Source organism: Mesorhizobium sp. M7A.F.Ca.CA.001.04.2.1 (assembly GCF_003998485.1).
GTDB classification, from domain to species: Bacteria; Pseudomonadota; Alphaproteobacteria; order Rhizobiales; family Rhizobiaceae; genus Mesorhizobium; species Mesorhizobium ciceri.
This window is the reverse complement of the sequence record NZ_RZQT01000052.1, coordinates 1-42083: the sequence shown is the minus strand read 5'-3', so window position 1 is coordinate 42083 and position 42083 is coordinate 1. Positions and strand designations below refer to the sequence as shown.

Below are 42083 nucleotides of genomic sequence, written 5' to 3'. Positions count from 1 at the left end.
CGCTAGGGCTGCTCGGTATTTCGATGCCGGTGTACTGGCTGGGCGAGGTGATGAACCTGATCACCCAGAGCCGCTACCACGACAGCTGGGCGTTCTCCTGGGTGCCGCCGCTCGGCTACAAGAACTTCTCCGACGATCCAAAAGGCTGGTTCCTGACCCTGGTCATTCCGTGGATCACGCTGTCCATTCTCTACATCGGCATTTATGGGCGCGTGCTGCGCGCGGCGATCATCGAATCCCTGCAGGAGGACTATATCCGTACGGCCCGGGCCAAGGGCCTGTCGGAGACCCGCATCCTGCTGCGCCATGCCTTGCGCACGTCACTCATCGCCTTCGTCACCCTGTTCGGCCTGGATTTCGGTGCGCTGGTCGGAGGCTCGGCCCTGCTCACGGAGGTGGTGTTCGGGCTGCACGGCATCGGCAAGCTTACTTATGACGCGCTGCAGAATCTCGATCTGCCGATGATCATGGCAACGGTGATGTACGCTTCGATGTTCGTGGTTGTTGCCAATGCGGTCGTCGATTTCGTCTACATCCTTCTCGATCCGCGCCTGAGGACATCATGATACTGTCGGTGCGCGACCTCAAAGTATCCTTCCGCACAAATGATGGCCTGGTGCGGGCCATCGATGGCGTTTCCTTCGACCTCGAGGAGAGCGAGATCCTCGGCGTCGTCGGTGAGTCCGGTTCCGGCAAGACCGTGTCGCTGCTGGCCGTCATGGGTCTGATCACCGACCCCAACGCCACCATCGAAGGCTCGATCCGTTACAAAGGCCGCGAACTGGTGGGACTGCCCGCGCGCGAACTGAGGCGGCTGCGCGGCAACGAGATCGCGATGATCTTCCAGGATCCGATGACCGCGTTGACGCCTGTCTACACGATCGGCTGGCAGATCGCCGAACAGATCCGCGCGCATCGCAACATCAGCAAGTCCAAGGCGATGGAGCGCGTGGAGGAATTGCTGGCCGAGGTGAATTTTCCGAACCCGCACGAGGCGATGTCGCGCTACCCGCACCAACTGTCCGGAGGCATGCGTCAACGGGCGGTGATCGCAATGGCTTTGTCCTGCAATCCGGCGTTGCTGGTGGCTGACGAACCGACCACGGCGCTCGACGTCACCGTACAGGCCGGCATTCTCGATCTGGTGCGCAAGCTGCGCGCGACGCACAAGTCGGCGGTGGTCTTCATCACGCATGACATGGGCGTGGTCTCCGAACTCGCCGACCGGGTCATGGTCATGTATGCCGGCCGCGTGGTGGAGCGCGGCAGTCGCGCGGAGCTGTTTTCCGATCCGCGACACCCCTATACGCGCGCGCTGCTCGGTTCGATCCCGCCGCTGACCGGCGAAAAACCACGCCGCCTGCCGGCCATTCCCGGTTCGCCGCCGTCATTGCTGCGATTGCCGCAGGGCTGTGCGTTCGGTCCGCGGTGCCCGGTTCACTATGAGCCCTGCGAGGCCGGCAAACCCGACCTCGGGAGCGGCACTCATGCCGCGGCGTGCTTCAGGGTGGCACAGGCATGAGGGGATCGATGACCGACAAGAACCGCCCCATTATCGAGACGCGTTCGCTGGGCAAGCGCTTTTCCATCGGCAGCCGTTTTTCCGCCGAAGGCAAGCGAACCGTTCATGCGGTCGACAATGTTTCCCTGACCGTGTGGCGCGGCGAGACGGTCGGCCTGGTCGGCGAATCCGGATGCGGCAAGTCCACGCTGGCGCGCTGCCTGGTGAGGCTCTACGACATATCGGACGGCGAGCTTCTGTTCGAAGGCAACGATATCACCTCGAAGTCGCTGTCCGAACTCAGGCCGCTCCGGCGCCGCCTGCAAATGGTTTTCCAGGATCCGTCGGCATCGCTCAATCCGCGCCGGCGCGTCGGCGACCTGGTGGCCGAGCCGCTGCGCATCCATGGCAGGCTCTCGTCGAGCGAGATCACCAGACGCGTGGCGGAACTGTTCGACCTTGTCGGCCTGCTGCCGGATCACGTCATGCGGTTTCCGCACGAATTTTCCGGCGGGCAACGCCAGCGCGTCGGCATCGCGCGGGCTATTGCATTGAACCCGGACCTCGTGGTCCTGGACGAACCCGTCTCCGCGCTCGACGTGTCGGTGCAGGCGCAAATCGTCAACCTGCTTGCCGATCTGCAGGAGAAGCTCAATCTCACTTACATCTTCATCGCCCACGACCTGTCGGTGGTACGTCAGGTTTCAACCCGCATAGCGGTCATGTATCTCGGCTCGATCGTCGAAGAAGGGCCGGCGGAAGAAGTGTTTGCAGCACCGGCCCATCCCTATAGCCAGGCGCTGATCTCGGCGGTTCCTATCGTGGAGACGACGCCCAGCGGGACGCGCAAGCGCATCATCCTCACCGGCGACGTACCGAGCCCTCTGAACCCTCCAACCGGCTGCCGTTTCCATCCCCGATGCCCGATCGCGGCGGAGCGCTGCCGTTCGGAGCGGCCGCAGTTGCGGGAATACCGACCCGGTCGCAAAGTCGCCTGCCACTTTCCGACGATGTAGGCGACACTCACCACCGCACAGGTGATCGCCTTCGCCTGACAGATTTCTCAAAAAATTCCATTTTTTGGCTGGAACCAACCGGCTGTTGGTGCGTTTGGTGGGGTTCGATCGAGCGCATTGCGGTCGACCGGGAGGAAACGATGGATCAATTGCATTTCTTTTCGCCCGTGCGGATTTCGCGCGGGCAAGGACACCCTGCGGAAGAAATCGATAGTGTTGCCGAAGCCATGATGTTCTTGCGGAAATGGCCAACGGGACGGCGCGGTCCGGTTTATCAGTGCGCGCTGAACTGTTGCTCGGCCGCTTTGTCGGGCCAGATGTCGGCCGAGGAAGCAAGGAAAGCGTTCACCGGCTTTGCCCGCATCACGCGCCTTCTCGACGATGACATGGCTTTGCCGGTAGGCGGCGAAGGCAAGGCAAGCGTGCACGCATTGCGGCGATAGGCTGTTGTCCTGACGGTCCTACAAGGTCTCGCGCTGCAGGGCGCGGGTTCTCGTTGAGCAATGCGCTTCGGGATGGGGCCTCGAAAGTTCGTCCTACATGGCACACTTTCACAGCGGACGGTCGTCGTTCATGCTTACTTCAGTCACGAGCTTGCGGCGAAGCGCCATGGTGTAGTCGTCTGGCCCCTTCGGCGTCATGACGAAGGCCTGGGAACCGCCAATGACCGATTTGGCAAAATAGGATGCCAGAGGTTGGTCGGGATTCTCATCCTCCGCCGGGATGGCGATGGCATTGATCGTATATCCCTTGGCTATGGCGTTCGACCTGCTCGGCTGGACGGGAAGCCCGTCGTTGTTCTCGCCATTGGAGGAGATATCGATGACTTTCTTTGCGGCCTTTCCCGGGAACTGGTCGAGCAGGAGACTGCCTATGTCGATAGCCGAGGAGACGGATGTTCCGCCACGCCCTCTGCGGATGAAGCCGGTATCGCCTTTCCTGCTGATCACCGCAGCCGCCGCTTTGGCATCTTCCAGTCCGCAGATGCTTGTCCACGGCAGCACGACGCGCGCGTGTCCGGGGCTCGACCATTCAAAATAGGCAACGCCGATGCAACCAACATAATTCCGGCTGATGGCGGCGATGATCTCTGGCGAGGTGAGTGCCGTGGCATGTCCCTCGCGTTGCATATCGGCGATCTTCGGATCGATGGATGACGAAAAGTCGACCGCGAACACGATGGCGACGTCAACGTTCGCGGCATGGGCCGAGGCCCCCCAAAACAGCGAAGCTGCAAGTATTCCTGTCACTCTCGAGATTGAACCGGCCGGCGTCAGGAGACTGCCCCAGCCTGTCGCCCGCACCCGTTCGCGAAAGGATGGGGGGCCGGCGTCCTGATGATACACACTGCCAAACATGTCATTCTCCATCTCGACATCCGGTCGTTTCAAAAGCGAGCTCAACATGTGGAAATCTGGCGGATCGCCTTGGTGCCCACGCCGAAGAGCAGCAGATCGGCCTTGGTCCACAAGAGATAACAGCCGAGCAAGGTCAGTGGCATGGCGAGGGCCGCGAAAGAGCCGCTCCACCAGACCTCAGGCAAAGCGCGGGCGAGGGCCACTATCGTCGCCAGCATCGCCGGCAACCGGCTGGCGAGCACCGCACTGCGGAACGGATCGGGCCAAGCGGCCGGCCAGATCGGAATTGGCGTGCCGGGCCTGTGAAAGGTGCTGCCGAATTTGCCCAGCGCATGCAGCAGGCCGGAGGTCGCCGCAAGCAATGGATCGCCGAGCAGCAACAGGGCAATGCCGAGCCCGATCGCACCCAGGCCCGACAGGAAGTCGCCCAGACGGTTGAGGGCGGGATCGGGAGCATCCGGCCTTGCCCAGGCCCGGTGATAGGCCTCGCCGCCCCAGAAGAAGACCAGGGTGGTCAAGGTCAGCGCAACAGTGCCATGGCTGCCAGCGAAATATTCGATCACCGCCATGGTGACGCTGCTTCCTTCATGCAGGCCGACCGGCGCGGTGGCAATCTGGATCGCCAGACCGACAATGAGGCCGAGCGCATTGCCGCTGTTGTAGTAGCCGCCCGGTCCCTTCATGCGGGCGCGAAGCGCCGATACCAAATGTGCGACCGGAAGAAGGATTGTCCGCGCATCCATCACTGCGCCCCCGCGACAAGTCCGGCCGGGTCTGGAATACGTTTCGCATCACCGGCAAGGGCCATCACATTCCTCCACTGGACCTGAATTGTTGGGATGACGATCGCCCGCCCGATTTGCGGACGCAGTTGCAAAGGCAGGGGCCGCGTCGAAGGGTTGAACCGAAGCGGTTCGCAAGGACGTGCGTGCCTGCAGCGCTCGGTTCGACATTGCCACGGACAGGATCGCACCCAGGATGATGCCGGCACCCAAGACGCTCGCGGACGAGCTCCGCTCGCCGAGAAAGATTGCCGCGCCCAGCGCCCCGAAAACGCTTTCTGCGCTGACGATCACGGCGGCGTGGCTGGCCGGCGTAAAGCGGAGGGCAACCGTCTGTATGCCGAAGGCAATCGCAGTGGAGAACACGCCGAGGATCGCCAGTTCCGGGCCGGCTGCGAATGCGGCGGCCAGCGACAGATTGCCTTGCATTGCACCGAGCGGCAGGGCGAAGGCTGCGGCGCCGAAGAACTGTGTCGCGGCTGCGGTGAACGGCCGCGCATGCACCTGCATGTGCCGGCCCAGTTCGACTGCCCAGAGCGCATAGCAGGCAGCCGAGAGGACAGCGGTAAGATCGCCACTGCTGAACCCGGCTATCCCATCCGACAACAGCAGGGCTCCAACAAGGGTCAATCCGGCGGCGATTGTGAGACTCGCTGTCGGACGTTCGCCTACGAGAAACCAGGCGGCCAGCGGTGTCATTACCGTTGCCGTGCTTACCAGGAAGCTCGCATTGGTGACGGAGGCCCCGAGATAGCAAAGCTGCTGGAGCGTGATGGAGATGGCAAACAGCGCGCCCACCTTGGCCAAGCTGGAAAAATAGTCCGGCCCGAGCGGAAGCCGCTTCTCCATGAAGACAAAGGGCAGCACAAGCAGCCCGCCGATCAGGCATCGCAGACCCACAGCACTCAGCGCGTCGAGATGCACAAGCACCATCTTTTGCGAGACATTGCCGAAGCCCCACAAAGCGGCTGCAAACAGCAGCAGCAAATTGGCTCTTGTCCTGGACACGCGCCCCCCTCGAACCAAGCCTTTCGTTGACTTGGTCGCCTTAATTTAGCAAAGCCTAAACAGCCTGCCGTTACGGCAGCGCTTGAGCGCGAAGGCCGACTGTTGCGAAGCGTTAGTTTTGAGTTAGGATTTCGTCAGGCTGGGATAGCAAATGCAAAGTGAGGACAGCGGCGCTGCAAATAGAATCTCACTCTTCGGCGGTTTCCGGATTGAAAATGAAACGGCCGGCCCGCTTCGGCTGACCGGGAAACGAGGGCCGGCAATCATCGCCTATCTGGCCCGGTGTCCGGGCATGGCGGCGACGCGGGAGAGGCTGGCTGACCTCCTATGGGGCGACAGCGACGCTGAACATTCGCGCAACAGCCTTCGGCAGGCCCTCAGTGTCCTGCGCCAGGATCTGGCGCGAGAAGGGGTGGATCTCATCCATTCCAGCGGTGAGTTGATCGCCCTGAGGCCAGAGCTGGTTCAAGTCGACGTGGAGAAGTTCGAAACGGGTCTCTCGGCCCGTTCCACCCAGGACCTCGCGAAGGCCTTGGCGAACTACATCGGGCCCTTCCTCGACGGGCTTTATCTGGGGAGCAATACGTTCGATGACTGGATCACATCGGAACGCGACAGGCTGCTCGGCCGCGCGCTTGAGTCCTTCGAAAAACTGGCCCGTCTCGTCGACCCCGATGCCGGGCTGATCCTGGCCGATCGTATTCTGACCATGGAACCGACACGGGAAGAATCCTATCGGCTCAAGATGGAATTGCTGCTCGCATGTGGCCAACGCGACAGGGCAATCAGGACATACGAAGCCTGCAGAAGCATGCTGAAGAAGGAGTTCGGCGTCGAAGCCGGCCCTGAAACGCGGGCGCTTTGGCAATCTCTGTTGCTTGCCGCCGACGACGCTTCAAATGTGCAGTCGACAAATGGTGTTCCGTCCAGCCAGCGCCTTGGGCGTCCGTCCATCAGCGTTGCCGACTTCGTTAATCTGACCGGAAAGCAAGGCGACGACTTTTTCGCCAAGGGACTTGTCCAGGACATCACGACAGCTCTTTCCGAAGTGGCCGACTATGTCGTGCTCGCCGCGCTTCCGCCCGAGAAGAGCGGCCCAGGCGAAGAAGCCAAGACGCCAGGAATATTCCGCGCGCGATATATACTCAGCGGCAGCGTCCAGAGATCCGGCAATGGGTTGAGGGTGAATGTCCAGCTCGTCGATGCCGCCGGCGGCCACCATGTCTGGGCCCAGAAGTTCGACGGCCACTCCGAGAACGCGCTCGAATTCCAGGACAGGATCGCACAATCTGTTGTTCTTGCCGTGATCCTCGAACTTCAACTGACCAACTGGAAGGTTCGAGACAAAAGCCCGCCAGGGATCCCTGAAGTGCGCAGGCTGGTGAACGAAGCCCTCATGAAATATTTTGAGATGACTCGGGACTCACTTTTGGTCGGGATAGAGCTTGCCGAGAGGGCCTTCTCGATAGGTCCCGACAATGCCCGTGCAAAGCGGACGCTCTCGATCGTGATATCCATGGGCGTGGCGTTTGGTGCGCTGCCTCGGGAGCGTGGGGTGATCGAGCGTGCGGTCGAGCTTGCGGAAGCCGCAGTACGGGCGGTACCGGACGATGAAATTGCCCGATGTATTCTGTCGTTCGCTCTCGAAAGTTGCGGTCGCATCGACGAGGCGATCGCCGAATGCCGCCACGCGATCAGCCTCAACCCAAGCTACCCAACTGGCCACGGCGATATTTCGATGCTCTTTGCGTTGCGCGGACAGGTCGACGAAGCGGTGCGTGAGGCCAACGAAGCAATCCGGCTCGGAACGCACGATGTCATCGACTTCTGGCGCCACCACGGCCTGGTTGTGGCGCTCTTCGCTGGCGGAGACAACCAGCGGGCGCTCGAAGCCGCCCGCAAAGTGGTCAGGACAAAGCCTGGCTTCGTTCGCGGCGCCCTTTATTGGGCCGCGACCGCATCGGCCACCGGAAATAACGAAGAAGCGTCCCGGGCCATCCACCATTGCCTGTCACAACTTCCGCATCTCAATCTGAGCAACGTCTGCCCTGGCTTTGTGCCGCGCTATGTAAAGGATCATCATCATTCCCGGTTCCTTGAGATGCTGTCGAGGGCTGGCCTTCCCAGTTCCTAGCCACATCGTTGGCGCAGACACCGTCATACGAAGCTGGAGGGTTCCGTCCTCCGCCCAGGCATCGAAAGCAGACGACGCGTTGGCAATTCCGGCCAGGTCGACCTATACGCTACCCTGCGATTGAGGTATTCGACGCCCCACGCCGTGGCGCCGGCCAGTCATCCGCCGATTTGCGGCTTGGGCCTATCATGGCGCGTGATAGAGCCCGTACGACGCGATCCAACCTGTCGAAGTTATGAAGCATGAAAGATTATCAAAGGTTTAGGGTAGCCATAGCGCCTATGATGGACTGGACGGACCGGCGTTGCCGGTTCTTCCACCGTCAGCTGACGAGCCATGCGCTGCTTTACACCGAGATGGTGGTGGCCGACGCCGTCATCCATGGCGCACGCGAGCGGCTGCTCGGCTTCGATGCGTCAGAACATCCGGTCGCGCTGCAGCTCGGCGGCTCGGATCGCGAAAAACTTGCCGAGGCGGCGCGCATCGGCGAGGCCTTTGGCTATGACGAGATCAACCTCAATGTCGGCTGTCCGTCAGACCGCGTCCAGTCGGGCACGTTCGGCGCCTGCCTGATGAAGGTGCCGGACCTCGTTGCCGGGTGTGTCGCGGCGATGAAGGCGGCGGTGACAATTCCCGTGACCGTCAAATGCCGCATCGGCGTCGACGAACAGGATCCGGAGCCGGCCCTCGATGCGTTGGCGGATGGGGTTTTCGACGCCGGCGCCGACGCATTGTGGGTGCATGCGCGCAAGGCGTGGCTGGAAGGGCTGAGCCCCAAGGAAAACCGTGACATCCCGCCGCTCGACTACAACAGAGTTTATCGGCTGAAGGCTAGAAAACCTAACGAATTCATTGGCATCAATGGCGGCATTCAGACGATCGAAGAGGCGTTGGCGCATCTCGACCATGTCGATGGCGCCATGCTTGGCCGCGCCGCTTACCACACGCCCGGCATTCTGGCTGGCGTCGATGCCGCTTTCTACGGCGTCCAGTCCGAGCCGTTCGATTTCGCCGCGCTGATCGATACGATGGCGGACTATGCGGCACGTCATATCGAGCAGGGTGGGCGGCTTGGACATGTCACCCGCCACATGGTCGGACTGTTCCATGGCTTGTCCGGCGCGCGCCGCTACCGGCAGATCCTGTCCACCGACGCGACAAAACCCGGCGCCGGCCCGGACGTGCTGAAGGCGGCTTTCGCGGCCGTCGAGCTCGGCGGAGCGGCAGCCGAAGCGGCTTGAGATTCCGGGATCAGTCCCTGAGGATCATGCGGTCGCCGCGCACGTCAAAACCCGACAATGAACCGATGAAGTTCATGCCGAGCAGGCTCTGGCTGAGCATGCCGGGTGCGGCGATCATCACCGACATATCCCTGCGCGTGATGCCGCCGATCGCAATCTGATCGGTTTTCACGGCCGCGGCGCGTGCCATGCCGTTGGCGGTCGAAACCGGTATGGTGTAATTGAGCGCCGCTGGATTGAATCCGGCGGCTTGTGCGTCTTCGGACGTCAGCACGGTGCTGGTCGCGCCGGTATCCACCACGGCCCGGACCGGGTTGCCGTTGACCAGGATGCGCGCTTCGAAATGGCCGTTGTCCGCCTTGTCGAGCGTCACCGTGGCGTGGCCGTCTTCGACGCCAAGCGCAAGCGGGCTGCCGGGAACAAGGCCCGCGGTCACCCGGCTGGCGACATCCTGCAGCTCATAGCGATACTGGTAACCGGCGATCAGCGCGAGCGCGATGGCCGCCCAGGCGCCAAGGTTGCGGGCCATGGCGCCCAGGGGCCTACCCGAGCGAAGCAGGCCGGCGCCGATAAGGGCGCCAAAGGCGCCGAGCCAGATCAGCCGGCTGAAATCGTTGTTCTCCACGCCGAGGGTGCTGCCGGCGGAATCGTTGAGCATGAGCAGGACTGCTCCCACCCCGATCGCGGCCATCAATATCCAGAACAACCGGCTCATCCGCACCTCACGACAGCGCGTCGCGTTCGCGCGCCATGCGGGTGCGGCGCGTTTCCCGGCGCGGCCGGCGCTCGACCGTTTCCAGCCGGGCCGGCAATTCAGCCATGACGCTGCGGCGCGTTTCCGGCGTCATCCCGATCCAAGCGCCGATTTCCTCGCGCGTGCGGCCGCACCCGAAACAGAAGCCGGTTTTCATGTCGATCGAGCAGACCAGGATGCACGGGGATTCGATGGCCGTCATGACTTTCTCTTGGGCTTCCATCCGCAATCCCTTGTTCCACCTCCACATGGTGCAACGGCAAAGCCAATGCAAGCCCTCGCGATTGCGGCCTGCGGGGCCGGCTTTGCGGCAAATGCAGGCCCATCATCCCAGAGGTTGTGCCAACCCCGCAAGGCGGCTATGCCGCTTACCAACTCCAGGGAATGATCGATAACAAGATGACCAGCGCACTGCCTTTCGACGATTTTCGCAACTTGTTGGCCAATCTGCCGGCGGCCGACACGGCAGCCGAGACCCGCGTGCGCACGCTGTTTGCCAAGGCCGACAAACCGGGCAATTCGCTTGGCCGCATCGAGGACATCGCCGCCTGGCTGGCCGCCTGGAGCGGGCGGGCTCCGCCCGCGGTGACAAGACCGCTGATGGCGGTCTTTGCCGGCAATCACGGCGTCACGCGCCACGGCATTTCGCCACGGCCGGTGGCGGCGACCGCCAACGCGGTCGAACTTTGCGCCGCCGGAGGTGCCGCGATCAACCAGATCTGCATTGCCTACGATCTCGGGCTTAAGGTTTTCGATCTTGCCCTGCACATCCCGACCGCCGACATCACCGAAGAGGCCGCGCTTGACGAGCGTGGCTGTGCCGCCACCATGGCCTTTGGCATGGAAGCGATCGCCGGCGGCACCGATCTTTTGTGTCTCGGCGATCTCGGCGTCGGCAACTCCACCGTCGCCGCCACCCTGTTTGCGGCGCTGTTCGGGGGCGGGGGCGCCGACTGGGCCGGCCCGGGGTCAGGCGCCGATACGGCGATGCAGGCACGCAAGGCGGACGTGGTCGATGCGGCGCTGGCTTTTCATGGCGGCCATCTAGGCGACCCGCTCGAGGCGCTGCGCCGGGTCGGCGGCCGGGAATTCGCAGCGATCGCCGGCGCCATCCTTGCCGCGCGAATGCAGAAGATTCCGGTGCTGCTCGACGGATTGGCGGCGACGGCAGCCGCAGCGGTACTGCATGGCGTCAATCCCGCCGCGCTCGACCATTGCCTGCTGGCCAGCCTGTCGCCAGAACCCGCGCATGCACACGCCGCCCAACGGCTCGGGCTGCGCCCGTTGCTTGATCTGGGCATCAGCCATGGCGAAGGGGCCGGAGCCGCCCTTGCCGCGGGTCTGGTCAAGGCCGCCGCGCTGACCAGTTCGGGCATGGCTGCGGCGGTACGCGGTTAGGGTCTTGACCTGCTAGCGCCGGAGATTGGGAATGCGATAGACGACGGCGTTGTATTTTGGGTTGGAGCGGCTGCCGACGATTACGCCTCCAAGGCGTTCCGCTATTCTTCTGCTGGCCACGTTCCTTTCGGCAACCGGATATTCGAAGCAGTTCGGTTCGAGCGCCTCCGAGGCCCACTCCGCGACAGCAGCAATTGCCTCTTGGCCAATGCCGTTTCCTTGAGCGTCTTCCCTGATCCAGATCCCGAGTTCGGGACACACGGTCTTCGCTGCATGAAGGCCGACAAGCCCCAGACAGCGAGCGTCCGCCAAGGCACGCACAACAAAGTGCAAATCCGATCCGTCCTGGATTGGCGCCAGCCAGGATTGCCATACTTCGGCAAAGGCCGCCAGTGATCGAGGTGGCTCCCACTGCATGAAACGGGTGATGGCGGGAGTGATGGCGACAAAGAGGTCTTCAGCGTCATCGGCCGTAAACAGCCTCAAGCGAAGGCGGTCCGAGTTGATCTCTATGCCAGCGACATGCCAGTCACCTTCTGCCATCGTGGGGTGCCGTCCTTCTTGCTGGCCATCGACAGAGTCCGCCGCGACGCCTACCGCCGTCGAGCCGCCACCGCCGCGGTCGGCAGTGCTGGCAATTCCTCCATCACCCGGCTCAGCGGGAAGATGGCGATCGCCTCGGTGCCTTCGCGCAGCTTGGAATGAAGTTCGAACTCGCCGCCATGCATTGCGAGCAGCCCTTGCACGATCGGCAGGCCAAGCCCGGTGCCTTGCTCGGCGCTCTTGATGGCAATGGAGCCCTGGCCGAAGGCGGAAAGCACGATCGGGATCTCGTCTTCCGGTATGCCCGGGCCATTGTCCTTGATCGAAATGTATTGTCCGCCGCCCGCCGTCCAACCGACACGGACACGGATTTCGCCGCCGGTGGCGGTGAATTTTATCGCGTTCGACAGAAGGTTGAGCGTGATCTGCCGCACGGCCCGTTCATCGGCGAACAGCCGAGGCAGCTCGTGCTCGAAATCCTGGACGACACGGATATCCTTGTTGCGCGCCCTCAACTCCATCATGTGACAGCAGTCCTCGACGATACCAAGCAGCATCACCGGTTCTTCATTGAGCTGGTAGCGGCCGGCCTCGATGCGTGACAGGTCGAGAATCTCGTTGATCAGGTCGAGCAGATGCTGGCCGGATTCGTGCACGTCATGGGCGTAGTCACGATAGGTGGGATTGCTCATCGGTCCCAGCACCTCGTTCGACATCACCTCGGAAAAACCGAGGATGGCGTTGAGCGGCGTGCGCAATTCGTGGCTCATCGAGGCGAGGAACCGCGATTTCGCCAGATTGGCGTCCTCGGCCCGCCGCCGCGCTTCGTCCGACATCGATTTCGCCGTCTCCAGTTCGGCGATCAGCGCATCCTTTTCGGAGCGGAACGACAGCATCATCAAGGACGAGTGGTTCAGATGACGGGCCACATAGGCGAAAAACGGCAGCGACACGACCAGCAGCGCGGCCATGATCGCCTCGACCGGCATCCATAGCTTGGCGCCGGCATAGGCGTAGAGCGCCACGGGAACGGCAAAGGTCGCCAGCAGCGCGCCCCGCAGAGACGAGGTCATCACCGCGGTCGCCGCCATGGCGAACAACAGCACCACGGCCTTGACGATGTGGAACGGATCGACCTCGCAGACGCTGCAGCCAAGCCACACGAACCAAGCCCAGCCGAGACCGCACAGGAAATGGCCGATCAGGAATTCCCGCCGTGCTTGCAAAGGGTTGAGCTCGGAAGCTTCAGTGCGCTCGATGCGCCGCGCCATGAAGGCAACGATAGTGTAGCAGGTTAGCGTGAACAGCGCCCAAAGCCCGATCTCATTGCCGATTCCGGCCAGCCGGCCACCCGCGGCAATCGCCAGCACGAGAAGCGGGATGGCGATGGCGCCGCTTGTCATCGCTCGGGCATGCAGCTTCAGCAGTTCGCGATCGAAATCGGGATTGCCGGCCTGCTGCGAAAGACGGTCACGCGTCTTGCGCACCGCGCGCGCGACATCGCTGTTGCGATGGCGTTTCCTGCGGTCCACAATGAACTTGTCCGCTGTGTTCGAGCGTTGCAAGGGCATCAAAACTTCAATTTATGCGAGCAGCGGTTTCCAAGTGTTAAGCTACGTTCGAATGATTAACCAACCGTTTGCCATATGAGCCGTTCATGGTCGCCGAAGCCGCGCCGGCGATACGTTGCGCGCCCCAGAAGCCTGTGGCGCCGGCTGGTGGATTACGGGCTTGCCGTCATCATCCTCGGACTGCTGATCCTGCTGGCGGCCCGCCTCGACCGGGTGGAGACACGCAAGACGCAAGGCGTGGCAATCATCAACGACGGCGATTCGATCACGCTTGGCACCGAGCGTATCCGCATGCGCGGCATCGATGCTCCGGAATACACGCAGACCTGCCGCAAGAACGGCGCGGACTATTCCTGCGGCACGCTTGCGCGTCAGTCGCTCGTTCGCCTGATCGCCGGCAAGCCCGTCTCTTGTACCGGCTGGCAGCGTGATCGTTATGGCCGGCTGCTCGGCGACTGCACCGCCGGCGGCAAGGATCTCAACCGCGCGCAGGTCGAGGCGGGCTGGGCGGTTGCCTATGGCGACTTCGAGAGCGAGGAAGCCATTGCCCGCGCGGCAAAGGCCGGCATCTGGGCGGGAACGTTCGATCAGCCGCAGAATTGGCGAGACAGCCATCACGGCGAAGTCGTCGAGAAGAAGCACGGCACACTGGCGTCGATCGGCGATGCCGTGCGCGAGATTTTTCGCTTCTGGTGATGCGCATCCTGGAACTGGAACCGAGGACGAACAGGAGGATGGAATGAAGCTCTTCGACGGCGGCCGGGCGCCCAATCCAAGGCGGGTCCGCGTTTTCCTGGCCGAGAAAGGCATCGAGGTTGCGCAGGTGCCCATCGATATGGGCGCGTTGGAACACAGGCAACAGGCGGTCAGCTCGCGCAACCCCTTGCAGCGTCTGCCGGTGCTGGAGCTCGACGACGGCACCGTCATCACCGAATCCGTCGCCATCTGCCGCTATTTCGAGGAGCTGCATCCCGAACCGGCCCTGTTCGGGCGTGGCGCACTCGGCAAGGCGCAGGTCGAGATGTGGCAGAGGCGGATGGAATTCAATTTGCTCAGCTGCGTCACGCAGGCCTTCCGGCACATCCATCCTGCCATGAAGGAATGGGAAATCCCGCAGGTCCCTGAATGGGGTGAGGCCAACAAGCCGAAGGCCGTGGCGTTCCTCAGGCTGCTGGACGGCGAACTGGGCAGCCGGGAGTTCATCGCCGGTGACAGCTATTCGATCGCCGACATCACCGGCCTGATCGCTGTCGACTTCATGAAGCCGGCACGCATCAAGGTACCGGATGAGTGCGCGAATGTGTTGCGCTGGCATCAAGCCGTTTCCAGCCGGCCGAGCGCATCAGCCTGAGAATGACTGCCGAACTCGAAAACCTCGTCGCCAGGGTCCGCGCCTGCCGCATCTGCGTGGAAAATCCGGCCGGCAAGCCGTTGCCGCATGAGCCGCGACCAGTGCTGCGCCCATCATCCACCGCCCGGATCCTGATCGCCAGCCAGGCGCCCGGCACCAAGGTGCATCTGTCGGGCATGCCGTTCACCGACGCTTCCGGCGACCGCCTGCGCAGCTGGCTTGGCGTGACGAGCGACGAATTCTACGACATCGAAAAATTCGCAATCGTCCCGATGGGCTTCTGCTTTCCCGGCCAGGATGCCAAGGGGGGAGATCTGCCGCCGAGGCGCGAATGCGCGGCGGCCTGGCGCGCACCTTTGATGGCCTCTATGCCACGGATCGATCTGGTGCTGACGATCGGTATCTACGCGCAGTCCTGGCACATGGGTGCGGCGCGCCGGCCCTCACTGACGGAAACGGTCATGGACTGGCGCTCCATCTGGGAGAATTCCATCGGTCCGAAAGTGCTGCCGCTGCCGCATCCCTCGTGGCGCAACACGGGCTGGCTGAAGAAGAATCCGTGGTTTGAAATGGATTTGCTGCCTTTTCTGCGTTCGGAAATCCGCTATCGCCTCGGCTGACCTTTCAGCAAGAAATCACTCGCTTTTTGCCCGATCAGCAGAATTTCTTTCTTGTGAAAGGCCTGGATAAGGCAGAGTATAGGCATTCTATTCCCTTGGGAGCACGATATGGATCGCCTCGATAGAAAAATTCTCCGCCTCTTGCAGGAGGACGCGACACTCGCGGTCGCCGATGTCGCCAAGAAAGTCGGGCTGTCGACGACGCCTTGCTGGAGACGCATCCAGAAGCTCGAGGAAGAGGGCGTCATCAAGCGGCGCGTTGCCATTCTCGACCATGAAAAGGTCAATGTGCGCGTCACCGTCTTCGTGTCGATCCGCACCAATTCGCATAGCCATGAATGGCTGCGGCGTTTCTCGGAAGTCATCCAGGAGTTTCCCGAGGTGGTCGAGTTCTACCGCATGAGCGGCGACGTCGATTATCTCCTGCGCGTCGTGGTGCCCGACATCGCCGCCTATGACGCCTTCTACAAGCGGCTGATTGCCAAGATCGAAATTCGTGACGTGTCGTCGTCCTTCGCCATGGAGCAGATCAAGTACACGACCGAAATCCCGCTCGACTACATGGTTCTGGACAAGGAATCGGGTGCCAACGCTGCCTGAGCTGAACGTCACATAAAGTCATCCCGCTTAGTTCTTCTTTTTGTTGAGGAAACTCCAGGGTGAGTTCACCGGCAGCGTGATCGTATCCGGCACGGTCTCGACGCTCACCACATCTGCCTTGCGCACGCTGTAGCCAGACTGGATGATGCTGACGCCGTCGAGGATGAACAGCTGGCTCTTCTCCATGTCCGGCTTCAGCGCGCCGGTGACCGCTACAGGCTGATAGGCCTCGGACATCTTGTAGGGATGGGCCGGCGTAACCAAGACAATCTGGTTGGGCGGCGGCGTCGGCATGTGACTGCAGGCACCCGTCCAGGGTACCAGCAGGAACTGGTAGACAAGATCACCGTCGCGATCGACCGGCAATGCGTAGCCGGCTAGCTGAATGCTTTTGTCCTGAAGATTGACGGACAGCGTTTCGCCATGGTCGGGCAATTTTGCCGCGATCATCGGCAGCCCGACGTTTTCGGCGGCGGATTGCGTAGCCGGACGCAGATCCTTCCAGAATATGTGCGCAGTCTCGGCCGAGGCATCGGCGGCAGCGGACACAAACAAAGCGGCAGCGAGCGCCAGGGTTGATTTTAGAGGATTGCTCATCGGCCGCTTCCTTTGAGCCTCAAGTAAAGACGCCGCTGCCAAAGACGTCAACGCTCGAGCCGCATCACATGTCGGCAGCCACTTCACATGTCGGAGATCCTGACATGGCGGAACGCGCCGTCAGCCTTTCCTGGCGGCGATCCGCGCGAGCGTCTTGGCATTGGTCAGCTCCCGTACGGCGTCCTTGCCGATCCAGCGCGCCGTGTTGTCTGTCGACTGCGCCAGCCGTTCGGCGACAGCCAGGGCGGCACCGTGCATGTCCATCGATCGTTTGCCGATCGACCGAAGCGCCCAGTTAACGGCTTTCTTCACGAAATTGCGGCTGTCGGCGGCATACGCTTCGATGATCGGCAGGAAGGCGAGGAAGGTCGTCCCTGGCTCCTGCTTCCGGTGGACGACAGACCAGGCCATCATGGCAAAGGCCGTGCGCCGAACGAATTCCCGCTCGTCGGCCGCGAACTCGGCGATCAGTTCCTTCCAGGCGTCCGTATCGACAAAGAGATCCGAGACACCGTCGACGATGTCCCAGGAGTCGAAACTCGCCGCCCATCTCCTTGCATCTCCAGCAGAAAACCGTTTCGGGTCAGCCGTGACGGAAGCGATGAACTGCGCCTCCACGATGCCGCTGTCCCACAGCTCGAAGGCGCGCTCGTGGTTGCGTTTGATCTTCCTGGCGATCTGCCGCTGCATACCGTGCGAGATGCCAAGCGCACGGTCGATCTTGATGCCGTAGCGCAACATGCCGAGGCGGTTCTCCTCGGATCCGATGGCGCGAAGATGGGCGACGATTTCCGCGGCACTGGATTGAGGCGAGAGCTCTGCCACGGCAGAGACCTATTTTTCGAGACGGGCGAGCAGCGAGGACGTGTCCCAGCGCTTGCCGCCCATCGCCTGCACATCCTTGTAGAACTGGTCGACGAGTGCGGTGACCGGCAGTCTGGCGCCATTGCGGTCGGCCTCGGCCAGGCAGATGCCGAGATCCTTGCGCATCCAGTCGACGGCGAAGCCGAAATCATATTTGCCGGCGTTCATCGTCTTGTGGCGGTTCTCCATCTGCCAGGAGCCCGCGGCGCCCTTGGAAATCACCTCGATCACCTTCTCGATGTCGAGCCCGGCCTTCTTGCCGAAATGGATGCCTTCGGCCAAGCCCTGGACGAGACCGGCTATGGTGATCTGGTTGATCATTTTGGTGAGCTGGCCGGCACCGGCCGACCCCATCAAGCCGACCATGCGCGCAAAAGCGTCGATGACAGGCTTCGCTTTGTCGAAAGCGTCCTGCTCGCCGCCGACCATCACGGTCAGCACGCCGTTCTCGGCGCCGGCCTGGCCGCCCGAGACCGGCGCATCGAGAAACGAAAACCCGCCGGCTAGCGCCGCCGCCGCCAGCTCGCGAGCGACCTCGGCCGAGGCGGTGGTGTTGTCGATGAAGACCGAACCCTTCTTCATCGATTTGAAGGCGCCTTCCGGACCGGTCGTCACCGAACGCAGATCGTCGTCATTGCCGACACAGGAGAACACAAAATCCTTGCCCTCGGCGGCCTGCGCAGGGGTCGCCGCCAGGCTACCGCCATGCTGGCCAACCCATTGCTCGGCCTTGGCCTTGGTGCGGTTGTAGACGGTGACGTCATGGCCGCCCTTGTTCTTCAAGTGTCCGGCCATCGGATAGCCCATCACGCCAAGACCGAGAAATGCCACAGATGCCATGAGCTTGCCCTTCAGAATGGAAACGGAATTTGCTGCGAAAGCTCTAGGCTCTGCGCTCAATTCGTCAAGACGCGTATAGCCTGATCGACTGGTGCAGCCGAATTGAAAATCGTCAGCGTTTCAGGTGAACGGTGATCCGGCGCTCGATCCATTCGACGCCATGCCGCAAGATCTCGACCATCACCAGATAGACGAGGGCGACCCAGATATAGGCCTGGATGTCGAACGAGTTGGCGAAGGCGAGCTTGGCATTGCCCATCAGATCGTAGACCGTGATGATGGCGACGATGGCGGACGCCTTGACCATCAGGATCAGTTCATTGCCATAGGGCCGCAAGGCAACGATCAGGGCTTGCGGCAGGATGATCTTGCGCAACGTCTGCAGTTTATGCAGGCCAAGCGAGGCCGCCCCTTCCCATTGCCCTCTTGGCACGCTCTCTATGGCGCCGCGCAGAATCTCCGCCTGGTAGGCGGCCGTGTTGAGCGCAAAGGCAAAGACGCCGCAATTGAACGCGTCCTTGAAAAAATCCCAGAGGCCGACCGACTGGAGTTCGACGCGGAACGAACCCAATCCGTAGTAGACCAGATAGGTCTGGACCAGCAGCGGCGTGCCGCGGAAGAAATAGACGTAGCAATAGGCGAGGCCGGACAGGATCCGGTTGCTGGACATGCGCCCGTAAGCGACGGGCACCGACAGGATCGCGCCGAGTACCATCGATATGGAAACCAGCGCCAGCGTGACCCCAAGCCCGCTCAGATAAGCCGGCGCATATTTGGCAAAGAAATCAGGATTCCAGGCAAGGAAGAGATAGCTGACGATGCCGATACCGAACAAAATCCATAGGCCCACCAGCGCGTAACCGGCGATACGCCTGCGCGGCCAGCCGCGCGCCCGTGGCGGCGGACGTTCGACCATGGTGGCTGTGGCGCTCATCGCTGCGCCTCCCGCCGGCCAAGCGAGCGCAGGATCGCATTGGTGGCGAAGGACGACAGGACGGCCAGGCCAAGAAAGACCAGCGAGGCGACGCCGAAGAACAGGAAAGCGTGCTTGGTGACGCGGGCCGCAATGCTGGCATTGCGCAGCGTCTCGGCCAGGCCGACGACCGACACCAGCGACGTGTCCTTGAGCAGGCTGAGCCAGCAGTTCTCCAGTCCAGGAAACGCGATGCGCAGCAGTTGCGGCACGATCACTTTGCGCATGGTCAGCCAGTTCGAAAGACCGATGGCGTAGCCGCCCTCATACTGGCCTTTGGGAATGGCGCGGAAGGCGGAAAGGAAAACCTCACTGGCATAGGAGGAGAAGATCAGTGCAAGCACGATCATGCCGGCGACAAAGCTGTTGACGTCGATGGTGACGTCAGGCCGGAAATACCTGACGAGATGCTGCAGCAGGATCGGCATGCCGAAAAAGAACAGGAAGAGCGTGACCAATTCCGGCAGGCCGCGAAAGACGGTGGTGTAGATGTTGGCGGCAAGGCGCAGCGACGGTTCTTCGGACTGCTTGGCGAGTGCAATGAAAAAGCCGATCGTCAATCCGATGGGCAGCGTGGCAAGCGCCAACGCAATGGTGATCAGTGCGCCATAGGCAATATCGTCAAGCCAGCCTTCAGGTCCCCAACTGAGAAGTGTCCATATGCTCTGGGCTGGCATCGACCGGTCTTATCCCCACGGCATTCCCAAGACGAATAGAAAGACGGCGGGGAAATTCCCCGCCGTCTTGACCTGGCTTATCAGGACTCGGCGCCGTAGACGTCGAACTTGAAATACTTGTCGTTGATTTCCTTGTATTTTCCATTGGCGCGAATGGCGGCGATGGCCGAGTTGAGCTTGTTGACCAGGTCGGTTTCGCCCTTGCGCACGGCAATCCCGGCGCCAGGCCCGAAAATCTCGACCGGCTGCGGCGAAGGTTGGCCGAGGATCTTGCAGCAGGCGCCGTCAGGCGAGTCCAGAAACTGCTGCAGCACGACGATATCGTCCTCGATGGCGTCGAGACGACCATTGGCAAGATCGGCCTGCTCCTCGGGGCTGCTCGGATAGCCCTTCACGGTGCTGTCGGTGTAGGTCTTCGAGGCATAGTTGAAATGCGTGGTGGTGGTGGCGACGCCGATGGTCTTGCCGGCGAGATCTTCCTTGGTCACGCCTTTCAGCGTGCTGTCCTTCGGCACGGCGATCGCCGAGGGCGTGTTGTAGTATTTGTTCGAGAAGTCGACCTTCTCCTTGCGCTCCGGCGTGATCGACATCGAGGCGACGATGGCGTCGAATTTACCGGCCTGGAGGGCTGGAATGATGCCGTCCCAATCCTGGGCGACGAAGGTGCACTTGACCTTCATCTCATCACAAAGCGCCTTGGCGATGTCGATATCGAAGCCCACGAGCTGGCCATCGGCGGTAAGGTTGTTGAAGGGCGGGTAGGCGCCTTCGGTGCCGATCCTCAGGGTCTTTTCCTGGGCCTGGGCGACGCCGAGCGTCAGCAGCGCGGCCGATGCGGCAAGCGCGATACGCAGTGAAATACGCATGATGGTCCTCTCTTTATGGTCCCGGCCGTCGTTCCGAACGGCTCTGTGGGGCGGTGCTTTTGACCGCCCGCTGGCGCGATACTCCCACTCTTTCCAAGAAAAAAGCAACTGCAAAACCATAAAAATGGGCAAGGCTATTCTGCCGTTGCGTCAGCGCTCAAGCAACGAGCCCGGTGGTGCGCTCGATGAAGTCGGCTATCGATTTTGCATCGTCGAGATCGAATACCGGCAGCAACTCGCCTTCAATGGCAAAATCGGCGGCGACAGCGACGATGTTGGGATCCTCCGCTGAAAGCGGCGTACGGTCCTTCGCATCCAGCCGGCGGGTTTCGATCTTGCTGTGGGCTTCGCGCTTGTAGCCCTCGACCAGCACGAGGTCGCAAGGGGCAAGCCGCGACAGGACAGTCTCCAATGTCGGCTCATCCTCGCCGCGCAGCTCGTGCATCAGTGCCCAGCGAACGCCGGAGACGATCGCGACTTCGGTGGCGCCGGCCTGCCGGTGGCGAAAGCTGTCCGCGCCAGGTTTGTCGATGTCGAAGTCATGGTGGGCATGTTTCACCGTCGACACCTTCCAGCCGCGCCGGACCAATTCGCTGACCAACCTCTCGGTCAAAGTCGTCTTGCCGGAATTCTTCCAGCCTGTGATGCCGAAGACACGTCTGTTCATGGCTTGATGCTCTGCAACAGACGCTCGGCAGACACAAGATCGTCCGGTTCATTGATGTTGAAGAAAGGGTCGATCCCCGCAGATGGCGGAACCGGGAACTCCACCTCGACAAAACCCTGCCGGTCGATGAAAGCCGAAACCCGCCTGGTATCTTCATCGACCAGAAAGTGCCGCAAGGCATCGCGGCAGCCGATCGGCCAAAGCGCGAAGGTCGGATGCCGCTTGCCGGCCGAGCGGGCAACGGCAATAGAACCGGGGCTTTGATCGGCGGCCCCTGCCAGACGCTCGACAAGGTCCAACGGCAGGAAAGGCGTGTCGCCGGCAGCGCTGACGATCGCCTTGCAAGACCTGTTGGCCGCGGCCCATTCGAGGCCGGTCAGGATTCCGGCGAGCGGACCGGCAAAGCCGGGCACGCTGTCGGCAAGCACCGGCAGTCCAAAGCGCAGGAATCGTGCAGGGTCGCCATTGGCGCTGAGCGCCATCGATTCTATTTGCGGGGCGAAGCGCGACACGACCTGGTCAAGCAGGCAGCCATCGCCAAGCGGCAACAGGCTCTTGTCGCCGCCGCCCATCCGCCTCGACTGGCCACCGGCCAGAACAATCCCCGCAATGTCTCGCTTCATGCCACGAAGCCTGTACGCCAGCCGCCGGAAATCACAAGAATGATCTGGCTAGATTCCGTCCGGAACCATGCTTGGCCCCGTGCTTTCGGCGACGATCTTGCGCCGGCCGACGACCCGCTCGCGGTAGAGCGCATAGAGGCCGGAGCCGATGATGATGGTGGCGCCGACGATCATCGGCAGATCGGGAATGTCCGCGAAGATGAACAGGCCAAGCAGGATCGACCAGATCAGGGCCGTGTAGCGGAACGGCGCGATGAAGGAGATGTCGCCCGCCCGCATCGCCATGATGATGAACTGGTAGCCGATAATCACCAGCACAGCAGCCAGGGCCAGCAGGGCCGTGCTGTTGCCCGTCATCGGCGTCCAGCCGCCCATTGCCGGCAACAGCGCCGCGCCGACGATTGTCATGGCAAGCGCGGTCGCGGTCGACACCAGCAATGTCGGAATGGCCTTGGGGATCCGCTTGGTGGCGAGATCGCGCACCGCGCAGCAGGCGACGCTGGCCAGCGCCGACAGCGAGTAGACGCTGAACCCTTCGAAGCCCGGCCGCACGATGATCAGCACGCCGGCAAATCCGATGGCGATGGCCAGCCAACGCCGCCAGCCGACAGTCTCGCCAAAGACAAGTGCCGCTCCCATCGTCACCGCCAGCGGCAGCGCCTGCAGCACCGCCGAAACATTGGCGATCGGCAGATGGGCGAGGGCGACGAGGAAACTCACCGTTGCGCCGGCCTCGCTGATCACGCGCAAGGCGACCAGAGGCTGCAGCATCGAGCCCGGGCGGGCGAGAGCGCCGCGCTGCCAGGCGAGCAGACCGACGAAAAGCGATGCGAAAGCCCCACGGATCAACATGACCTGCGCCATGTTCATCGATTGCGACGAGTATTTGGTGATGGCGTCATTGAGGGTGAAGCCGGCCATCGCCACCATCATGAACAACGCGCCGCGAAAATTTGGAGACAGGGGCAAGACGGCTACCGGTTGTGCTAATACATATCGCCCAAAAGTGACCACGGTTTTGGGGAAACGACATGCATAAGAAACAAAGACCTGAAGCGCGTGGCCTGAATCCGTTCAAACGCGACGCGCTTTAGGCAGCAAGCCTGTAACAGTCGGGCATGAAACAGCAACAGCAAAGGACTGGGCCACAGCCTTGTTTGTGGCCCGGAATATCGCCTGCGATGGCGAACTTACTTCTTCGGCGTAAGCACCTCGGTGCCATTGCCTTCCTTGCCGGCGATCGTCCAAAGACCGTGCAGCGAACCGTCCGCCGCCACCTTGTAGACGACGAGGCCAATGTCCTTGTCCATGACATAGCCGGCGGAGAAGGCATCATCGTTGCGCATGCAGATGCCGTCGGAAGATGAGCCACCAGTTTCCCAATGGATCGCGCAGGTCGTCCCGCTGGTCAGCGTGATGGTGGCTTCGCCGCCATAGGCCGAGCCGTCGAAATTGGTGCCGGCGACCGTATAGGTGCCGCCGATCGACTGCGCCGCCGCGGGCACGGCCGCGAGGCCAAGCAGTGCCAGAGAAAGAACGAGTTTGCGCATGGTGTATCCCCCTGTGAGCGAAGAGCAGCTTCCAGGGGAAGGCTAGGCTGGAACAGACTGGCCGTAAATCCGGCTGCGGTTCGCGAACAAGACTTTTTCTGGGGTGTGGTTCGAAACCGTCATGGCCCCTTGAGACTGCCGGCGATGGCGCCGACCAGCGGATCGTATTTCGACTTCAGCGCCGGCGGGTAGTCGACCCAGACCGTACGGATGATACCGTCTTTCCCAAACAGACGTCGCTCGTAGAATATCTTTCCATCCCTCAGGCCCGACAGCACGGCCCAGTCCTTTCCGGCCTTGCTGTAGGTGATCTTGTAGCCCGGCTCCTTGCTCGCCTTCTCCGCCGCGACAAAGCCTTTCGGCGTGTCGTCGTCGACGTTGAGGATGCCCGAGCAGATCAGGCTGGCGCCATCGGCGCTCAGCCATTGCTGTCCGTCGCCATTGTCGGGCTCCGGCTGGCGATCGGTGAAGACGTCGTCGGGAAAGGTGCAGACAGTGCCGAAGCGATCGTTCACATAGGTGAATGGCGCGGCGACCGCACTGGTTGCTGCCATTGTCGCAATGACCAGGAATGAAGAGTGCAGCCGCATGCTCGCCTCGAAGTCATGATCCCGAAGCGATATTGCATAAATTTCACGGAAAGATCAGCCGCCAGTGACGCTCATGTGGCGCGACACCGATGGGCGGCTGGTGCGGCGGTCGATGATGAAGTCATGGCCCTTGGGCTTGCGGCCGATGGCTTCGTCTATTGCTTCGGCGACCAGCTCGTTGCCTTCCGAGGCGCGCAAGGGCGCGCGCAGATCGGCGGCATCTTCCTGGCCGAGACACATATAGAGGGTGCCGGTGCAGGTCAGCCGGACGCGGTTGCAGCTCTCACAGAAATTATGCGTCATCGGCGTGATGAAGCCGAGCCGTCCGCCGGTCTCGGCGACCTGGACGTAGCGCGCCGGGCCGCCGGTCTTGAAGGGAATGTCGGTCAGCGTGAACTGGCCTTCGAGCGACGCGCGCAGCAGCGACAGCGGCAAATACTGGTCGGTGCGGTCGGCATCGATCTCGCCCATTGGCATGGTTTCGATGACCGTCAGGTCCATGCCGCGGCCATGCGCCCAGCGCATCATCTCGGGCAGCTCGGCGTCGTTGAAATCCTTCAACGCCACTGCGTTGAGCTTGACCTTGAGCCCGGCCGCCTGCGCGGCATCGATGCCTTGCATGACCTTGTCGAGATGGCCCCAGCGGGTGATCTTGTGGAATTTGTCGGCATCGAGCGTATCGAGCGACACGTTGATGCGCCTGACGCCGCAATCGGCGAGTTCGGCGGCAAAGCGCGACAGCTGCGAGCCGTTGGTGGTCAGCGTCAGTTCTTCCAGCGCGCCGCTTTCGAGATGCCGCGACAGCTGGCGCACCAGATGCATGATGTTCTTGCGCACCAGCGGCTCACCGCCGGTCAGCCGCAATCGCCTGACGCCCTTTTCGATGAAAACCGTGCACAGCCGGTCGAGCTCTTCCAGCGACAGCAGGTCCTTCTTCGGCAGGAAGGCCATGTCCTCGGCCATGCAATAGGTGCAGCGGAAATCGCAGCGGTCGGTAACCGACACGCGGAGATAGCTGATCGTGCGGCCGAAAGGATCAATCATGTCCATGCTTCAAGCGCTTCCTGTGGCCGTGAACGGCTTCGTTATATACCGCTATGTGATACGATCCGGCCTGCTGTTCAAGATAGCGCCTCTCGATCTTTGGTAACATCTCTCAGCCGACATCGCATGTCGGTCGGTCTCATCAGACCTTTTCCCGTTTGGCGAAGCGGCGTAGGGAAGGGCGGATGACACGGGATCGAACAGCATGACCGCACCGAAAGAACTCAGGGTTTCCAAGGACCGCAAACTTCTGTCCGTCACCTTTCCCGACCACCATCCGTTCGAACTGCCGGCGGAACTGCTGCGCGTCGCCTCGCCATCGGCCGAAGTGCAGGGCCATTCGCCGGATCAGCGGGTGACGGTCCCCGGCAAGCGCAATGTGGCGATCCTGAAGATCGAGCCGGTCGGCAACTACGCCGTGCGCATCACCTTCGACGATTTCCACGACACCGGCATCTTCACCTGGAACTACCTGCATACGCTCGGCCACGAGAAGGATGCGCGCTGGGAAGCCTATCTCGCGGAGCTTGCGGAAAAGGGATTGAGCCGGGACCGCTAGGGCATCGCTGTCGTGAAGATGTCATCGATCTGGGGTAGCGCCGGCAAAGGTTTGGAGGCGAAAACATGTCCGTCATCACCACGGTCGAGCAGCTCGAGGCACTCTATGGCATTCCAGGCGAGGCCTCGCTGGTCAAGGAACTCGACCACATCATTCCCGAATATGCTGCCTTCATCGAAGCCTCGCCCTTTGTCGCACTGGCGACCAGCGGACCGGAGGGGCTTGATTGCTCGCCGCGCGGCGATCTCGCCGGCTTCGTGCGCATCCATGATCCGAAAACGCTGATGATGCCGGACCGACGCGGCAACAACCGCGCCGATTCGCTGAAAAACATCATCCGCGACCCACGCGTCGGCCTGCTGTTCCTGGTGCCGGGCTCCGGTACGACGCTGCGCGTCAACGGTCGCGCCCACATCACAACGGATACAGCGCTGTGCGCGTCATTTGCGGTGGACGGCAAGGCGGCGCGATCGGTAACCGTCGTCGACATCGATGCGGTCTATTTCCAATGCGCCCGGGCCATCGTCCGCTCCGAGCTCTGGAACCCGGCAAGGCATGTCGAGCCGAAGTCGCTGCCGACGCCCGGACAGATCCTGGAAATCACCAGCCGCAAGAACATCGACGGCGAAACCTACGACAAGGAATGGCCGGAACGGGCGAAGAAGACGATGTGGTAGGGTTGGGCTGAAGGGCGCTCAAGCCTCATTCAGCACATCATAGATCTTGCGCATCTGCTCGCCGATCATGTCGCATTGCTCCGGCGTCGACTGGCTCATCGCCTTCTCGATCAGCGCCATATGCACTTTCAGCGCCTGCATCAGCAGCGCCTCGCCGGCCTCGGTGAGCGCGAGCCGCAGGATGCGCTTGTCCTTCTCGTCGCCTTCGCGGCGCAGCAGGCCACGCGCTTCCAGCTGCGGCAACAGCATGGTGATGTTGGAGCGGCCGACGAGCAGCTTGCGGGCAAGATCGTGCTGCGACATTCCGGGGTGGCGATAGAGGTTCATCAGCACGTCGAGCTGCGCCGGCTTCAAATCGAGCGGCGCAAGTTTCACCGCCAGCGTGCGCTCAAGCACATGGCAGGCGCGCGCCACCGCGACCCAGTTGCGGAAACGCGGGTTGTCCCAAGGCAGCTCTTGTTTATTGTTCATCTTTGAACTATTATGTTCATGCTTGAACGTATGGATGGATTCTCACCATGGCATCATTCGGGCTGAAGGTCATCCGGGGCGTGTTCGGTGCGGCAGAGCGTGTCGCGCCGCGGCTCAGCGGACGCGCGGCGTTCGAATTGTTCTGCCGCACCCCGAATGTCAAGGCGCTCAGCGATGGCGAGCGCCGCGCTGTCGAGCGTGCGACGGGGTTCATGACCGAGGCGCGTCATCACCGGCTGAAGACCGCGACCGGCTGCGTCATGGTGCACGAGTTCCGGCCCGAGCCGGGCAGGGCGGCCGTCGGCACGGTGCTCGTCGTCCATGGCTGGCGCTCGCGCACCGAATATATGCGCGCCTTGATCGAAGGCTATCGCGCCGCCGGCTACAGGGTCGTTTCGCTCGACCTGCCTGGCCACGGCCAGTCGCGGGGCCGGCGCCTGAACATGGTCAATGCGGTGGATGCGGTGCGGGTTGCCGGCGAATGGTTCGGCCCGTTCGTGGCGGCGGTTGGCCATTCCTTCGGCGGCGCCGTCGCCGCCAATGCCATCGCCGGTTCGGTCAAGAACATCCCGCCGCTGGCGGCGGGACGCCTGGTGCTGATCGCGGCGCCAAGTTCCCTGCCGGCGATCTTTGCCGACTTCAGTCATATGTTGAATGTCGGCCCGCGCTCGCAAGCCGCCATGGCGGACCGGGTCGAGCATCTTTCCGGCCGGCCGCTGCACGAATTCACCGGCGACCGCCAGCTCGCCCAGGCACCGGTGCCGACCCTGGTCATCCACGCGCCGGACGACCGCGAAGTCTCGGCCGATCACGCAAGGCGCTATGCCGGTGCCGGCGGCCATGTGCGGCTCTACTGGGCCGACGGGCTTGGCCATCGCCGCATTCTTGCCGACAAGGGCGTGGTCGAACGCGCGGTCGGCTTCGTGACGCATCGCGAGCCATTGCTGCTGCATTGAGCGGCGGTCGAGATTATTTCTTCTTCTCGCCGGGTTCGACCGGCAGTCCGGCGGCCTTCCAGGCAGTGTAGCCGCCAAGGATGTGCTTGACCGGCGAAAGCCCCATGTCCTGCGCCGTCTTTGTGGCCAGGGCAGAGCGCCAACCGCCGCCGCAGAAGAACACGAAGCTCTTTCCCGAGGCAAAGAACGGCTTGTGGTAAGGGCTTTCGGGGTCGATCCAGAATTCCAGCATGCCGCGCGTGACATGCTTGGCGCCCGGAATCCGGCCGTCGCGTTCCACTTCGCGTGGATCGCGCAGATCGACGAAGATGGTGTCTTCATCGTCGAGCAGCCCGGCCGCTTCCTCCGGCGAAACCACCTCGATCACGGCGTTCGCCTCGTCCAGCAGCTCGCGATAACCCTTTTTCACGCTCTCGTCCCTCTCGGCCTTGCTGGCGGATTTCGAGCACACCAGCCGGCGTTTGTCACGCCGCGTTGCCGCCGGCCAACGTCTGCCAGGCAGCCATGGCCCCGCCAACCGTCGCCAGCAGGGCAGCGTGCGAGGCGCCGTCTCGCGCCTGGATCGACATGCCGTGCTGGACCGTGGCGAAGAAGGTCGCAGCGGCATTCGAATCGAAATCCGCCGGCAATTCGCCTTCAGCAATACCGCGCTCCAGACGTTTTTGCAGGGCGGTGTGGTTTTCGGCACGACGGCGGCGCAGATCGTCGCAGATGGCGCCGCGGCTCGAATCCTGATGCAGTGCGCCCAGCGTGATCAGGCAGCCCTGCGGGCGATCGCTCTGCGCATAGGCTTTCGCCGTCAGGCACAGGAATTGTTCGATCGCCTGCCGCGCGGTCGGAGCCTCGTCCAATGCCAGCCAGATGTCGGCACCCTCGGTGTGCGAGTAAAAATCCGTCGCCTCCAGGAACAGCGCCTCCTTGCTGCCGAAGGCAGCGTAGAGGCTGGGCGAGTTGATGCCCATGGCGGCGGTCAGCTCGCTCATCGATGCACCTTCGTAACCACGCGCCCAAAACACCTGCATCGCGCGGCGCAGGGCTGCGGTTCGATCGAAGGTGCGGGGACGGCCTCGTTCCGACATGACGCTCTTTCTGTGTTGATCGATACATAATTCAGTTGACGCCAGCGGGCAAGGCTGACAGATATTTATGTATCGATCATTACATAAAAGGAGAATTCGATGTCTTCCAGCAGATTGAACGGCAAGGCCGCGCTCGTCACCGGCGGCAGTCGCGGCATCGGCGCGGCGATTGCGCGGAGGCTGGCGGCCGATGGCGCCAGCGTCGCGCTGACCTATGTGCATGGCGAGGAACAGGCCCGCGCTGTCGTCGCCGAGATCGAGGCCAAGGGCGGCCGCGCCATCGCGATCAAAGCCGACAACCGCGATGCGGTCGCCCTAGACAAGGCAGTCGATGACGCCGTAACCGCCTTTGGCCGGCTCGACATCCTGGTCAACAGCGCCGGCATCTGGCGCGCCGCCCCAATCGACACGCTGTCGCTCGCCGATTTCGACGAGACCATGGAGGTCAATCTCCGGGCCCCATTCATCGCTTCCAAGGCCGCGGCCGCCCATATGGGTGAGGGCGGCAGCATCATCTCGATCGGCAGCAACCTTGCCGAGCGGGCGACCGACGGCAGCCTCACGGCCTATTCAGCCAGCAAGGCGGCGCTGGTCGGCCTGACCAAGGCGCTGGCGCGTGACCTCGGCCCGCGCGGCATCACCGCCAATGTCGTCCACCCCGGTTCGACCGACACCGACATGAACCCGGCCGACGGCCCGCATGCCGAGCATCAGCGCCGGAAGATGGCAACGCCGCGCTTCGGCAAGGCCGACGACATTGCCGGCATGGTCGCCTGGCTCGCAGGCCCGGAAGGCCGCTTCGTCACCGGCGCTGCCCTGACCATCGATGGCGGCGCCAACGCCTGATCCCGCGGGGATTTCCGGCTGGGGCGGAACCACCCTCCGCTCCAGCCGTCACGATCTTGTGAAACCGTTCTGCAACAGGCTTTCCAAAATTTATGAAAGCTTAACGAAATCGGTATGAATCAGTATAGTCGCGCCTTACATCCGCCATGCGGTGAGCGGGACGATCGAGCGTGCGGAACGGGAACCGGTTGCGGCCGGAGCGGGTGATTCATGAAATTCCTCGGAAACAAAGCAACCGTGATGCCGCTGATGGCAATCACGGCGACGCTGGCTTTCGGTGTACCCCAGGCAGGCGCGCAGGGGCTCTTCGACATGCTTTTCGGCGGCGGCGTCAGGCATGCGCCGAAAGGCGAGTTTCCGCCCCCGCCACCGAAGAACAAGCCAAAGCCGAAAGTGTCCGGTGGCGGCGGCGGCAAAGTGAAGATCAGCAGCCCGTCCTACTACACCTACAAGGCCGACCGGCTGGTTCGCGTCGACTTCTCGGCATTGGCCGCGACGCCGGCGCCGGCGACACCGCAGGACGCCGCCTTCGTCCCGTCGGCTACGGGTGCCGCCTTTCGTGATGCGGTTGCCAGCTTGGGCGACTACGAACTCTTAGCCGAGCCCGACATCGCCAAGGCGCTGATCGAGTACTACTCGGCCAATCCGGATTTCATCTGGATAAGCGGAATCAGCCTCAACAGCCGTGCGCAGGATGCGGTGCGGGTGCTTGGCGAGGCTTCAAGCTATGGCCTCACGCCCGCCGACTATACGGTCGAAGTGCCCGCTGCCGGCGCATCGTCGACCGATGCCAATGCGCAACTGAAAGAACTCGTCCGTTTCGAGATGGCGCTTTCGGCTCGTGTGCTGCGCTATGCCCACGACGCCCAGAACGGCCGCGTCGATCCCAACCGCATGACCGGCTATTATGATTTCCCGGCCAAGCCGCTCGATCTGCAAGGCGTGCTGAAAACGCTGGCTCATACCCAGCAGGTGCGCACCTATCTCGAATCGCGGCACCCGCAGAATGCGGAATACCAGGCGCTGCGCGTCGAACTGGAAGCGCTGCAGGCCAGTGCGGAAAACGAAATCGTCGTCGACCCCAAACTGCTGCTGAAGCCGGGCGAAACCAGCCCCGAACTGCCGAAGCTGCTGACCCTGATCGCGCGCAATCTCGATGACGAGATGGGCGGCGCCTATGGCGAGGTCCTGTCCAGGCTGGCCACCAGCGACGTCTATGATCCGGAACTGGTCCCGGTCATCAAGGCCGTGCAGCAGAAGGCAGGCATGAAGGGCGACGGCGTCATCGGCCCGCGCACCGTCGCGACGCTGGCCGGAACATCCAAGGCCGACAAGCTGCTGAAGGTGGAAGTGGCGCTGGAGGAACTGCGCTGGCTGCCCTCCGATCTCGGCAGCCCGCGCGTCTTCATCAACCAGCCGGCCTTCACCGCGAGCTACATCGACAATGGCGAGGAAAAGCTCAAGACGCGTGCCGTCATTGGCCGGACCACCAACCAGACCTCCTTCTTCTACGACCAGATCAAGCAGGTCGATTTCCATCCCTATTGGGGCGTGCCCCAGTCGATCATCGTCAACGAGATGCTGCCGAGATTGCGCAACGATCCGGGCTATCTCGACCGGTCCGGCTATGAGGTGACGGATTCGCGCGGCAAGCGCATTCCTTCGTCGGCGGTCAACTGGGGCGCCTATGGCTCGAACATCCCATACAGCGTGCGCCAGCAGCCGAGCGAGGCCAACGCGCTGGGCGAGTTGAAGATCCTGTTCCCCAACAAGCATGCGATCTACATGCACGACACGCCGCAGAAATCGTTCTTCCAGCGCGATATGCGCGCGCTCAGCCATGGCTGCGTGCGGCTGCAGGATCCGCGCGGCATGGCGGCGGCAGTGCTTGGCACCTCCGTGGACTATATCGCCGAAAAGCTGAAGCACGGCCACGCGACCGAGAACGTGACACGCACGATCCCGGTCTATGTCGCCTATTTCACCGCCTGGCCCGATCTGTCGGGCAAGGTCGAATATTTCGGCGACGTCTACGACCGCGACTCGCGGCTGAAGCAGGCCCTGGATGCCACGGAGGCGGTGCGTTCGCCTTCAAGTTGATCCAAGCCTTTCGGTAGGCCGTGAACTCATAAATACGGCGTGGCCGGAAACCGGAAAGGCGGTTGAGAGGGAACGAGTAGCGGCGGCTACCGTTATCGAACAAGCGCAAAACGCAACTGTGATCCTGTTTCGGTACGGACGAACGATGTTGAGCGCTCGAAGCGATTCTGCGGCGTCGCGTTGCCATCGTCGGCATTTTGCCGATGGCTGACGACGAAGGTGGACCAGACTATGGAGGTGGGCACGTTTCGCTTCAGCGTGCAGATGGAAGGGCCTTCATTCGCGATCACACAGCCACAAAACAGAGGCCCTGACCTACTCCGCAAAATGGTCACTAATGGAGGCACCCCATGCCGAGCCATTATGCGATTCTCGAAGCCCCCTCCACGCTGGGCCTGGCGACCGACGGTGTGGAGCGCTTGCCTGACCGGTTGCTTGACCTTGGCCTTGCGGAGCGCATTCATGCGCGCCACGCCGGGCGGCTGGTTGTGCCTGCGAAGGACCCGACGCCCGATCCCGAGACCGGCACCCTGAACGCCAGGGCAATTGCGCAGTGGTCGCCCAAGCTCGCCGACGCCGTGGAAGCGGTGCTTGACGCAGGCGGGTTTCCAGTGGTGCTGGGCGGCGATTGCACGATCGTCCTGGGCTCGGCGCTCGCGTTTCGACGGCGCGGCCGCTACGGCTTGCTCTTCATTGACGGCAACGCCGATTTCTTCCAGCCCGAGGCGGAACCCAATGGTGAGGGTGCCTCGATGGACCTCGCCTTCGTCACCGGCTACGGTCCGTCGCTCCTGACCGACATCGAAGGTCGCGGTCCTCTGGTCCGCCCTGAAGACGCTGTCGCCTTCGCGTATCGCGATCACAAGGATCAGGAGGAGTACGGAAGCCAGCCGCTCCCCGAAGAGCTCAAGGTGCTTGACCTTCCCGCTGTGCGCGCCACGGGCATCGAGGCCGCCGCCCGCGAAGCGGTCGATCATCTGACGAGAGCGGAATTGGACGGCTTCTTCATCCATCTCGACGCCGACTGTCTCGACGACGTCATCATGCCGGCTGTCGATTTTCGCGTACCAGGCGGGTTGTCGTGGGACGAGTTGACGGCTGCGCTCCGGCCTGCCTTGGCGAGCGGCAAGGCAGTCGGCCTCGAGATCACCATCTACAATCCGCGCCTAGATGAGGACGGCAGCGCCGGACGCGGCCTCGCCGATGTACTGGCCGCTGCGCTCGGAACAGCAGCGCCATGACGACGACGAGCCATGTCTGCTCTACGCAGCAAGGAGCGACCGATTTGAGGTCGTTTCTTACTGCCTCATGTTGCGGCGGAATCTGTTTCAAGGCTCCGCATGAGCCGATCGGCTTGGCTCCGATTGTGAGTGTGCAAGCTACTAGCGCTCGAACAGTGGCCGCCGGAAGCCGGCGTCCCGCCCGGCGATCAGCCAGTAGAGCAACCCGGCGACAAGGCCGGCAGCGGCGATGATGCCGATGTCGACCCAACGCTCCGGGTCCATATCCTCCGGTGCACTCGGCCAGATCAGGGCGAAGCCGCCGACTGCGGCGCCGGCGCCGAAAACCATGTGCAGCAGGACATTGCGCAACGAGAAGAACTCGGCGATCAGCGCGAAAATCAGCGTCTGCAGCGCGGTCACCACGATGGTCAGGAAATAGACGAACATGCCGAGCGGCGGCACCAGCAGAACCGCGATCGGCGAAACGCCCATCACGTCGAAGTAGTCGGGCGCGTTGGGCAAGGAACTGAGCACGCCATAGATCACCGCCACGGCGATCAGGCCGACCAGAACCGACACGAAGTAGCCGGCCAACATCATCAATATGCGCTTCATCACGTGCTTCGCCGTCGCCATGCCCATCCCCCAATGCGGCGCGCACAGTCAGCCATCAAAGCGAGACTGACGCAAGGGGAGGCGACGGTTGGCAAGGGCAATCGCTTTAGGCAAACGACAAGTCCGACTTGCAGCGGAGAACGCCAATCGCCAAAGTCAGAGCTGCCCCTCATTGTCCTGCCGGACATTTCTCTCCGTATATGTTTGGACCGGGGACATCGCGAACAGGTGTACGGAGACATCGCGAACAGTTTTGTCACTTATCGTCTGCTGAGGTTGAGGTCGACTGTTTCTATTTTCTGATGTCTGAAGAAGGCTTGGAAGACGCCGTCCTTGGTGGTGGGGATGAAGGCCACGGCCTTTCCGCCAAATGCCTTGGAGAGGCGCAGGATGTAGCCGCACAAGGCGACGCGGCCCTCTTTCTGAACCTTGCGAACGATGGCGCCCTGTGGGTAGTCGAAGGCTTCGACGGCCTCGCTGAAGGAGCGCGGCGAAGGTGTGTATCTGTCGAGGGGAACGCAGCCCTTGAGGCCGTCGTGGGGTCTTTCGGCGTTGTAGAGGTCGCGCCAGGCGTCGAAGGCTTTTTGCGCGCGCTCGAGATTTTCGAAAGCAGGTCCGGCCATCGCTTCGGCCTTGAGCGAACGGTGGAAGCGCTCCTCCTTGCCCAGCGTCTGCGGATGCAGGGGCCTGGAATGAGAGACGGCGACGCCATGCTCGATCAGCCAGACGGTGAAGCGTGTGAAGTTGCTTCGTCCGCCATCTCCCCATGGCGGACCGTTGTCGAAAGCCATGCGCTGCGGCAGTCCATAGCGGCGAAAGGCGGCAATCAGATGGGTTTTGACCGTTTCGCCGGTCTCGTTGATGCAAGCCTGCAGCACGACGGAGAAGCGCGAATGGTCGTCGAGCGCGGTCAGTGGATGCAACCGGCCGCCCTGCCGCAATGCGACATGGCCCTTGAAGTCCATCTGCCACAGATCGTTGGGGGCGGCATGCTCGAAGCGCCCGAACGGCTTGGCTCCGCCTCCCAGCAAGCCCAGTTCGACACCGTTGCGGTGCAGGATCCCGGTCACTGTCGAGGGCGCAGGCGAACCGATTCCCTCGCGCCGCAGGACCTTGGCGATCTTGCGACCGCCCCAGGCCGGGTGCGTCTGGCGCATGCCAAGAACCGCCGCCTCCACTGCATCCGGGCTGCGCCCCGGGCTCGTCGTGGGGCGACGCGATTGCTCCGCAAGCCCGGCCTCGCCATGGGCGCGATACCGCGCAATCAACTTGTGACCACAGGTTCGGCCGATCCCGAAACGACGACAAAGCGCACTGACATTGCTGCCTTCCTGCACGGCAAGACGCACAAACTCCAACTTCCCATCCATCACGCTGGTGTCCCCAAATGGCAGCGCGAACCTCCCGGCGCAGAGCACGCCAAACTGTTCGCGATGTCCTCGCACACCTGTTCGCGATGTCCCCGGTCCAAACAGTATAGTGACGGGGAGAAAGGGGCTGGCCGCAACGCCGGCGCCATCCTTGCAACGCTGGCGATTGGCGAAATGGGCGATGACAGCGTCCCTCTCCCCGTCACTATACGGGGAGAGGATGCCGGCAGGCAGGTGAGGGGCGGCGCCGGCGCCGGGAAAGGCTGGCTAATTTGATGCGGCGAACCTTATTTCGGCTCCGCCGTCACAGGATCGTAGGTGATTTCGACCTTCGCCTTGTCCGCCGTGTAATAGGTGACGGTGTAGGCGCCGCTGTCCCAGTCGACCTCGTCCACATAGCGAAAGCCGTCGCGCTGCTCGACCTTGGCGATGATCTCCGACAGCTTCTTGGCATTGGGCGGCGGCAGCGGCTTGTCGTCCGCGGCCAAGGCCGGCGCGCCGGCGAGAAGAACGGCGACGCTTGTCGCCAGCAGAAATCTGGACATGGCTTTCCCTCAAGTTTTCGTCGGAGAGAAACTCGCTGGCGTGCCGGTTTGTTCCGCGGCTGGAGACTTGCGACCGAGACTTGCGATCGGTCGATTGGATGGTCGCCCAATCCGCCGCATCGATACCGAGCTAGGATCCCGGCAGGCAAGGCTAGTCCGCCGCGCCCACTGATATGCCGCTATCAATCCGATACAGTTCTTCCACATAGCCCCTACGGAGCCAGTAGGGGCTCCTGTAGGTGCGAGCAAAGCTCCGATCGGCACTCAGCAGCTTTGAAACGTGAAGAAGCCTCGCGCCGCCAGCGATGAGTTGCTCACCCTCGTGATTGATGCTGAGGAAGAAGCCCGAAGTGATGCGCTTTATCTGTTGCACATACTCGTCAAAGATGCGGCGATTGATTTCGGGAAATGAGTCCTGGTTGGCGGTGACCCGAAAGGTGCGGTCCACTTCACTGGAGCAATTCCAGTTCGCTCTCAGTTTGATGGCTTCGTTGCGCGATTCCTCGCCTTCAAGGCAGACGGCTTCCTGACCGAGGGTTCCGATCAGGAAGTAACCCGACAGGACGTTCACAATTGGAAGGTCGAAGATCGTAACATCCTTGCGGCCCATCCGGTTCAGGTAAAATGCAGCAAGCCCGAGCCCTCCGCCAAATTCACAAATCCGATCTTCGGGTGCGGCAATATCCCGGATCCGGGTTGCCAGATAGAGTGCGTTGATGTGCCTGTAGTGGAGCAGGCCACCCCTGATTTTCAGACCGGCGACATGAACCGGTCCCTGCGGCGGGATGATGCGGATGCCGAGCTGTGCTTCTAAGGCGTCCACGATTTCGTCTGGGTTCCGGAGACCGTTCTTGCCCCATTTCCCGTCCGTCCCCTGTTCGGGGCTTTCCACCGACAGGACGCCGAGCGCCTCGCCCAGGCACAGCAATTTGTCGAAGTAGCTGTATGCAACAAACTGCTCGTCGCGATCCCAATACGTATAGCCGTCGATCCCCGTCGTAATTCCGCCGAACCAGGTGTATTCCTTGCCGAAATCAACCAGATAGCGTGACAATTGCTCGGCATCTTCGGCCTCGATGAAGCTGATCATCTGACCAAGGTTGTCACGCATCAATGCCGACCAGAGGTCATCGTCGGTGATTTGCTTGAGCCGGCTCTCCTGCAGTATCGTCGCCTTGTAGGCGGCAATCAGCCGGCGGCATGTCACCACCATCTCCGGGTTCCATTGAGCGTCCTTCTTGCCGAACGGCAAGGGGCGAGTTTCTCTCTCCATCGGATGGACTAGCGTGTGGCGGAAAATATCGTTCATGGGTTCATTCGTCTAAAGACCATTAAGAGAGCGGGCAATTTCAATCTCTCTTCCACGATCCCTCTTCCACAATCGTTTCCGGAGAGGTTGTCTGGTCCAGCCCTAGCTAGTTCCCACCAGGAAGCAAGTTGACGTTCCGCTTGTCCACGAACCGCCGGACAATCCAGGGAGACGATGCGGACTGGAGTTGATCGCTTGCGGCATGCCATTGCGGAAGAGCTATTTTCAACCATTTCAATCCGGCCAGTTCGCAGGAAATGAAAAACAAGCGCTCTATGGCATGCGCGTTTGTAAGCGAAAGCTGCCCATTTTCCTCGGGAAAATCAGTTGCAACGAGATTGAGGTCGAGAAGCGGCTTGAGGGCCTTTGAGCGTGCCCAGAACATCGAACCGGATGGAAAGTCGATGTTCTCGATCCCGCCAATCGCCTTAGCGAGGTGCGGGCCAAGGCCGGCGGCCAATTCCTTGCAGTCAGCCCAGTGGATCCAGGGGCGGATGAATGGAAGATGCTGTGGCGCGATCATGCCAACATCAGGACAACGTTCGAATATCTCAAAAACGCTTGTGACAATTTCCGGTGAGCCCAGAAGATGCTGCCAGAGGAACTGCCGCCAGTCCCGTAATCCGTCCTCATGACCGGATCGCTTGGTATGAATGTGCAGAACGTAGTCGTATGCCAGATGCTCTTGGTTCATCAGCCCGATTTTCGGGTAGATGTCGCGGCCGCGATTGGCGGTGATAGTGGTCTTTAGACGACGAATCCTCGGGTGGCTCTGAAAGCGCTCGTTGAGCAAGACGGCTTTCTCGCCGGTGTCCGTCGTGAAATGGATATCGACCAAAACCGGCAGATTGCGCAGTTGCAGGTCGATAGCGTCCGCCAATTCCTGCACATAGTAGGCGTGAAAAAAGACAGCTATCCTGCGTTCGGGCGGCACCAACTTCGGCCGATAGCCAAAGGGCACAACAAGCGACGTGTTTTGGGGCACCGGGAAAAGTTCGGCGTCTGACGGCACCGGTTTCGCCAACTGCCGCCATTCCCGGAAGACGCAAGACAGTTTCAAGGCTCGCCCCTCCTTGCAGGCCGATCCGGCTCGGGAAAAGGCACCGATGGGCGATGCAGGATTAAACAGCGGGAAGGGTGTGCGTCGCTCCCCGCCTTTGGCCTGAATTCACAATCGACATCGGGATTGAACGCCACGATCTAACCTCCGCCGCACACTGCACTGTTTGTGCAAAAGCGCTAATGAAAGTCAGATCACATGTAGCCAGGAAAAGGGACGGTCCCCCCAAAAAAAGTCGTGCTCCATTCCGACACAACACTGCCAGCCCTCACTGAGGGACTCTTCCTATGCGCACGCGTCATGTCATTGCCCCCACGCTGTCACTGATGAGGAGCGCATCCCGCTGAGCCCTTGCTACCTGATAGAGGGGGCCGCCGCCCGCTTGACTTAAGCGGCGCGTCGCTGAGCGGGGTGGAGACCTGAACGGGATCGACGAGGGTCGACGGCGGTCACGATGCTGTGGTGGTGATCGCAATAGACGCGATCCGCCGAAGTTGGCCCAGCACAGAACCGATAACCGCCGGGCACCGACCGGTCTTCGCTTACCGGGAAGCGGCACTGATAGACGCCTAGCTGAATGAGGGGGACGTCTTTCGAAATTGGTCTGACATTTTCAGGCATAGTTTTTCAGGTTCCTGGTTCATAGCCATTGCCGGCTGACGGCCGCTATGCGACCGCGTCAAAGCGAGCTTCTCTCGTTTTGGAGGGCTGTGGATCACCATATGGTGTCGATCGCAGCGTCAATGAAGCCCGAAACCCTGCTTTCGCAAGCCAATCATTGCGACTTAAGGCCACACTGGCTGCTGGGAGGGCGGGCTGCGGGAGCGAGTACATTTTGTCAGCAGACAGTGCGGTCGCGTCCCGGAGCATCTCTTCGAACCGTTGCGCCGGTGCTATGGTGTGCCTGCATGATCAGACAGCAGGGATATGAGGCATGCCCGAAATCACACGCCGTACACTTCTTGCGTTCACCGCCGTGGCCTCGGTCATTGAACCGACATTTGCCGAAGCGGAAGGAGCCTCACCCGAATTGCGGGCGCTGATCGGAGCCCATGAAGCCAGCTATGTCGAGCTTCACAGGGTTGTTCATCAAGCGGGCAGCAGCAGCCACGAACGCAAGAGGGCAGACCGGGTCGAACAGGAAGCATTGCTTGCCATCTGCTCCTATCCCGCGATCAGCCGAGGCGACCGCCGGGCCAAGGCCGATTACCTGTTGACCGCCGAGGCTCGGGGCGAACTCGACCTGGAAGAGCACATGCAGGCCATCCTGCACTCGATGAAGCGCTGATCGCGGGTCGACCGGCGTAGGGCAGAGTTTGGCCCCATCGACAGGAGTTCATGCGCGGCGACTATCTCGCCGCCTTCCATTGCTGCGACTACGCATCTTTGGCTAACGGACGAAGCGGTCAGCGACCTGTCGGGCAAGTGGCGCTCGATGAAGCCCGGCCCATGGAGCAAGCCCGAGCGCTGAGCCGGAACAACGCTATACGGTCTTTTGCGCCGACGACCGCATCGAGGGTGTCGTTTTGGGATCGCGAACAGATGAAGGTCCGAAACGGCTCCGACGTCTGCCCGTTCCAGAGATATGCGAGCTACAGCAGCGCGTGGAATTCGCCCAGAAGAATTTTGGCGGGCAAGGGGCGGGGTGTAGTTGCTAGGCATTTTGGGGTGCGGCGTTCAGGAAGGCCGATGGTGGGCGATGCAGGGATTGAACCTGCGACCCCACCCGTGTGAAGGGTGTGCTCTCCCGCTGAGCTAATCGCCCGCTCGTTGCCCGAAGGCCAAGCGAGCCGCGATATAAGGGAGGCGGGTGCGGGAAGTCAAGGCGCTGTCCGGCGTTCTGACACGGATCGGTTTTGCTGTGCTTTGCGCCCTGTCTCCGGCCGCCTTCCAGTCAGTTTCCGGCAGCGGCAATCAGCCTTTGCGCCAGATCGAGCGTCAGGGCGTCGAAATGCGAGATCACCGCCGAAGGTTCGAACTCCCGCACATGGCGGTCGGTGTAGCCGAAATCGACCGCCACCACCGGAATGCCGGCGGCTTTCGCCGTGTCGATGTCGGTTTGCGAATCGCCGACCATCAGGGCGCGGTGAGGGTCGCCGCCGGCCAGCTTTATGGTCTCGATCAAATGGCGCGGGTCGGGTTTGCGGAAGGCGAACGTGTCCTGGCCGGCGATCGCCGCGAAATGTTTGGTCAGGCCGAGCGCCTCGATCAGCGCCAGCGAGTTGGCTTCGTATTTGTTGGTGCAGATGGCGAGGGTATAGCCGGCCTCCTCGAAGCGCGCGATCGCCTCGACGACACCGGGGTAGGGGCGCGACTTGCCGGGGATGTTGAGCGTGTAGTGGTCGAGGAAAAGTTTCAGCAGCCGGTCGTGCTCCTCGACGGCAAGCGATCGCTGATGGGCGGCGTGCGCCCGCTCGATCATCACCCGGCCGCCGTGACCGACAAAACGCCTGAAGCCGGCTTCGTCGACCGCCGCGATCTCGCTGGCGGCCAGGCTGTGGTTCAGGCTGTCGAGCAGGTCCGGCGCTGTGTCGATGAGCGTACCGTCGAGGTCGAACACGATGATCGGTTGGGTCATGGTCTGTCCTGGGCAGGTGTGCAATGGGCAGGCGATAGCGGCTGCGGCGCGTCGAGGCAAGCGCTGGGCCGGCTCGTTCAGGCGGGGCCTGCTTATCAGGCCGGGCATTCGCGGCTGGACGCCGCTATGAAAAAACCCGCCTCGACGGCGGGCTGTTGGCGCAAATCAGCACCATGGGCAAAAATGTAGCATAGCTGCACTCACCGGTCAAGGAAATAATTCCTACGCAGGATCACCTGGGGACCCGCCGCCTGGGGCTTTGACCGGACCGGCAAAAATGCTACGAGCCCGACAGCGAATTTCCGGGGCAACAATCGACATGGATGCAAGGCAGTTGAAGGTCGAAGCCGCGCGGGCAGCACTTGCCCATGTGAATGACGGCATGCGGCTCGGCATCGGCACCGGCACAACGGCCGAGGAGTTCGTGCGGCTGCTTGCCGAAAAGGTCGCAACCGGCATGACCGTCATCGGCGTACCGACTTCGGAGCGCACCGCGTTGCTCTGCCGCGAGCTTGGCGTGCCGCTGTCGACGCTGGAGGAAACGCCAGAGCTGGATCTCACCGTCGACGGCGCCGACGAAGTCGACCCGGAACTGACCCTGGTCAAGGGCGGCGGCGGCGCGCTGCTGCGCGAGAAGATCGTCGCCGCGGCGTCCCAGCGCATGATCGTCATCGCCGACCGCTCCAAGATGGTCGAGACGCTCGGCCGTTTTCCCCTACCGATCGAAGTCAATCCGTTCGGCCTGCGCGCCACTGAAATCGCGGTTGCCGCAGCGGCTGAAAAGCTCGGTCTTTCCGGACCGGTCACATTGAGGATGACGGGCGGGCAGGCTTTTGTTACAGACGGCGGCCATTTTATCCTCGATGCATCTTTTGGCCGCATTCCGGATACAAGAGCGCTTTCGAATGCTCTCCACGCCATTCCTGGCGTTGTCGAGCATGGTCTTTTCATCGGGCTGGCTTCAGCGGCCATCATCGCCGGCGGCGACGGTATCCAAACCGTCCATGCTGCCCGAAAACCAGGGAGTTCTACCGATCATGACGTTGCATAACCGGGTTCGCAGCCTTTCCGTCCTTCTGGCGGCCTCGGCCGTTTTCGCCTTCTCGTCGCCGGCGTTTTCGCAGGATGTCACGGAAGCGCACCTGAAGGCCGCCCGCGCGGCGGTCGCTGCGATCCACGCGACCGACCCGTTCGACAACATCCTGCCGCAGGCAGCCGCGGCGCTCGAATCGCAGCTGATCCAGAAGAACCCGGACATGCAGGAACTGATCGGCAAGACCATCAACGAGAAGGCTCTGGCGCTGGCCTCGCGCCGTGCCGACCTCGAGAAGGAAGCCGCACTCGCCTACGCGAAAGTGTTCTCCGAAAAGGAACTGACCGACATCGCCGCCTTCTACAATTCCGATTCGGGCAAGAAGCTGCTCGATAGCGGCCCGACGGTGACCCGCGAATTGGTCAAGGCAGCCGACATCTGGCAGAACGGCCTCGGCCGCGATCTCGCCCAGCAGGTCGGCGAAACGCTTGCCG

General features: G+C 62.1%; 48 protein-coding genes, 1 tRNA gene and 1 pseudogene. 21 read left to right on the top strand and 29 right to left on the bottom strand.

The genetic code is table 11. The features are described 5' to 3' along the window. The 4 genes from EN955_RS17970 to EN955_RS35450 form a co-directional block, all read left to right on the top strand. Positions 1 to 566 (top strand): ABC transporter permease (locus EN955_RS17970; protein WP_164769891.1); only part of this gene is annotated, 566 nt, incomplete at its 5' end. Next, entirely contained in the window at positions 563 to 1522 is a 960-nt protein-coding gene (locus tag EN955_RS17965) for an ABC transporter ATP-binding protein (protein ID WP_024503324.1), read from the top strand. The genes EN955_RS17970 and EN955_RS17965, both read left to right, overlap by 4 nt. Before the next feature lie 8 nt (positions 1523 to 1530). Next, positions 1531 to 2517 carry a dipeptide ABC transporter ATP-binding protein gene (locus EN955_RS17960; protein ID WP_013531723.1) on the top strand — a complete coding sequence of 329 codons (987 nt, stop codon included), beginning with the start codon at positions 1531 to 1533 and terminating at the stop codon, positions 2515 to 2517. Then, positions 2421 to 2960, top strand: coding sequence for a DUF982 domain-containing protein (locus EN955_RS35450; protein ID WP_224619186.1), 540 nt, complete (start codon positions 2421 to 2423; stop codon positions 2958 to 2960). Before EN955_RS17960 ends, EN955_RS35450 begins: the two co-directional genes overlap by 97 nt. Positions 2961 to 3068: 108 nt before the next feature. Here the strand turns inward: EN955_RS35450 and EN955_RS17950 are convergent, their stop codons facing one another. From EN955_RS17950 to EN955_RS17940, 3 genes are read right to left on the bottom strand one after another with little or no spacing between them, the layout of a single operon-like run. Next, positions 3069 to 3875, bottom strand: coding sequence for a DUF1194 domain-containing protein (locus tag EN955_RS17950; RefSeq protein WP_024503322.1), 807 nt, complete (start codon positions 3873 to 3875; stop codon positions 3069 to 3071). Positions 3876 to 3916: 41 nt separating this feature from the next. Further along, on the bottom strand, positions 3917 to 4618 hold the full coding sequence (locus tag EN955_RS17945) for a hypothetical protein (protein WP_024503321.1): 702 nt from the start codon (positions 4616 to 4618) through the stop codon (positions 3917 to 3919). 48 nt (positions 4619 to 4666) lie between these two features. Then, positions 4667 to 5665: a DMT family transporter gene (locus EN955_RS17940; protein WP_024503320.1), complete on the bottom strand. Its 999-nt coding sequence runs from the start codon at positions 5663 to 5665 to the stop codon at positions 4667 to 4669. 151 nt (positions 5666 to 5816) lie between these two features. Between EN955_RS17940 and EN955_RS17935 the strand changes: the two genes are divergently transcribed. After that, positions 5817 to 7799 (top strand): BTAD domain-containing putative transcriptional regulator, encoded by a 1983-nt coding sequence (locus tag EN955_RS17935; RefSeq protein ID WP_024503319.1) that lies wholly within the window; start codon positions 5817 to 5819, stop codon positions 7797 to 7799. Positions 7800 to 8041: 242 nt separating this feature from the next. Continuing rightward, positions 8042 to 9040: a tRNA dihydrouridine(20/20a) synthase DusA gene (gene dusA / locus EN955_RS17930; protein ID WP_024503318.1), complete on the top strand. Its 999-nt coding sequence runs from the start codon at positions 8042 to 8044 to the stop codon at positions 9038 to 9040. Between the two features lie 10 nt (positions 9041 to 9050). Here dusA and EN955_RS17925 read toward each other — a convergent pair whose 3' ends face one another. Beyond that, on the bottom strand, positions 9051 to 9755 hold the full coding sequence (locus EN955_RS17925) for a TIGR02281 family clan AA aspartic protease (protein ID WP_024503317.1): 705 nt from the start codon (positions 9753 to 9755) through the stop codon (positions 9051 to 9053). Between the two features lie 7 nt (positions 9756 to 9762). Next, positions 9763 to 9996 carry a DUF1289 domain-containing protein gene (locus EN955_RS17920; RefSeq protein WP_024503316.1) on the bottom strand — a complete coding sequence of 78 codons (234 nt, stop codon included), beginning with the start codon at positions 9994 to 9996 and terminating at the stop codon, positions 9763 to 9765. 197 nt (positions 9997 to 10193) lie between these two features. Here EN955_RS17920 and EN955_RS17915 point away from each other — a divergent pair, with 197 nt between their 5' ends. Continuing rightward, entirely contained in the window at positions 10194 to 11192 is a 999-nt protein-coding gene (locus EN955_RS17915; RefSeq protein WP_024503315.1) for a nicotinate-nucleotide--dimethylbenzimidazole phosphoribosyltransferase, read from the top strand. A 12-nt stretch (positions 11193 to 11204) separates the two neighbouring features. Here EN955_RS17915 and EN955_RS17910 read toward each other — a convergent pair whose 3' ends face one another. Beyond that, positions 11205 to 11735 (bottom strand): GNAT family N-acetyltransferase, encoded by a 531-nt coding sequence (locus EN955_RS17910; protein WP_024503314.1) that lies wholly within the window; start codon positions 11733 to 11735, stop codon positions 11205 to 11207. Positions 11736 to 11785: 50 nt separating this feature from the next. Then, complete coding sequence (locus EN955_RS17905) at positions 11786 to 13306, bottom strand: HAMP domain-containing sensor histidine kinase (RefSeq protein WP_024503313.1); 1521 nt, start codon at positions 13304 to 13306, stop codon at positions 11786 to 11788. Positions 13307 to 13381: 75 nt separating this feature from the next. Here EN955_RS17905 and EN955_RS17900 point away from each other — a divergent pair, with 75 nt between their 5' ends. The 4 genes from EN955_RS17900 to EN955_RS17885 all read left to right on the top strand — a co-directional run bounded on the left by EN955_RS17900 (position 13382) and on the right by EN955_RS17885 (position 15877). Further along, complete coding sequence (locus EN955_RS17900) at positions 13382 to 14002, top strand: thermonuclease family protein (protein WP_013531713.1); 621 nt, start codon at positions 13382 to 13384, stop codon at positions 14000 to 14002. Between the two features lie 43 nt (positions 14003 to 14045). Next, positions 14046 to 14657, top strand: coding sequence for a glutathione S-transferase (locus tag EN955_RS17895; RefSeq protein ID WP_024503312.1), 612 nt, complete (start codon positions 14046 to 14048; stop codon positions 14655 to 14657). A gap of 2 nt (positions 14658 to 14659) precedes the next feature. Next, on the top strand, positions 14660 to 15277 hold the full coding sequence (locus tag EN955_RS17890; protein ID WP_024503311.1) for a uracil-DNA glycosylase family protein: 618 nt from the start codon (positions 14660 to 14662) through the stop codon (positions 15275 to 15277). Between the two features lie 108 nt (positions 15278 to 15385). Beyond that, entirely contained in the window at positions 15386 to 15877 is a 492-nt protein-coding gene (locus EN955_RS17885; protein WP_006205209.1) for an Lrp/AsnC family transcriptional regulator, read from the top strand. Positions 15878 to 15904: 27 nt separating this feature from the next. Here the strand turns inward: EN955_RS17885 and EN955_RS17880 are convergent, their stop codons facing one another. The 12 genes from EN955_RS17880 to moaA all read right to left on the bottom strand — a co-directional run bounded on the left by EN955_RS17880 (position 15905) and on the right by moaA (position 25174). Beyond that, positions 15905 to 16474, bottom strand: coding sequence for a DUF3299 domain-containing protein (locus tag EN955_RS17880; RefSeq protein WP_024503310.1), 570 nt, complete (start codon positions 16472 to 16474; stop codon positions 15905 to 15907). A gap of 120 nt (positions 16475 to 16594) precedes the next feature. Continuing rightward, entirely contained in the window at positions 16595 to 17299 is a 705-nt protein-coding gene (locus EN955_RS17875; protein WP_024503309.1) for a DNA alkylation repair protein, read from the bottom strand. 9 nt (positions 17300 to 17308) lie between these two features. Next, the gene (locus EN955_RS17870) at positions 17309 to 18178 is read right to left on the bottom strand and encodes an NAD(P)-dependent oxidoreductase (protein ID WP_024503308.1); all 870 of its coding nucleotides are present in this window, start codon (positions 18176 to 18178) and stop codon (positions 17309 to 17311) included. A 112-nt stretch (positions 18179 to 18290) separates the two neighbouring features. After that, the gene (locus tag EN955_RS17865) at positions 18291 to 19112 is read right to left on the bottom strand and encodes an ABC transporter permease (RefSeq protein WP_024503307.1); all 822 of its coding nucleotides are present in this window, start codon (positions 19110 to 19112) and stop codon (positions 18291 to 18293) included. Next, positions 19109 to 19828, bottom strand: a complete 720-nt coding sequence (locus EN955_RS17860) for an ABC transporter permease (RefSeq protein WP_024503306.1) — start codon at positions 19826 to 19828, stop codon at positions 19109 to 19111. The genes EN955_RS17865 and EN955_RS17860 overlap by 4 nt, the downstream gene beginning before the upstream one ends. 80 nt (positions 19829 to 19908) lie before the next feature. Continuing rightward, complete coding sequence (locus EN955_RS17855) at positions 19909 to 20694, bottom strand: ABC transporter substrate-binding protein (RefSeq protein WP_013531705.1); 786 nt, start codon at positions 20692 to 20694, stop codon at positions 19909 to 19911. A gap of 157 nt (positions 20695 to 20851) precedes the next feature. After that, positions 20852 to 21361 carry a molybdopterin-guanine dinucleotide biosynthesis protein B gene (gene mobB, locus EN955_RS17850; RefSeq protein WP_024503305.1) on the bottom strand — a complete coding sequence of 170 codons (510 nt, stop codon included), beginning with the start codon at positions 21359 to 21361 and terminating at the stop codon, positions 20852 to 20854. Next, positions 21358 to 21984: a molybdenum cofactor guanylyltransferase MobA gene (gene mobA / locus EN955_RS17845; RefSeq protein ID WP_024503304.1), complete on the bottom strand. Its 627-nt coding sequence runs from the start codon at positions 21982 to 21984 to the stop codon at positions 21358 to 21360. The genes mobB and mobA overlap by 4 nt, the downstream gene beginning before the upstream one ends. Before the next feature lie 48 nt (positions 21985 to 22032). After that, positions 22033 to 22953 (bottom strand): DMT family transporter, encoded by a 921-nt coding sequence (locus EN955_RS17840; protein WP_024503303.1) that lies wholly within the window; start codon positions 22951 to 22953, stop codon positions 22033 to 22035. Positions 22954 to 23174: 221 nt separating this feature from the next. Further along, positions 23175 to 23534 (bottom strand): hypothetical protein, encoded by a 360-nt coding sequence (locus tag EN955_RS17835; RefSeq protein ID WP_013531701.1) that lies wholly within the window; start codon positions 23532 to 23534, stop codon positions 23175 to 23177. A 119-nt stretch (positions 23535 to 23653) separates the two neighbouring features. Then, entirely contained in the window at positions 23654 to 24088 is a 435-nt protein-coding gene (locus EN955_RS17830; protein WP_224620939.1) for a hypothetical protein, read from the bottom strand. Positions 24089 to 24178: 90 nt separating this feature from the next. Then, a complete protein-coding gene (gene moaA / locus EN955_RS17825; RefSeq protein ID WP_024503301.1) occupies positions 24179 to 25174 on the bottom strand; it encodes a GTP 3',8-cyclase MoaA in 996 nt (331 codons plus the stop codon). A 199-nt stretch (positions 25175 to 25373) separates the two neighbouring features. Here moaA and EN955_RS17820 point away from each other — a divergent pair, with 199 nt between their 5' ends. Continuing rightward, a complete protein-coding gene (locus EN955_RS17820; RefSeq protein WP_013531698.1) occupies positions 25374 to 25727 on the top strand; it encodes a DUF971 domain-containing protein in 354 nt (117 codons plus the stop codon). Positions 25728 to 25792: 65 nt separating this feature from the next. Further along, entirely contained in the window at positions 25793 to 26404 is a 612-nt protein-coding gene (locus EN955_RS17815) for a pyridoxamine 5'-phosphate oxidase family protein (RefSeq protein WP_024503300.1), read from the top strand. A gap of 18 nt (positions 26405 to 26422) precedes the next feature. Here EN955_RS17815 and EN955_RS17810 read toward each other — a convergent pair whose 3' ends face one another. After that, the gene (locus EN955_RS17810) at positions 26423 to 26875 is read right to left on the bottom strand and encodes a MarR family transcriptional regulator (RefSeq protein WP_013531696.1); all 453 of its coding nucleotides are present in this window, start codon (positions 26873 to 26875) and stop codon (positions 26423 to 26425) included. 47 nt (positions 26876 to 26922) lie between these two features. Here EN955_RS17810 and EN955_RS17805 point away from each other — a divergent pair, with 47 nt between their 5' ends. Next, positions 26923 to 27831 carry an alpha/beta hydrolase gene (locus EN955_RS17805; protein ID WP_024503299.1) on the top strand — a complete coding sequence of 303 codons (909 nt, stop codon included), beginning with the start codon at positions 26923 to 26925 and terminating at the stop codon, positions 27829 to 27831. 13 nt (positions 27832 to 27844) lie between these two features. On the opposite strand, the gene EN955_RS17800 is transcribed toward EN955_RS17805, so the two are convergent. Together EN955_RS17800 and EN955_RS17795 are read right to left on the bottom strand one after the other, a co-directional pair. Beyond that, on the bottom strand, positions 27845 to 28240 hold the full coding sequence (locus tag EN955_RS17800) for a rhodanese-like domain-containing protein (RefSeq protein WP_024503298.1): 396 nt from the start codon (positions 28238 to 28240) through the stop codon (positions 27845 to 27847). 55 nt (positions 28241 to 28295) lie between these two features. Next, positions 28296 to 28910: a TetR/AcrR family transcriptional regulator gene (locus EN955_RS17795; protein ID WP_024503297.1), complete on the bottom strand. Its 615-nt coding sequence runs from the start codon at positions 28908 to 28910 to the stop codon at positions 28296 to 28298. 99 nt (positions 28911 to 29009) lie between these two features. On the opposite strand from EN955_RS17795, the gene EN955_RS17790 reads away from it, so the two are divergent. The 3 genes from EN955_RS17790 to EN955_RS17780 all read left to right on the top strand — a co-directional run bounded on the left by EN955_RS17790 (position 29010) and on the right by EN955_RS17780 (position 33097). Continuing rightward, positions 29010 to 29756: a 3-oxoacyl-ACP reductase family protein gene (locus tag EN955_RS17790; RefSeq protein ID WP_013531692.1), complete on the top strand. Its 747-nt coding sequence runs from the start codon at positions 29010 to 29012 to the stop codon at positions 29754 to 29756. Positions 29757 to 29966: 210 nt separating this feature from the next. Beyond that, positions 29967 to 31856, top strand: coding sequence for a murein L,D-transpeptidase (locus tag EN955_RS17785; protein ID WP_024503296.1), 1890 nt, complete (start codon positions 29967 to 29969; stop codon positions 31854 to 31856). Positions 31857 to 32206: 350 nt separating this feature from the next. Continuing rightward, entirely contained in the window at positions 32207 to 33097 is an 891-nt protein-coding gene (locus tag EN955_RS17780; RefSeq protein WP_024503295.1) for an arginase family protein, read from the top strand. A gap of 141 nt (positions 33098 to 33238) precedes the next feature. On the opposite strand, the gene EN955_RS17775 is transcribed toward EN955_RS17780, so the two are convergent. Further along, complete coding sequence (locus tag EN955_RS17775) at positions 33239 to 33721, bottom strand: hypothetical protein (RefSeq protein WP_032808250.1); 483 nt, start codon at positions 33719 to 33721, stop codon at positions 33239 to 33241. Positions 33722 to 33850: 129 nt separating this feature from the next. Beyond that, positions 33851 to 35031: pseudogene (locus tag EN955_RS17770) on the bottom strand (IS481 family transposase). Here EN955_RS17770 and EN955_RS35445 point away from each other — a divergent pair. Next, on the top strand, positions 34915 to 35340 hold the full coding sequence (locus tag EN955_RS35445; RefSeq protein WP_245265329.1) for a hypothetical protein: 426 nt from the start codon (positions 34915 to 34917) through the stop codon (positions 35338 to 35340). The pseudogene EN955_RS17770 and the gene EN955_RS35445 sit on opposite strands and share 117 nt — an antisense overlap. An 11-nt stretch (positions 35341 to 35351) precedes the next feature. On the opposite strand, the gene EN955_RS17765 is transcribed toward EN955_RS35445, so the two are convergent. The 3 genes from EN955_RS17765 to EN955_RS17755 all read right to left on the bottom strand — a co-directional run bounded on the left by EN955_RS17765 (position 35352) and on the right by EN955_RS17755 (position 37978). Next, a complete protein-coding gene (locus tag EN955_RS17765; protein WP_024503292.1) occupies positions 35352 to 35609 on the bottom strand; it encodes a PepSY domain-containing protein in 258 nt (85 codons plus the stop codon). Positions 35610 to 35760: 151 nt separating this feature from the next. Continuing rightward, positions 35761 to 36918, bottom strand: a complete 1158-nt coding sequence (locus EN955_RS17760) for a hypothetical protein (protein ID WP_024503291.1) — start codon at positions 36916 to 36918, stop codon at positions 35761 to 35763. Between the two features lie 106 nt (positions 36919 to 37024). Then, on the bottom strand, positions 37025 to 37978 hold the full coding sequence (locus EN955_RS17755; protein WP_164752783.1) for a rhamnan synthesis F family protein: 954 nt from the start codon (positions 37976 to 37978) through the stop codon (positions 37025 to 37027). 934 nt (positions 37979 to 38912) lie between these two features. On the opposite strand from EN955_RS17755, the gene EN955_RS17745 reads away from it, so the two are divergent. Further along, positions 38913 to 39266, top strand: coding sequence for a hypothetical protein (locus tag EN955_RS17745; RefSeq protein ID WP_024503289.1), 354 nt, complete (start codon positions 38913 to 38915; stop codon positions 39264 to 39266). A 402-nt stretch (positions 39267 to 39668) separates the two neighbouring features. Here the strand turns inward: EN955_RS17745 and EN955_RS17740 are convergent. After that, positions 39669 to 39743, bottom strand: a tRNA-Val gene (locus EN955_RS17740). A 129-nt stretch (positions 39744 to 39872) separates the two neighbouring features. Continuing rightward, positions 39873 to 40556, bottom strand: coding sequence for a phosphoglycolate phosphatase (locus EN955_RS17735; RefSeq protein WP_013531667.1), 684 nt, complete (start codon positions 40554 to 40556; stop codon positions 39873 to 39875). Positions 40557 to 40875: 319 nt separating this feature from the next. Here EN955_RS17735 and rpiA point away from each other — a divergent pair, with 319 nt between their 5' ends. After that, a complete protein-coding gene (gene rpiA, locus EN955_RS17730) occupies positions 40876 to 41607 on the top strand; it encodes a ribose-5-phosphate isomerase RpiA (RefSeq protein ID WP_024503288.1) in 732 nt (243 codons plus the stop codon). Further along, positions 41594 to 42083: DUF2059 domain-containing protein (locus tag EN955_RS17725; protein WP_127223440.1), on the top strand; the 490-nt coding region annotated here is incomplete at its 3' end. The genes rpiA and EN955_RS17725, both read left to right, overlap by 14 nt.

What these genes read in the sequence shown, in the direction of transcription:
- EN955_RS17965 (WP_024503324.1), top strand. Translation starts at nt 563, where the DNA reads ATGATACTGTCGGTGCGCGACCTCAAAGTATCCTTCCGCACAAATGAT.
- EN955_RS17960 (WP_013531723.1), top strand. Translation starts at nt 1,531, where the DNA reads ATGACCGACAAGAACCGCCCCATTATCGAGACGCGTTCGCTGGGCAAG.
- EN955_RS35450 (WP_224619186.1), top strand. Translation starts at nt 2,421, where the DNA reads ATGCCCGATCGCGGCGGAGCGCTGCCGTTCGGAGCGGCCGCAGTTGCG.
- EN955_RS17950 (WP_024503322.1), bottom strand. Translation starts at nt 3,875, where the DNA reads ATGTTTGGCAGTGTGTATCATCAGGACGCCGGCCCCCCATCCTTTCGC.
- EN955_RS17945 (WP_024503321.1), bottom strand. Translation starts at nt 4,618, where the DNA reads ATGGATGCGCGGACAATCCTTCTTCCGGTCGCACATTTGGTATCGGCG.
- EN955_RS17935 (WP_024503319.1), top strand. Translation starts at nt 5,817, where the DNA reads ATGCAAAGTGAGGACAGCGGCGCTGCAAATAGAATCTCACTCTTCGGC.
- dusA (WP_024503318.1), top strand. Translation starts at nt 8,042, where the DNA reads ATGAAAGATTATCAAAGGTTTAGGGTAGCCATAGCGCCTATGATGGAC.
- EN955_RS17925 (WP_024503317.1), bottom strand. Translation starts at nt 9,755, where the DNA reads ATGAGCCGGTTGTTCTGGATATTGATGGCCGCGATCGGGGTGGGAGCA.
- EN955_RS17920 (WP_024503316.1), bottom strand. Translation starts at nt 9,996, where the DNA reads ATGACGGCCATCGAATCCCCGTGCATCCTGGTCTGCTCGATCGACATG.
- EN955_RS17915 (WP_024503315.1), top strand. Translation starts at nt 10,194, where the DNA reads ATGACCAGCGCACTGCCTTTCGACGATTTTCGCAACTTGTTGGCCAAT.
- EN955_RS17910 (WP_024503314.1), bottom strand. Translation starts at nt 11,735, where the DNA reads ATGGCAGAAGGTGACTGGCATGTCGCTGGCATAGAGATCAACTCGGAC.
- EN955_RS17905 (WP_024503313.1), bottom strand. Translation starts at nt 13,306, where the DNA reads ATGCCCTTGCAACGCTCGAACACAGCGGACAAGTTCATTGTGGACCGC.
- EN955_RS17900 (WP_013531713.1), top strand. Translation starts at nt 13,382, where the DNA reads ATGAGCCGTTCATGGTCGCCGAAGCCGCGCCGGCGATACGTTGCGCGC.
- EN955_RS17895 (WP_024503312.1), top strand. Translation starts at nt 14,046, where the DNA reads ATGAAGCTCTTCGACGGCGGCCGGGCGCCCAATCCAAGGCGGGTCCGC.
- EN955_RS17890 (WP_024503311.1), top strand. Translation starts at nt 14,660, where the DNA reads ATGACTGCCGAACTCGAAAACCTCGTCGCCAGGGTCCGCGCCTGCCGC.
- EN955_RS17885 (WP_006205209.1), top strand. Translation starts at nt 15,386, where the DNA reads ATGGATCGCCTCGATAGAAAAATTCTCCGCCTCTTGCAGGAGGACGCG.
- EN955_RS17880 (WP_024503310.1), bottom strand. Translation starts at nt 16,474, where the DNA reads ATGAGCAATCCTCTAAAATCAACCCTGGCGCTCGCTGCCGCTTTGTTT.
- EN955_RS17870 (WP_024503308.1), bottom strand. Translation starts at nt 18,178, where the DNA reads ATGGCATCTGTGGCATTTCTCGGTCTTGGCGTGATGGGCTATCCGATG.
- EN955_RS17865 (WP_024503307.1), bottom strand. Translation starts at nt 19,112, where the DNA reads ATGAGCGCCACAGCCACCATGGTCGAACGTCCGCCGCCACGGGCGCGC.
- EN955_RS17860 (WP_024503306.1), bottom strand. Translation starts at nt 19,828, where the DNA reads ATGCCAGCCCAGAGCATATGGACACTTCTCAGTTGGGGACCTGAAGGC.
- EN955_RS17855 (WP_013531705.1), bottom strand. Translation starts at nt 20,694, where the DNA reads ATGCGTATTTCACTGCGTATCGCGCTTGCCGCATCGGCCGCGCTGCTG.
- mobB (WP_024503305.1), bottom strand. Translation starts at nt 21,361, where the DNA reads ATGAACAGACGTGTCTTCGGCATCACAGGCTGGAAGAATTCCGGCAAG.
- mobA (WP_024503304.1), bottom strand. Translation starts at nt 21,984, where the DNA reads ATGAAGCGAGACATTGCGGGGATTGTTCTGGCCGGTGGCCAGTCGAGG.
- EN955_RS17835 (WP_013531701.1), bottom strand. Translation starts at nt 23,534, where the DNA reads ATGCGCAAACTCGTTCTTTCTCTGGCACTGCTTGGCCTCGCGGCCGTG.
- EN955_RS17830 (WP_224620939.1), bottom strand. Translation starts at nt 24,088, where the DNA reads ATGGCAGCAACCAGTGCGGTCGCCGCGCCATTCACCTATGTGAACGAT.
- moaA (WP_024503301.1), bottom strand. Translation starts at nt 25,174, where the DNA reads ATGGACATGATTGATCCTTTCGGCCGCACGATCAGCTATCTCCGCGTG.
- EN955_RS17820 (WP_013531698.1), top strand. Translation starts at nt 25,374, where the DNA reads ATGACCGCACCGAAAGAACTCAGGGTTTCCAAGGACCGCAAACTTCTG.
- EN955_RS17815 (WP_024503300.1), top strand. Translation starts at nt 25,793, where the DNA reads ATGTCCGTCATCACCACGGTCGAGCAGCTCGAGGCACTCTATGGCATT.
- EN955_RS17810 (WP_013531696.1), bottom strand. Translation starts at nt 26,875, where the DNA reads ATGAACAATAAACAAGAGCTGCCTTGGGACAACCCGCGTTTCCGCAAC.
- EN955_RS17805 (WP_024503299.1), top strand. Translation starts at nt 26,923, where the DNA reads ATGGCATCATTCGGGCTGAAGGTCATCCGGGGCGTGTTCGGTGCGGCA.
- EN955_RS17795 (WP_024503297.1), bottom strand. Translation starts at nt 28,910, where the DNA reads ATGTCGGAACGAGGCCGTCCCCGCACCTTCGATCGAACCGCAGCCCTG.
- EN955_RS17790 (WP_013531692.1), top strand. Translation starts at nt 29,010, where the DNA reads ATGTCTTCCAGCAGATTGAACGGCAAGGCCGCGCTCGTCACCGGCGGC.
- EN955_RS17785 (WP_024503296.1), top strand. Translation starts at nt 29,967, where the DNA reads ATGAAATTCCTCGGAAACAAAGCAACCGTGATGCCGCTGATGGCAATC.
- EN955_RS17780 (WP_024503295.1), top strand. Translation starts at nt 32,207, where the DNA reads ATGCCGAGCCATTATGCGATTCTCGAAGCCCCCTCCACGCTGGGCCTG.
- EN955_RS17775 (WP_032808250.1), bottom strand. Translation starts at nt 33,721, where the DNA reads ATGGGCATGGCGACGGCGAAGCACGTGATGAAGCGCATATTGATGATG.
- EN955_RS17765 (WP_024503292.1), bottom strand. Translation starts at nt 35,609, where the DNA reads ATGTCCAGATTTCTGCTGGCGACAAGCGTCGCCGTTCTTCTCGCCGGC.
- EN955_RS17760 (WP_024503291.1), bottom strand. Translation starts at nt 36,918, where the DNA reads ATGAACGATATTTTCCGCCACACGCTAGTCCATCCGATGGAGAGAGAA.
- EN955_RS17745 (WP_024503289.1), top strand. Translation starts at nt 38,913, where the DNA reads ATGCCCGAAATCACACGCCGTACACTTCTTGCGTTCACCGCCGTGGCC.
- EN955_RS17735 (WP_013531667.1), bottom strand. Translation starts at nt 40,556, where the DNA reads ATGACCCAACCGATCATCGTGTTCGACCTCGACGGTACGCTCATCGAC.
- rpiA (WP_024503288.1), top strand. Translation starts at nt 40,876, where the DNA reads ATGGATGCAAGGCAGTTGAAGGTCGAAGCCGCGCGGGCAGCACTTGCC.